The sequence below is a fragment of the Nonomuraea sp. NPDC048901 genome (assembly GCF_040649695.1).
Classification (GTDB): domain Bacteria; phylum Actinomycetota; class Actinomycetes; order Streptosporangiales; family Streptosporangiaceae; genus Nonomuraea.
In genome coordinates, this window is record NZ_JBEZFW010000029.1 from 57672 (window position 1) to 111396 (window position 53725).

Below are 53725 nucleotides of genomic sequence, written 5' to 3' on the forward strand. Positions count from 1 at the left end.
CCGGTCGCCGGGCTGAGCTACCCCCTGTGGGGCGTCATCACCTCGCGCATCCCCGGCAACGAAGAGCTGCCCCAGCTGCTCGGGTTCGAGCAGAACTACTGGGTCAACTCGGCCTTCTACGTCGTGCTCGGCCTGCTCGGCATGCTCATCCTGCCGTTCATGGTGCGCGCCGCCGCGTTGCTGCGCGCCGGGGTCGGCCGGGCGTTGCTGACCGGGGTCGCCGAGCTGCAGGAGCGCATCGACGACCTGGCCGAAGGCCGGGCCGCGGCCGTCTCCGCCGAGGCCAACGCGCTGCGCAAGCTGGAGCGCGACATCCACGACGGCCCGCAGCAGCGGCTGGTCTCGCTGGCCATGGAGCTGTCCAGGGCGCAGCGGCAGATGCAGCGGGACCCCGAGGCCGCGCAGGCCACGATCAGCTCGGCGATCACCGCCACCCGCGAGACGCTCGACGAGCTGCGCGCCCTGTCACGCGGCATCGCGCCGCCCATCCTGTCCGACCGCGGCCTCGCCCCGGCCCTGGCCGCCTTGGCCGGACGCTGCACCATCCCGGTCGATCTCGACGTGCAGACCGTCCGGCGCTACCAGGCCTCCGTCGAGAACGCCATCTACTACGTCGTCGCCGAGACGCTCACGAACGTCGCCAAGCACAGCCGCGCCACCGTCTGCACGATCCAGCTGGTCCACATCGGTGACATTCTCATGCTCACCATCGGGGATGATGGGGTCGGCGGCGCGCACGTCGCCAAGGGACATGGTCTCGCCGGTCTGGCCGACCGGCTCCGCGCGGTCGACGGGGAGCTGGCCGTGCAGTCGCCGGACGGCGGGCCGACGGTGATCGTGGCGGAGGTTCCGTGCGGGTAGTCGTGGCCGATGACGCGGTTCTGATCAGGGAGGGCCTGGTCAGGTTGTTGGAGGAGTTCGGCTGCGAGGTGGTCGCGACGGCGGGTGACGGCGACGGCCTCGTCAAGGCGGTGGCCGAGCACCGGCCGGACGTGTCCGTGGTCGACGTGCGGATGCCGCCGTCGTTCACCGACGAGGGGCTCAGGGCCGCCGTGGAGGCGCGCCGCCGGGTTCCGGGGGCGCCGGTGCTGATCCTCTCGCAGTACGTCGAGGTCTCCTACGCCGACGACCTGCTGGCCGATGCCCGAGGCGCGGTGGGCTACCTGCTGAAGGACCGGGTCGTGGACGTGGACGAGTTCATGGAGGGCCTGCGGCGGGTCGCCGCCGGCGGGACCGTGTTCGACCCTCAGGTGGTGTCCCAATTGATGGTGCGCAGGCGCAGGGACGACCCGTTGGCGCAGTTGACGCCGCGGGAGCGGGAAGTGCTCGGGCTGATGGCCGAGGGCAAGTCCAATCCGGCCATCGGCCGGCAGCTGGTCATCAGCGACGGGGCCGTTGAGAAGCACATCAGGAGCATCTTCAGCAAGCTCGGGCTTTACGCCGACGACAGCGATCAGCATCGGCGCGTGCTGGCCGTCCTCGCCTATCTGCGGTCCTGACCCACCCTGTACGCCCAAGCGGGTCCTGACACACACGCTGTACGTCCAAGCGGATCCTGACACACCCGGTACGTCCAGGGCGCCGGCCGGTCCGCGCGGCGTTCCGCGCGGACCTGGCCGCCCGGTGGTCAGCCGAGCGCGTCGACCAGCTTCTTGCGCTGCTGGGCGCCCAGGCCGCCGAGGCGGCGCTTCTCGTCGACGCCGGCCTCCTCCATGAGCGCGGTGGCCTTGGCCGGGCCGACGCCCTTGACGGCGCGCAGGGCCTGCGACACCTTGATCTTCTTGGCGATGTCGTCGTCGCGCTCCAGCAGCTGCGCGAAGGTCAGCTCACCGGCCTTGACCTTGCCCAGCAGGGCGGTGCGGGCCGCGCGTGCCTCCGCGGCCTTCTCCAGAGCCGCCTTGCGCTGCTCGGGGGTGAGAGTCGGAAGTGCCATCTCGGTTCTCCTAGGGGAGTTTGGGGTCGGGGATTCCTGTAACCCGTAGTGCAGTGGCTAATCATGGCGGATACCAGCGGTTCGTGTTGCGAAAAGCGCCCGCTCAGCGTGTGCGCCACGCCGAAACGGCCGTCTCGGCGCCCGCCACCTCCCGCGCGAGCGTGCCTCCGCTGACGCCCATGCCGCCGACCACGAGGTTCTCCTCACCGTAGCCCGCCCACCGGCCGACATCGCCTTCGCGGCCCGCGAAACGGTCTCTGACCAGGTCATAGAGCTCTCCGGCGGGATTCCGCCGGGTCGGCGGAGCCGCAGGTCGGCGTGCGGTGCCGTCCCTCTCGGGATGCCTGCTCGGCAAGATCACGACTCGTGTGGGTGGTTTCCGCCCTTGCGCGTGGTATCCGTCACATTCGGCGTTCGGGCGTGTCGCGAGGGCCTCGATCGACCCGGCAACGCTCCGGCGAAGCCGGGTTGTTGCAGGTCAGGGGGTATGCGCGCGTACCATGTCGGAATGGAGGTGCTCTTCGGGGGAAGGAGCAGGATGCGGGATCAAGGCTTCCCCGCGCTTCACGGGGCCGTGCTCTATTCGCCGAGGCTCGATCAGCCGGTCCCTATCACGTGCTGCCGCGCCAGGATTCGACGCCGGAGACGGTGAGGAACATGTCGAACACCGACTCCATGGCGCCGACCAGCGGACCCTGCCAGCCCAGGGCCGAGGGGGCGATCACGGGCGGCCGTTCGTGGCGGATCGTCATCAGGCCGCTGCCGAACGACTCCATGAGGGTGGGCAGGGCCCGGTCGTACAGGTCGACGCCCAGACCGGACAGGGTCACGACCGCCGGATCGTGCGCGTTCACCAGTGCCGCCAGTCCCCGGCCCAGCGCCTGCGCGTTCGTCCTGACCGCGCGCAATGCCGCCCCGCCGCCCGTGTGGTCGTGCGGGCTCGGAACCTGGCCGCCGCCCGTACCACCACTGGTGCCGCCGCCTCTGGTGCGGCCGCCCGCCGCGTCGTCCGTCCCGTCGCCCGTGCCGCTGCCTGCGTCGGCGGTGGCGAGGATGCGGCGGGCGTCGTCGCGGCCCTGGCCGCCGCCGTACGCCAGGCCCATGTGGCGCAGGAGCGCGTTCGCCCCCACCTCCAGCCCCCAGCAGCCGTGCGCGCCGCACATGCAGGGCGCGTCGCCGCCCGTGAGCGGCATGTGCCCGAACTCCGCGCCCATCCCGCCGGCCCCTTCCAGCGGGCGTCCGTCCACCACGAGCACGCCGCCGAGGTCGAAGTCCACGTGGACGTGCAGCCCCACCCCGATCCCGCGCAAACGTCCCCGCCGCGCCTCCGCCAAGGCCGCGAAGGCCGTGTCGTTGCCCACCCGCGGCCCGCCACCCGGCACCACGGCGCCCAGATCGAGCAGGGCGGGTACGTCCACCGAGCGCCAGCGCAGGTGGGCCACGTCCACCAGGCCGCCGTCGCGCACCGGCCCCGCCACCGCGACGCCCACCCCGACCACCCGGGACCCGAGGCGTCCGAGCTGCCCGCGCAGCACCTCACCGAGCGGTCCCAGGGCTCCTTCAGGCGTGCCGTCGTGGCGCCGTACGTCCAGGACGGAGACGCGTCCGCCCAGCTCGCAGGCGGCGACCTCCCACGAGTCCTCCCGGAGGTCCACGGCCAGCGCCAGCGGCCCCTCGGGATGCGGGCCGGGCACCTGCGTGGGGCGTCCTCTGCCGTGCGCCGCGGACGGCTCCTCGTGCAGCAGCCGGTCGTCGGCCAGGCCGCTGACCAGCACCGAGGCGGTGCCTCGGGCCAGCGCCAGGTCCTGGGTCAGACGGGAGCGCGTACGGGTCGCGCCGCAGTCGTGCACGGCCCGCAGCAGCCGCACCCGGTTGTACGCGCGCAGACCGGCACTCGTCGTTGCCCCATTCATCACCATTGTCGAAGCCTCATCCGGGTTATTATGCTCTAGCCGTGAACAAAAGTGACGCCAAGCGCGCCCGTATCGCAGTCTTCTCCTTCTTCTTTCTCAGCGGGTTCGTGATGGGCCTGTGGGCGGCGGGGTTGCCGTCGCTCAACGACCGCCTGGATCTCGGACCGGCCCGGCTCGGCAGCGTCCTGCTGCTGGTCTCGGGTGGCGCGCTGGTGTCGATGCTGGTGGCGGGGCCGCTGGTGGACAAGTGGTCGAGCAGGGTCGTCTGCTGGGTCGGCGGCCCGCTGTCGGCGGCCGTCCTGCTCGGTCCCGCCTTGGCCCCCTCCTACCCGGCGCTGGCCGTTCTCGCCGTGCTGCTCGGGATCGGCCTGGGGGTGGCCGAGGTGGCCATGAACTCCCACTCGGTCGAGGTCGAACGTGTCTACGGCCGGCCGATCATCTCGGCCTTCCACGGCACGTGGAGCCTGGGCGGCGCCGTCGGCGGCGCGCTGACCGCCGGGGCGCTGAAGGTCGGTGTGGACCCGCAGGCGCTGCTGGTCGGGGCGGCGATCGTGGTGCCGTTCCTGTACGTTCCGGCGGCGCGGATGCTGCTGCCGGACCCGCCCCAGCACGTCACCCGGGAGGAGAGCGCGACCGGGAGCAGCCCGCTGCGCTGGGGCCTGGTGGCCCTGCTGGGCCTGGCCGCGTTCGCCGGGCACCTGAGCGAGGGCGCCGCCATCGACTGGGCCGCCCTGCACGCCCGCTGGGTGCTGCACACCGACCCGGCCGCCGCGCCGATCGCCTACACGATCTTCGCGGTGGCCATGACGACGGTACGGCTGCTGGGCGACCCGATCCGGGCCCGTCTGGGCTCGGTGCGCACGATCCAGCTCGCCGGCGTGCTCGCCACCTGCGGCTACGTGCTCGTCCTCGTCGCTCCGCTCACCGCCGACGCGCTCCAGGTGGTGTGCGCGTGGTCCGGCTGGGCGCTCGTGGGCGTCGGGCTGGCCACCGTCGTACCGGTGATCTTCAGCGCGGTGGGTGCGGCGGGCAACCGGGTCGGCCGCGCGCTGGCGCTGGTGACGGCGTTCGGCTACAGCGGGCTGTTGGTGGGGCCCGCGCTGCTCGGATATCTCGCGGAGTCCTGGACGTTGCGGTTCGCGCTGATCGTCCCGGCCCTGCTGGCCGCTGCCGTCGCCCTCGCGGGCGCGCCGGCCATCCGCGCCCTGAGCCGCGTCCCCGTACCGGTCCCGGCCGACTCGCGCTGACCTGATCGGGTACGGGCTTCCGCGGCTGGAGTCCCCGCCTCCGTCCCGGCCTCACCTCGCTACGAGCGCCGCCTGGTTCCGCCCCGGAGCCAGGCGGCGCTCGTTGACCTCGCGTTATGTGATCGTGACTTGACCCCATGCGTAACGTGCATGTTTCATGTCCCACACGCCGTAAACGTTTACAGCGATTTTACGGATTCGTTCGACGCGCATGGAGGGACAGCCTTGGCCGACGGACCCACGATCACCACGATCGCCGAGCGCGCGGGCGTCTCCATCGCCTCGGTCTCGCGGGTGCTGAACGGCCTGCCGACCAGGCAGGAGACCGTGCGCAAGGTGATGGCCGCCGCCGACGAACTCGGCTACGTGCGCAACGCCGTGGCCAGGTCGCTCAAGTCGCGCCGCACGCACCAGGTCGCCTTCGCCATGGCCGACATCGGCAACCCGGCCTACCTGGCCATGCTGCGCGAGATCCAGCCCGTGCTCAAGGCGGCCGGCTACCGGCTGGTCCTGCACTCGACCGACGCCGTCGCCGCCGACGAGATCGACGTGCTGCACAGCCTCGGCGAGCGCTACGTCGACGGGCTGATCATGAGCCCGCTGCGCGTCACCGAGGCGCACCTGCGGATGCTCGCCACCGCCCGGGCGCCCGTCGTGATCATCGGCTCGGTGCCCGACGGGACGCCGGTCGACAACGTACGCGCGGACTCACGTACCGGCGTCAGGCTCGCCATCGACCACCTGCACATGCTCGGCCGCCGCCGGATCGGCATGGTCAACGGCCCGCTCGACACCGTGCCGGGTGCCGCCCGCGGCGCCGCGTACCGGGAGGCGCTGGCGGCGGTCGGCCTGCCGTACGAGGAGAAGCTGGTGGAGATCGGCGACTTCTACCGTGAGGAGGGCCGTCGCGCGGTGGCGACGCTGCTGCGGCGGGCGCCCGACATCGACGCGCTGATGTGCGCCAACGACCTGATCGCGCTGGGCGCGCTCGACGTGCTGCGGGCGGCGGGCAAGCGGGTGCCGCAGGACGTCGCGGTGGTCGGCATGGACGACACCGACCTGGCCGCCGCCTCCTGGCCGTCGCTCACCAGCGTCTCGCTGGGCTCCGCCGAACGCGGCAAGGCCGCCGCCGAGCTGCTGCTCGACCGGCTGCAGAACGGCGATCGCGAGCCCCGCCTGGTCACCGTCCTGCCCCGCCTGGCGGTCCGCGCGTCCACGGCGGGCGAGGCGTCCGAGGGAGGAAGGTCTTCATGACGGCGACCGCGACCAGGCCCCCGCAGACGCGGCGCAGGCGACCCAGCGGCGTCTCACGGCAGACCCGCGAGATGTGGGTGCTCATGCTGCCCGCGCTGGTGCCGGTCCTGCTGTTCAGCGTGGGCCCGCTGCTCTACGGCATCGGCCTGGCCTTCACCGACGCCGAGTCTGGCCGCAACCACGTCACCAGCTTCGTGGGCCTGGAGAACTTCGGCACGCTGCTGGCCGACGAGGACTTCTGGGCGTCGATCAGGATCGGCCTGATCTGGGCCGTGTCGGTGACCGTGCTGCAGTTCCTGGCCTCCCTGGGGCTGGCGCTGCTGCTCAACCAGAAGCTGTGGTTCAGAGGGCTGGCCCGGGTGCTGGCCGTGGTGCCGTGGGCGATGCCGCCCGTGGTCATCGGCCTGATGTGGCGGCTGGTCTACCACCCCGACGCCGGGATCGTGAACACCACGTTCGGCACCGACATCAACTGGCTCGCCGACTTCTCCTGGGCACTGCCCGCCATCATCGTCATGGGCGTCTGGAGCGGCATGCCGCAGACCACGGTCGTCCTCCTGGCCGGTCTGCAGGGCATCCCCAAAGAGCTCTACGAGGCCGGCGAGGTCGACGGGGCGGCCACCTGGCGCAAGTTCTGGAGCATCACGCTGCCGCAGCTGCGGCCCGTGATCGTCACCATCACCTCGCTCGACTTCGTGTGGAACGTCAACCAGTTCACCCTCGTCTACGTGCTGACGCAGGGCGGGCCTGGCGGGCGGACCAGGCTGCCGATGCTGTTCGCCTACGAGGAGGCGTTCCGCTACGGCTTCTTCGGCTACGCGGCGACCATGGGCGTCACCATCGTGATCGTCGTGCTGGCCCTGCTCGGCTTCTATCTCTGGCGGCAGATGCGGGAGACGTCATGAAGAAGATCCCGCAGTACGCGGCACTCCTGGCCTACATGGTCTTTCTGGCCTTCCCGCTGGTGTGGCTGCTGTCCACGGCGCTCAAGACGCCGCAGGAGATGGCCAACCTGCACCCGACGTGGATCCCGGACCGGCCGACGCTGGCCAACTTCAGCGACGCCTTCGGTGAGCAGGACCTGGTGGGAGCCGGGCTGCGCAGCCTGATCGTGGCCCTGTCCAGCTCCGTGCTGACGGTCGCCGTCTCGCTGCCCGCCTCCTACGCGCTGGCCCGCTACAAGGGCGTGCTCAAGCGGGTGGCGCTCGGGTGGGTGCTGGTCAGCCAGGTGTTCCCGTTCATCCTGATCATCATCCCGCTGTTCATGGTGCTCAAGCAGCTCGATCTGGTGAACACGCTGTTCGGCCTGGTGGTCGTGCACGTGACGTTCACGCTGCCGTTCGCGCTGTGGATGCTCCAGGGGTACGTGCGCTCCGTGCCGCGCGAGCTGGAGGAGGCCGCGGCCATGGACGGCGCGACCCGCCTGCGCTCGATCGTCAGCATCGTCGCGCCGCTGCTCGCGCCGGGCGTGGTGGCGACGCTGCTGTTCTCGTTCATCTCCTCGTGGAACGAGTTCCTGTTCGCGCTCGTGGTCCTCAAGGACCCCGATGTGATGACGCTGCCGCTGACGCTGGTGAGGTTCACCGGCCCTGAGGGAGTGTCGAGGCTCGGCCCGCTGGCCGCGGCGTCGCTCATGGCGACGATCCCGAGCCTGATCTTTTTCGCAATCATCCAGCGACGGCTGAGGTCCGGCCTGATGGCCGGCGCTGTGAAGGGCTAGGAGGCTCTTATGCGTATCAAATCCGCGTTGGCGGCGGCGGCGATCGTCGCGCTGGCCGCCGGGTGCGGTGGGGGCGGTGGCGACGCCGGCTCCGGCGAGTCCGCCAAGCCCGGGGAGCCGGTCAAGCTCAACTTCCTCAGCCTCGCCTGGCAGAAGGAGTCGGTCGCGGCCAACAAGCAGCTCGTCGACGAGTGGAACAAGGCCAACCCGACCATCCAGGTCACCTACGTCCAGGGCAGCTGGGACAACGTCAACGACCAGCTCGTCACCTCCTTCGAGGGCGGCGACCCGCCGGACGTCATCCACGACGACTCCCCGGCCCTGTCGGGCTTCGCCTCCAAGGGCTACCTGCTCGACATCAAGGACAAGGTGCCCGCCGACCTCAAGAGCGACATCCCGCAGCCCGCCTGGGACACCGTCACCTTCGACGACGGCAAGGGCAACCAGGGCGTGTACGGCGTGCCGTTCCTGCAGGAGTCGCAGGTCATCATCGCCAACAAGAAGCTGCTCGACGGCGCCGGCGTGCGCATCCCCACCTCCGACAACCCGTGGACGTGGGACGAGTTCGCCGAGGTCAGCAAGAAGCTCACCAAGGGCGGCTCCTTCGGCGTGGCCTGGCCCATGAAGTCGCCGGTCAACAAGACGCTGAACCTGGCGCTCAACTTCGGCGGCACCTTCTTCCAGACCACCGACGGCAAGACGACCGTCAAGGTGGGCCCGGAGGAGAAGCAGGTCCTCCAGCGCATCCACGACCAGCTCTACAAGGACAAGTCCGCCGACACCTCGGCGCTCGGCATGGGCACCGCCGACCCGCTGCCCGGCTTCTTCGCCGGCAAGTACGCGATGCTGCCGGTCGGCGTCTACCTGCGCCAGCAGGTCGTCGAGCAGGCCCCCAAGGGCTTCGACTGGGTCACCCTCCCGCCGCTGAAGGGCACCACCAGCGACCAGGGCGCGGTCTCGCAGACCCTGTCCGTCGCCGCCGACAGCAAGCACGCGGAGGAGTCGCTGAAGTTCATCTCCTTCTTCCTCAACGGCACCAACCAGGCCAAGCTCGCCAAGGGCGACTGGCTGCTGCCCACCTCCGCCAAGGCCGCCGCCGACCCGGCGATGACCACCAAGGAGAACGGCTGGGACGTGGCCACTGCCTCCGCCAAGAACCTCGTCGTCGCGCCGTTCCTCAAGGTCAACGGGTTCGACGAGTGGAAGAGCAAGGTCGCCACGCCGGTCCTGCAGCAGTACTTCGCCAACAAGATCTCGATCGACGACGCGGCGGCGAAGCTGGTGGCGGACGGCAACAAGGTGTTGGAGCGGTACCAGCGGTGACTTATCGGGACAGGGCCCGGGGGTGTCTGCTCGGCCTGGCGGCCGGCGACGCCCTCGGGGCGCCCGCGGAGAACCTCACGCCGGCGGAGATCCGCCGGCGGTGGGGCCGGCTCACCGAGATCGAGGGCGGGGGCACGGACGACACCGAGTACGCGATCTTCGCCTCCTCGCTGCTGGTACGGCACGGGCACGCGCTGACCTCGGGCGACGTGGCCCACGCATACCGTACGGAGATCATCCCCCGGGTGACCGGGCCGATGCGCGGGGCCGGGTTCTCCGAGCTCGGCACCGTCGAGGCGCTCAGGCGCGGGCTCGAACCGCCGCTGACCGGGCTCGTGCACCAGCATGGCTGGTCCGACGGGCTGGCCATGCGGGCGGCGCCGTACGGCGTGTTCTGCCCCGGCGATCCGGCGGAGGCCGCCCGGCTTGTCGAGGAGGACGGGCGGGTCAGTCAGTCGGGTGAGGGTGTGCTGGGCGGCCGGGCCGTCGCCGGGGCGGTGGCCGCCGCGATGACCGGGGCCGCGCCGCACGAGGTGGTGGCCGCCGCGCTGTCGGTGATCCCCGCGGACTCGTGGACGGCCCGCGACATCGTCCGGGCACGCGACGTGATCACTTCGGGCCAAGACGAGCCGCATATCGTCGAAGCGCTTCACCAAGCCGTGGTGGTCCAGCACTACCCCTGGACCGATGTGGCGCCCGAGGCCGTGGCGCTCGCCCTCGCCGCCTACCTGGCGGGCGGCGGCGACGTCGAGGCGACTATCACCTTCGGGGTGAGTCTCGGCCGCGACGCCGACACCATCGGCGCCATCGCCGGCGCCATCGCGGGTGCCGGGCAGGGGCGGGACGGCGTACCGGAACGCTGGGCGAGCAAGATTGGCCCCGTGACGGGCAAATGCCTGCCCGTCGTGGCCGGCAGGCACGTGCTGGACGTCGCCGACGAACTGGCGGAAGGACTGTAGGAACTCATGTCGGGGGACAGGATCGCGGGAGCCTTCGTCGGGCTCGCCGTGGGAGACGCCGTGGGCTGGCCCGCCACCAGGCACCGGTCGGCGCTGCACGCGCCATGGAGCAGGCGGCTGCTGCGCGAGCTCGACACGTTCGCGGAGGAGCACCGGGTGACCACGTTGCCGGTGCCGTTCGCGCTGAACCAGCCCGTGGCGCCGCTGGCCGTCGGCCCGTCCGACGATGCCGAGTGGCTGGCCTGGACGGTGCGTACCATCGACCGGCCGCGCGCCGAGGCGTTCGGCGAGCTGGTGGGCCGCGACGACATCCGGGCGCGCATCTCGGTGGCCACCGCGCTCGGCAATCTGGCCAAGGGCGTCGAGCCCCCGGCCAGCGGCCACGACAATCCACACCATTTCGACGACGCCGCTGCCGTCAGGGCCGTCGCCTTCGGCGCGCTCGGCCGTGACCCGGCCGAGGACGCCCAGGTGACCAACGCCGGTGACGGGCTGCTCGGGGCCCTGGCCATGGCGGCCGCGGTGGCCGAGGCGGTGGCGACGGGCTCCGCCACCGCGGCGGCCGAGGCGGCGCTGGCCGTACTGCCGCCTGACAGCGCTATCGGGCACAACGCCCGGCTGGCGCTGGATGTGGCGCGGAAGGCGGGCGACGCGTTCGCCGCCGTGCCCGCGCTCGACGCCGCGCTGCTCGACCACGTCTACAGCTACGGGGTGGGCGCCGCGCAGACGGTGCCCGTGGCGCTGGCGCTGGCCGAGGTGGCGGGCGGTGTCCTGAGCTCGGCCGTACCCGCCGCCGCGTGCCTGGCCACGCTGGCCGACTCGGCGCCCGCGCTCACCGGGGCGCTCACCGGAGCGTGCGGCGGGCTCGACGCGATCCCGGAGGGGTGGACCGCGTCGGCGCGCACACTGGCAGGCTGCTGTCTGCCGGAACTGGCAGGAAAAGATCTCATCGAACTCTTGGAGGAACTCGCATGACGCCGCTTGAGGACAGGGCGACCGGCTGCGTGGCGGGGGCGGCGGTCGGTGACGCGCTGGGCGGCGCCACCGAGGGCTGGACTCCCGAACAGATCACCACCAGGTACGGCGGGCACGTGGAGGGCATCGTGCCCCCGTACAACGAGGACTGGCGCAACGCCCGGCCCATCGCCCCCTACCACAAGGGCGACGGCCACATCACCGACGACACCCTCATGACGCACGCGCTCATCCGCGTCTACGAGAAGGTCGCGGGTCACCTTGGGGCGTACTCGATGGCCGAGCACTTCGTACCCGAGCTCATGGGTGAGCGCCGGTGGATCCCCGAGCTGGAGGCCGAGGCGCTGCCGCTCCAGCGGATCTTCCTGGCCGAGAAGTGGATCGTCGCCCGGCTGCACTACGGCCACGTGGACCCGCGCGAGGCCGGTGTCGGCAACATCGTCAACTGCGGCGCGGCCATGTACGTGGCGCCGGTCGGCATCGTCAACGCCGCCGACCCCGACGCCGCCTACGCCGAGGCCATCGACCTGACCGGCGCCCACCAGTCGAGCTACGGCCGGGAGGCGGCCGGCGTCATGGCGGCGGCCGTCGCCGAGGCCATGCGGCCCGGCGCGACCTTCGACTCCGTGGTGGCCACCTGCCTGCGGCTGGCCAAGGACGGCACCAGAGCCGCCATCGAGGCGGTCTGTGAGGCGGCCTCTGGGCTCGGCCACTGGGACGGGTCGTTTGAGACGCTGCGGGCGGCCATGCGGCCGTTCGACACGGTCGCCGACACCTACCGCGACCAGGGGCTCGGCGCGCGGCGGCCGAGCCGGGTGCACAGCATCGAGGAGCTGCCGCTGGCGCTGGGCTTCCTCGTGGTGGCCAAGGGCGACTACCGCGACACCGTGCTCGGCGGCGTCAACTACGGCCGCGACGCCGACTCGATCGCCTCCATGGGCGGCGCCATCGCCGGCGCCCTGGGCGGGCTCGGCTCGATCCCGGGCGAGTGGGTCTCACAGGTGGCCGAGGCGAGCCGTACCGACCTGGAGGCGCCCGGCCGGGTGATCGCCGAGGTCGCCCGCCGGGTGCACGCCGACGACGCGGCCCGCCGCCGCGCCGTCGAATCCGCCTTCGCCGCCCTCGACAGCCAATGATCCGCCTCAGCCGAGCGCGGTCGGAAGGGCCGGTGGGCCGATGATCCGCCTGACCTGGGTGCAGCCCGAGGACCTGGTGGGCCATGAGCTGCGCCAGGCCGCCGAGGACGGCAGGGACGTGCGTGACATCGCCGAGCGGTGGCACGCCGCGGGCGGCCACGACGCCCCGCCGCGCGCCGGAGCCTCCGAGCCCGGCGCGCTCAGGCTGCGGCCGCTCGCCGAGGACCTGCTGGACGAGCTGGCCGCCATCCCGTCACCACTCGACCTCGATGAGCCGTCCGACCTGCCCGCCATCATCGCCGCCTGCCCGAACTGGCCCGCGCCCGCCGTTCTCCGGGAGGTCGATCCGGGCCGCGTGCTGGGGGCCTGGCAGGGCAGGGCGGCCGGCTGCGTGCTCGGCAAGCCGGTCGAGAAGATCCCCCGCGCGGGCATCAGGGAGATCGCCGAGGCCACCGGCAACTGGCCTATCACCGGCTGGTTCACCGCCAAGGGCCTGCCCGCCGACATCGCCGAACGCTGGCCGTGGAACCGGCGCAGCGCCGTCAACTCGCTGGCCGAGAACATCGACGGCGTCCCCGAGGACGACGACCTGAACTACCCGCTGCTCGCCCTGTCCGTCCTGGAACGGCACGGCCGCGGCTTCACCACCGACGACGTGGCCAAGCTGTGGCTCGACGAGCTGCCCGCCGGCCGTACGTTCACGGCCGAACGGGTCGCCTACCGCAACCTGCTGGCCGGGGTGGAGGTGCCGGAGACGGCGACGTACCGCAACCCGTTCCGCGAGTGGATCGGCGCGCTGATCAGGACCGACGTGTACGGATGGGTCAATCCCGGCGATCCGGCCACCGCGGCCGAGTACGCCTGGCGCGACGCCCGCCTCACCCACACCGCGAACGGGATCTACGGCGCCATGTTCGCCGCCGCCATGTGCGCGAGCTCCCTGGTCGCCGCCTCCGCCGCCGAGGTGATCGAGGCCGGGCTGTCCGTCGTCCCGCCGCGATCACGGCTCCACCAGGCGGTACGGCAGGCGGCAGAGGACGCCTCGGCGGAGAGTGACTTCGAGCGGGTCGTCGACCGGCTGCACGAGCGGCACGGCGCCCTGCACTGGGTGCACACGATCAACAACGCCGCCCTGGTCGCCGCCACGCTGATCCACGGCCGGGGCGACTTCACCGCCACCATCGCCGGAGCGGTCGCCGGCGGCTGGGACACCGACTCGGCGGGCGCCACGGCCGGGTCCGTCGCGGGCGCGCTGAACGGCGGGGTTCCGGAGCGGTGGAGGATGCGCGACACCCTGGCCAGCAGCCTGACCGGCTTCGATGGGGTGGGGCTGGGCGATTTGGCGCGCCGTACACAGGAGATGATGAGGGCATGATCTCGGTCTTCGGCAGCGCGAACATGGATCTCGTCGCCTACGTGTCCCAGGCCCCTAAGCGGGGCGAGACGGTCACCGGGCGCGGATTCCGTACCATCCCCGGCGGCAAGGGCGCCAACCAGGCCATCGCGGCGGCCCGCGCGGGTGCCGTGGTGGCGTTCCTGGGGGCGGTGGGCGACGACGGCTTCGGCACCGAGATGCGCACCACCCTGGCCGCGGCCGGAGTGGAGGTCGCCCAGCTGCGGCAGGTGCCCGGTCCGAGCGGCATCGCGCACATCGTGGTCGACGACGAGGGCGGCAACTCGATCATCGTGGTGCCCGGCGCCAACGGTACCGTCACCGGGCCCACCGAGGACGACGTCGCGGTGATCGCCGGTTCACGGGCGCTGCTGCTCCAACTGGAGCTGCCCATGGACGCGGTGGTCGCCGCCGCGCAGGCCGGGCAGGTGTCGGACGTACCGGTGATCCTCACCCCCGCGCCCGCCCAGCCGCTGCCGGACGCGCTGCTCGACGCGGTCACGCTGATCGTCCCGAACGAGCACGAGGCCGCCGACATCACCGGGACCGACTCCGCCGAGGCGGCGTTGGAGGCGCTGCTCGCGCGGGTCCCTGAGGCCGTCATCACGCTGGGTTCCGAGGGGGCGCTGTACGGCTCACGGTCGGGCGAGCGGCTGCGCGTACCCGCCGTGAAGGTGAAGGCGGTGGACAGCACGGCGGCGGGCGACACCTTCGTCGGCGCGCTCGCGGTCGCCCGCGCCGAGGGCCTTCCCGCCGCCCCCGCCCTCCGCTTCGCCTCGGTGGCGGCGGCGCTGTCGGTGCAGCGCGAGGGCGCGAGCACGTCGATGCCCACCCGCGCGGAGATCGACGACTCGCTCGCCTGATGCTGGGCAGGTGGGGGTGATGAATGAAGACCTGCCTGATGCGGTGAACCGGGACGGCGGCGAGAGCGACGTGGTGGCGGAGCGGTCAGGGGCCGGCACCCCGAGGGCGCCTCGCCCCGTACCCGCCGATTGGCCCGACACCGACACGAACCCCGCGATCCCCACGCCCGAGATAACCGCCCCCGAGACTGAGGCCGAGGCCACAGTTGACGCCGAAAGGCGTGCCGAAACCGGCGAAGAGGCGGGCGACGGCGCCGAAAAGGAGGTGCGGCCCGAAGCGGGTCCCACCGGCTGACGGCAGCCCTTGCCGCACCCCCGCCGTCAAAGAGGCCAGATCCGACGGCGGGGATTAGCCGGGGATCAAAGCGGCGGCTTTTGCCGGTTTTCCCGAGGGGACGATATAGCGAATGTCCGGCATCACGCCGTGATCTTCTCCTATTCGCGCCACTTCAACGACATACGCCGCTGACCGGTCGGCGGCTATGCGGACCGTGGCGACCCGCCACCCTTGGGGAGCGAAGACCACGAGTTCCGGGGGATACCGATCCAGGCTGCTGAGCGCGTCGGCGGGAAAGGGCGCGGAGCGGAGCGTGAGCTTGAGCCACTCGACGACGTAGCTGTGTATCCCGCGCCTGGTCAGCAGTTCGCGCAGCTCGGCCAGGGCCTGGTCATGCTCGGCCGCGGCACTTTCGCTGATCGGCGAATGGCGTGGATGAGGTTCTGAGGGTTCGGTCGTTTTCCCCAGCGGTTCGCGAGTCATTCCCTGTCACCGTCCATGTTCTGTCCGGAATGCGGCGGGCTTATCCGGTTTATTAACCAGACAGGATGCAGCGGACATGTCCGGAGGGCCTGTCTGTGCTCCGAGAAACATCGCCAGAGTGCCGCTTCCCGGCTAGCTTTGTATTCGGCAAGCAACTGTTCGTATCCAGACAGTCGCGGTGCGTCTTTGTGTGTGCGATGTCGGGAAGAACGGTCCGGAGCATTTCGAGGAGCGTGGCATGTCCGTGGATGAACAGGCCCTATCCCCAGACGAGCAGAACTCCTACGGTGCGGTCCTCAAGGAAGCCCGAATGGCGGTCGGTCTCTCTCAGATGGCCATGGGGGCGCTGATCCCGTGCAGCGAGAGCTTGATCGGCCTGATCGAGCGCGGCAAGCGTAACCCGACCCGGCAATTCACCCTCGCGGCCGAGACGGCCCTGGACCTGAATGGGGAATTGCTTCGGCTGCTGCCCATCAGCAGGATGTCGGGGCCGAAGTGGTTCAGAGAGTGGCCAAAGGTAGAAGAAAACGCCCACACCATCCGAACCTGGCAGCCTCTTGTCGTTCCGGGCCTGCTGCAGACGGCCGCGTACGCGCGAGCGATCCTCTCCGCCGAGCCAGGAGTCACCCAGGACTGGATCGAGGAGGCCGTCGCGACCCGGCTTCAGCGTCAGGCGGTGTTCGACCGCGACAAGCCGCCGATGTACTGGGCGCTGCTCGACGAGTGCGCTCTGATCCGCCCCCTCGGGGGTGCCGAGGTGATGCGGGAACAACTCGAACACCTACTGAAGATGATGGCCACCCCCTTCATCTCAATCCAGATCGTCCCCCTCGGTGTGGGGGCGACGCCGGGTTTGCTTGGCGGCTTCGCCCTGGCTCAAGGCCAGGGCATGCCAGATCACATCTACCTCGACAGCGCTGAACAGGGCTCCGTATCCGATCGCGAGGAGATGGTCCGAAGGGTTAATGTCAGATACGACGCGATCCACAAATGGGCTCATCCCATACACGTGAGCGAGCGACTAGTACGTGAGGTGGCGGCAAAGTATGAAGATCAGTGACGAGCTGCGCGCCGAACTGGCGGCCGCTGAGTGGACGAAATCCACTCTCTCGGGTTCAAACGGCGGCGACTGCCTCTACGCGGCCAAACTGAGCGGCGACCGATACGCGATCAGAGACTCTGAGCAGCCCGACGTCGAGCCGCTGATCTTGCGAGGTGGCGTTTTCCGCGCCTTCGTGGGCGGTGCGAAACTGGGCGAGTTCGACATCTGACCTCCCAAGTGAAGGCCCCGGTAATCGCCGGGGCCCGCACATCCTTCAGCGCACCGGGCGAGGCAGGCGGATGGTGAGGATCCGGCTGGGAACGCCGCTGTCCACCAGCCGCCCGTCCGCTCCGAACTCGCCGAGCCCGAAGTCGTTGTCATTGGCGACCACGAGCGTCCGCGGGTCGAGCAGGGCGATGCCCTCGACCTTGCCAGGCAGAGTGGGGGCGACCTCGGACAGGTCGGCGACGAGCGACTTGGCCGCGACCTTGACATCCCCCAGGTCGGCCAGCGCCTCCAGCGACGGCGCGGTGGCCGGGTCGTCGTACCGCCCGCCCAGCAGGTTCGTGGCCTTGGCCAGGTCGATCTGGTAGATCCGGGCGACATTATCGGTCCGCTCGTCCACCAGCAGCCGGCGGCCGCCCACGTACGCCAGGCCGGAGACCTTCATCTCGCTCTGGTCGCCGTTCACCTTCGGGTCGAAGGTCGTGACGTCCTCGAAGCGGTAGGCGTACTCTCCGGTCACCCGCGCCGCGCGGATGCTGAAGGTGAGGATCCGGCCGACGCGGGAGGATTTGCCGGTCTTCTTGTCCGGATTGGCCAGCGGGCTCTGCACCGCGAGGTACAAGGTGTCGCCGTCGATCGCCAGCCCTTCGAACCCGCGGTTCTGCTGGCGGGAGGCGAGGATGGCCGGCAGCGTCTCCTTGACCGGGTAGTCGGCGCCGGTGAGGTTGAGCCCCTTGGGGACGTACCGGGCCAGCACCCGCCCCCGCTCGGAGACGTGCAGCAGCGACGGCCCGTACTCGTCGACCAGCCAGAAGTCGCCGCGCGGGGTCCGCACCAGGTCCTCGGTGTCCACCCCGCTCGGGTTGTACGGCAGCGCGGTCTGGCCGTCCCAGGTGTAGGGCACCTCGTCGTGGCCGGCCTGGTTGCTCAGTCCGGTGATCGGCTTGCCGGAGGTGCCGACCAGGGGGACGTACTTCTTGATCTCGACGCCGAACCGGGTGGCCACCTGCACGATCGCGGGGGCGAACTCCGGGATGGGGAACGTGCGCCGCTTGTCCGCGCCCACCTGCCCGTTGGGGCCGCGGTCGGTGACCATCCAGTAGTCCCCGCGCCGCCCGGCCGGGAACAGCCCGCTGCCGACCCCGCCCAGCTTGACCCCGCGATCGTCGGCGATGGACCGCTGCAGGTCCTTGAGGGGTACGGGCGGGATGCTCACGTCCTTGACCACCACGGGCCGCGGCGCGGCCTCGGCCAAGGAGGGGGCGGCGGTGACCGCCGGGCCCACGACGAGCGCCAGACCCACGAGTACGGGACGGAACATGGCACGGCCTTTCACACCGGCGAATACGAGCGTCCTGACCCTAATGACGTCAAACGTCCAATTGTTGAAGCGCCGATGAACAGACCTGCCCGAAGTCGCGACGGCCCGCCGCACAGCGGCAGCACCGTTTGTCCTGTTGGTTGACACTCCCGATGGACCGAGCCGATTGTCAGACGGCGTTGCGATGAAGCATGGCCAGCGTCTGTTCGAGCTCCGCCTGGAGGATGTCGCTCGCCGCCTGCCCGTCCCCCTCCCGGATGGCGGCCACCAGCGCGGCATGCGCGTCGTCGCCGGGATTGGGCTCGGTCTCCCGCAGGCCGAGCAGCTCCACCACGTCCACCAGCCGACCCCGCAGCGCCGGGGCGAACTCGGCGAACAGGTCGTCGAGCACCGGGTTGCGCGCCGCCGCCACGACCGCCGCGTGCAGCGCGATGTCCGCGTCCACGAACCCCGCGTCACCGCCCCCGGCCGCCGCCCGCCGTGCTTGCAGGGCCGCCTCCAGTGAGGCGAGGTCCTCGTCGGTACGGCGGGCCGCGGCCAGGCGGGCGGCCTGGGTCTCGACCATCATCCGCACCTCGTAGACGTCGGTGATCGCGGCCCGGCGCAGGCGGGTGGGCCAGTCGGCGGCCGGTTCGGTGGCGATGACGAACACGCCGCTGCCCTGGCGGGCCTGCACCAGCCCGGCGCCCGCCAGCGCGCGCAGCGCCTCGCGGACCGTGGAGCGGCCCACGCCGAGGGTCTTGGCCAGGGCGTTCTCGCCGGGGAGTCGGGTGCCGACCGGCCAGTGGCCGCCGGTGATCTGCTCGCGCAGGTGCTCGGTGGCCTGCTCGACCAGAGGGCTGGGACGAAGGGTGCCGAGCGGCATCGCGGATGAACCTCTCAGGTTGTCTGAGGACCTGTGTTGTGGTTAGTGTACCCGGCATGACGTCACGTGGTCTCCTTCTCGGCCGCCGCGGCGGGGCCTGAATCGACCGGCACCCCGCCGCGGTGGCTCCGCAGTGCCGGTCGAACCCCTGAGAACGACCGGAAGGAAACCCCGTGCACGACTGGAACCGGCAACGCCCCAGCGCCATGCCGTACCACCGCTACCAGCCCGCCCACCGCCGCGTCGAGGTGCCGCTGACCGAGCGCGGCTGGCCCGCGCGGCGCATCGAGCGGGCGCCGCTCTGGGTGCCCGTGGACCTGCGCGACGGCAACCAGGCGCTGGCCGAGCCGATGGACCCGGCGCGCAAGCGGCGGATGTTCGAGCTGCTGGTGGCCATGGGCTTCAAGGAGATCGAGGTCGGCTACCCGTCGGCCAGCCAGACGGACTTCGACTTCGTCCGCGACCTGGCCGTGCCGGGGGCGGTGCCGGAGGACGTGACGATCGTCGTGTTCACGGCCGCCCGGCGCGACCTGATCGAGCGGACCTTCGCCTCCGTCGAGGGACTGCCGCGCGTCGTCGTCCACCTCTACACGGCGACCGCTCCCGTCTGGCGTGACGTGGTGCTCGGCCACGACAGGCAGGCGTTGCGCGCCCTCATCAAGGACGCGGCCGCGCACGTGGCCCGCCTGGCCGACGCCCGTCCGGGGCCGCCGATCAGGTACGAGTTCTCGCCCGAGGTGTTCAACCTCACCGAGCCCGACTACGTGCTGGAGGTGTGCGACGACCTGACGGCCCTGTGGGAGGCGAGCCCGGACCGCCCGGTCATCCACAACCTGCCCGCCACGGTCGAGACCGCCACCCCGAACGTCTACGCCGACCAGATCGAGTACATGCACCGCCACCTGGCCCGCCGCGACTCGGTGATCCTCTCGGTGCACCCGCACAACGACCGCGGCACCGGCGTCGCCTGCGCGGAGCTGGCGCTGCTGGCCGGGGCGCAGCGGGTCGAAGGCTGCCTGTTCGGCAACGGCGAGCGCACCGGCAACGTCGACCTGGTCACGCTCGCGCTCAACCTGCACTCGCAGGGCGTGGACCCGATGCTGGACCTCTCCGACATCGACGCGATCCGCCGTACGGTCGAGCACTGCAACCGTCTGCCCGTCCCTGATCGCCACCCGTACGCCGGTGACCTGGTCTACACCGCCTTCTCCGGCACCCACCAGGACGCCATCGGCAAGGGCCTGGCCCACCACGCCAAGCGAGCCGCCGAGCTGGGCGTGCCCGTGGAGCAGGCGCCCTGGGAGGTGCCGTACCTGCCGATCGACCCCGCCGACGTGGGCCGCGACTACCAGGCCGTGATCCGCGTCAACAGCCAGTCGGGCAAGGGCGGCATCGCCTACCTGCTCAGCACCCATCAGGGGCTCGACCTGCCGCGACGGCTGCAGATCGACTTCTCGGCGGTCGTCCAGCGGGCCACGGACGGCAGCGGGGCGGAGGTGACGGCCGCGGAGCTGTGGCGGCTCTTCCAGGCCGCCTACCTGGAACCGGCGGACGACGGGCCGTACGCGCTCGCTGACTGGAGCACCGCGGAGACCGGGCCGGGGGTCCACGAGTTCGCCGGCACCCGGCGTGATGGCGGCGGCGAGCTGCGGGGGACCGGCAACGGCCCGCTGTCGGCGCTGGCCGGGGCGCTGGGCGGGGTCGACATCCTCCACTACGCGCAGCATGCCACCGGGCCGGGCCAGGACAGCCAGGCCGTCGCCTACGTGGAGGCGCGGGTGGGGGAGACGGTCCGGTGGGGAGCGGGCCGCGACACTTCGGTGCTGACCGCCTCCGTCCGCGCCCTGCTCGCCGCCGTCAACCGAGCCGCCGTCAACCGAGCGGCTTCAGTCGCTTAGGCCACGCGGCGCTGCTTGGGGACCAGATTCAGGGTCGGGGAGAACCGTCCGTCGCAGCCCGGCACCGCGGTCACGTGCGCGGAGACCTCCGTCTCGCTCTGGACCCTGATGCTCGCGATGTAGAACGGCGTGAGCAATGTCTGCGGCCGCCTGCGACCGAGACTCAGGTAGCCGAAACGGAACCACTGCGGCGTCAGCCGGGTGTCCTCCATACCGGCGAAGGACTCCGCCACCCGGGCGGCGACCTCCCGCGCCGCCTGGATCGGCGTCCGCACCCCGGGCTCCGCGACCGTCGCGCCGCCCCCGTCACCGGCGAAGCGGCGGGTCGACACGCTCAGCGACGTCACGCCGCCGCTCGCGCCCAGCTCCACGGTGGACGACGCCCTGCCGTACACCGGAAGATCACGTACGTAATGCCGGAACGAGCCGAGCGCCCGGCACAGGCTGGGCTCGGTCCAGCGCTCCCCGGCCGCCGCCTTGACCCGCCAGAGGCGCTCGAACGCCAACTCGTCCTCAGCCGGTACGAGGGACGGCAGCCCGATCCGATCCCCGGCGGCGCGCAGCATGCCGGTCAGCTCCGCGTCACCGGGGTCGTTCTCGAAGAGGTCCTCGGACGGCGGCAGGTCGAGATGCACGGTCATCGAGCCCGACGCGTGGAATCCCACGGCCCGCAACCGGCCCGGCAGCCACACCGTGGTCCGATCCTGGTGGGTCACCGTCTCGAAGGAGATGCCGTCGCGCGGACCGGCGACGGCCAGGACCAGCTCCTCCAGGCGGCGCTGGACCGCGCTCGGCTCGGGCACGGCGAGCCCCAGCACGCTCACCGTGGCGGGCACCTCCCCGGCCATCGAGGCCAGCTCTTCGGCGAGATCGTCGGCGTATGGGAAAGCGGACATGAAGGCTCCTCGGCTCCGGCCGTTCTGATCAGCCCAGGACCTGCGGGCTGAGGTCACCGCGTCAGAACCTCAATGATCAGTACGCCGGAGCACGAGCCGCGTCAGGACGGAACCTAGGGATGTCCCTAGTCCGGGAGCGAGCCCGTCAGGAGGACAGGTGGCGGGCGCAGTCGTCGCGGTAGCGCTGCACCAGCTCGCGGATCCGCTCCGGGTCGGCGAGCACGGCCCGTGACACCGACGGGACGACCGCCTGCCGTACCGGACCGAACAGCCGGGCCAGGTCGGCCGGAGCGGCGCCCTGCGCGCCCAGGCCCGGCGCCAGGATGGGGCCGTTGAGCTGCTCCAGCGGATGCTCCAGCGACGGCAGGGTGGCGCCGATCACGACGCCGACCGGACCCAGGGGGGCGCGGCCCGCGTTCGCCGCCGCGGCGCCCGCGAAGATCTCGCCCGCGACCGCCGTCTGCAGCGCCACGGCCTCCGGGTTGGAGGTGCGCGCCAGGACGAAGACGCCGGCGTCGTTGGCGATGGCCGACGTGATCGCGCCCGCCAGCGAACCGAACCCGAGGTAGGGGCTGAGCGTCACGGCGTCGACCGCGAGCGGGCTGCCCCGGTCGAGGTACGCCTCGGCGTAGGCGGCCATCGTGCTGCCGATGTCGCCCCGCTTGACGTCGAGGATCACCACCGTGCCCGCCTCACGCAGGTCGGCGATGACGCTCTCCAGCACGGCGATGCCCCGGCTGCCCCAGCGCTCGTAGAACGCGGACTGCGGCTTGACCACCGCCGCCACGTCGCCGATCGCGTCGACCACCGTATGGCTGAACCGCTCCAGCCCGGCCGGGGAGTCGTCGAGCCCCCACGCGTCGAGCAGCGCTGGGCTGGGGTCGATGCCTACGCAGAGTGGGCCGTACTTGTCGAGCCTGGACCGCAACCGTGTCCCGAACGACTCATTCACCACTGGACTCCCCTCGCGACGTACGCAGACTAACGGCGCCGCTCTGATGCGGGAAAGGCTTTCGACCATGGCGGTATGGGCTGCCTCTTCTCGCCTCCAGTCTTCCAGAGTTCGCCTCCGGGGTAGATCAGCTGACATGTACGAGATCGCCCACCGCACGCTGACGCTGCGCACCGAGCCGCTACGCGAGGTCGTCGTCACGATCGGGCTGCCGATCGAGGAGCCGACGGGGGAGTGGTCGTGCCCTTACCGGATCGACGGGCTCGCCGGGTGGGAGCACGATCGCAAGGTCACCGGCGTCGACTCGCTCCAGGCGCTCGAACTCGCCATGACCATGGTGCGGGCCGCGCTCGCCGGCTCGCACGAGGCCAAGGAAGGGTTGCTGAGCTGGGACGAGGAGCCCACCGACGGACGCGAGCACACGGTGTACGTCCGGTGGGAGAAGGAGCACGACGTCGCCTATATCGCGATGAAGCACGAAATAGTGCCAGGTGAGGCGGTACGGCAGACCCTGTCGGAGGATGTCGTGCTCGACTACGCGGAGTCGGGAGAACTGCTCGGCGTGGAACTCCTCAACGCGGCCACGACGATGCCGTCAGAGATGCGCCTCTGAGTGTTCTGAGTGATCAGGCGGCAAGGGTGGAGCCGCGTATGACGAGTTCGGTGGCGAGTTCGACGTGGCGGGAGTCGATTTTCTCGCCCGCGGCCAGACGCAGGGCGGTGCGCAGGGCGACGGCGCCCATCTCGCGCAGCGGCTGGCGTACGGTGGTCAGCTGCGGCGAGGTCATGGTGGCGATCTCGGTGTCGTCGAAGCCGACGACGCTGAGGTCTTCGGGGACACGCAGGCCACGCGCCCTGGCGGCCTGGATGGCGCCGAGGGCGCTCTCGTCGCCGGCGGCGAAGATGGCGGTCGGCGCGGGGCGCAGGTCGAGCACGGCGGCTCCTTCTTGCACCCCGTGGGGATAGCAGAAGCCCGCAGTACGGACATATTCCGGAGGTACGGGCACGCCCGCGGCTTCCATGGCGGCGCGGAAGCCATGCATGCGTGCCTGGTTGACGGCCGCGGTCGCGGGACCGCCGAGGTAGGCGATGCGGCGGTGGCCGAGGGCGAGCAGATGCTGGGTGGCGGACAGGCCGCCGGCGAAGTTGGTGCAGCCGACGCTGGTCACGGGGGCGTCCGGCAGGTTCAGGGGGTCGATGACGACCACGGGTAAACGTACTCGCGACAGCGCGGCCAGCTGGGCCTTGGTCGGCCCGTTGGTAAGAGTGATCATCGCCCGCCGCCCGGCGGCGACCAGGTCGCGAGCCCAGGAGGTGCCGCCGCCGGCCATGCCCTTCGTACCGCTGACGACGACCGCCACGCCCGACTCGGCGCCGGCGTCGATCGTGCCCTTGATGATCTCGGTGGAGTAGGCGCACATCTCGTCCACCCACATCTCGACCGTGGCCGACCCATCGGCCAGGTCCCGGGGTGACGAGCGCGGGACGTAGCCGTGTTCCAGCAGCAGGGACTGCACCAGTGTACGGGTGTCAGGCGCGACTTCGCGGCGGCCGTTGAGCACCTTGGACACGGTGGCCACGGACACGCCGGCCGAAGCGGCGACGGTGGCCAGCGTGGTACGCCTGGGGCTGCTCGGCATGAATTCCTCCCTAACGCCGACATATACCCCAAAGGGCCGCTCAGCCGCAGCGGATTTAATGGTGGGGTGATCGCACCCCGTATCGTGGCAACAGACCTTGACGGAACCCTCCTCGACTCCACCGGCTCAGTGTCCCCGCGCACCCGCCGCGCCCTGGGGCGCGCCCGCGACGCCGGCGCCGACATCGTGTTCGTCACCGCCCGGCCGCCACGCGGCGTGGACCCGATCGCCGCGATGGCGGACGTCACCGGCACCGCGGTCTGCAGCAACGGCGCCATCGTCTACGACCTGGACACCCGCGAGATCACCAGCACGTACGCGCTCGACCTGGCCGCCGCGAGGAAGCTGATGGAGACGCTCCGCGAGGCCCTGCCCGGTGTCGCCTTCGCGGTGGAGACGGGCCGGCACGTCCTGGTCGAGCCCGGCTACACCAGGCGCATCCTCCCGGACCTGCCCTTCACCCGCGAGGTCGTGGACGCCTGCGAGGAGGGTGAGCCGGTCGTCAAGCTGCTGGCCTGGTCGGCGACGCACGCGGTGGACGAGATGTTCACCGCCGCCGTCGCGGCCGTCGAGGGCCAGGCCGAGGTGACGCACTCGGGCGGCAGCGGGCTGCTGGAGATCAGCGCTCCCGGGGTGACGAAGGCCGGCACGCTGGCCCGGCTGTGCGAGGAGCGGGGGGTGGACGCGGCCGAGGTGGTGGCGTTCGGCGACATGCCCAACGACCTCGCGGTCCTCGCCTTCGCCGGGGCGGGGTACGCGATGGCGAACGCGCACCACATGGTGATGGCGGCCGTCGAGCGGCGCACCTTGTCCAACGACGATCACGGGGTGGCCGCGGTCCTGGAACGCCTGTACCGCTTGTGACCCCGTTGTCACTCCGCAGGTTGTATCACCGCGGCGAGAACGGTTTGCCGTGCATGTGGACGATGTCGGGCATGCGTCCGCCGGAAGGACGTTCACTTGCGGTAGACGACCTCCTTGTCGCCGGGAGCCGGGTACGCCATGATCAGCAGCCGCTGGCCGCCCTGATCTTCGCCCTTCCACGGGAACCAGGCGTAGTGCACACGGATCCGGTAGTGGCCCGCGCGGCCGTTGAGTGACAGGTCCGGCAGTTCGGTGCCGCTGACATTGTCCGAGAGCACGATCTCTCCCATGGGACTGCGGTAGCCGACCTCGACGACCGTGTCCCAGCCCTTGGTCTCCACGGGTGGGCGGCGCGGGTAGGTCTCGACGGTGACGCAGAGGTCGAAGTCGGGGTTCGTGATGACCGCCAGAGCGCCGGGTTCGGAGGAGACCAGCCCGTTGCCAGGGTCCAGGTTCGGGTCCCCGTCCTCGTTCTCGTACGTCTGCAGGACGCCGTAGTCGGTCATCTGGGGCTCTTTTATCCGGATCGCCGTGGCCGGCTTGATGCGCGGATGGTGGCGTGGCGTCGCGTCGCACATGCGTTGAGCCTCCGCCCGCATCTCCGCGATCTCCTGGTCCTGCTTGGCGCGTCCGGCCTTGACGATGGCGGCGGCGCTGGGGCAGATTTCGGCGATCATGTAAGTCAGGGTGTTGCGGTCGATCTTCCAGCGGGCCAGCTCGCGCGGGTCGTTACGCGTGTGGAGTTCGCACAGCCGGCGTCCGTAGGCGAGCACGGCCTGGTCGGGTGTGGTGGCGGTGAACCGCGCCAGGCCGGTGCCCTGACCGCGGAGGGCGCAGACGAACTGCTGCTCGGCGGTCAGCTCGGGGGGCGGCTCCGGTTGTTCCTGTTCCCAGTACGGGGGCGGATGGCATTCCTCGGCCGTGGTGGCGGGTCCGCGGGCCTGGTCCGCCGCGGGGAGAAGGCAGAGTGCCGCAGCTGAGGCGATGCCCGCCACGAGCACGTGGCGTCGGCCGCGGTGGGCGGGCGGGGCGGCGTACAGGAACGTCAGGATGAGGGCGGACGCGGTGAGCGCGAGGCCGTACCACAGCGGGGAGATGCCGGTGGAGACCAGCGCGCCGTCCTTGACGAACAGGCCGGCGGGGTAGAGCGGCAGCTCCCCGAAGAGGGGGCCGGAGGCCGTCTCAGTGAACGCGCTCACGGCGGCGACGGCGGCCAGGGAGAACAGCGACAACGTCGTGGCCCGCATGAGGCGCTGGGTGCGGTGCCGGACGGCGGCCAAGATGAGCAGTGACGGGAGGCCGACGCCTACGAGGAGGTCGAGTGCGTACCAGGTGATGAGGAGTTCGGAGCTGCCGTGCTCCTGCACGATGCTCCACAACGCGTTCGTCGGCCCGAGCCAGAACGGCATTCCGTGCGCGAGATTGACGGCCGCCGGGAGCAGCGGGAGCACGATCGCCACTACGGGGAGCGGCCATCGTCTGGCGGGCGCTCGCACGGACCGCGGCCGGGGCGCCGGGGGCATGAGGCTGCCCAGGTCGTGCGCGGATCGGGCCCACCAGACCAGCCCGAAGACGGACAGCGCGCCGAGGAGTACGTAGACCAGCTGGTCCCAGGGCACCTCGCTCGCGTAGCTGAACGTCAGCAGCGAGCTGGGCCGGAGGAGCGATATGACCAACGCGACCACGCCGATCCGCACGGTCGTCCGGCTCCAGCGCGGATCCCGCGCCTGCGCCACCAGCACCGATATCGCCCACGCCGGCCAGATGAGTTCCCCTACCCCGAACAGACCGGCCATCCAGGCGGGGGAGCCGGCGCCCAGGCTCCATGTGGCGGCGGTGGCCAGGCCGTTCACCGCGTGGAGCATCCCCGTCACGAGGACGATGCGCCGCAACCATCGAAGAGTGGTGCCGCGCAGCACACGGAAGAACAGCCAGGCCGTCAGCAGCTGGATCGCTCCGGGGATCAGCTCCATCCACCAGGTGTACGGGATGGGCAGCAGCAGGAGCAGGTCGTGTCCGACGCTGACATAGAGCGTGGCCCGGAGCAGGCGGACCTCCCTGCCGTGCCGCGCCGGCTGGCCGCGCTCAGGTCCTCGGAGCACCTGCCAGTACGCCCAGGCCTGCACCGCCGCGATCAGGACCAGCAGGACCACGAGCCACCACCACGGCCGGAGGTCGTCGGCCGCGAAGTCACTCCGGTCCGCGACGACCACCCAGAGGGGGGTGATGTCGCCGGTGACCTCGACGACGACGGCGAGGACGACCACGGCGGCCAGGTAAATCATGGCGAAGACGGCCGCGATCCGGCCGAAACGGTGGCGGCGCATGAGGCTACTCCTGGGGGGCGAAGGCGCCCAACCTTAACGAGCCGCCGCCAAGTTGATCAAGAATCGGTTGGGTAACGAGCCCTGGGGCGGCTGCTCTGCTCGCTGCCCCGTTCACGGCGGCGTCCGCATCGGCAGGGCCCGGACGTCAGCGAAGGGGCGGGCCTCGCCGTGTACGCCTTCTGGCGTACAGAGGATGACGACGGGCGTCGGATGCCGCGCTGACGTGACGGCAAGATCCTTGAGACCTCACGAGGTCAAAGGAGAAGCGAGTGGTAACTCAGGCCGCCAAGGGAAGCGGATATCTGACCACGTTCAAGATCATTGCCGCGCTGAACGCGCTGGCGGTGCTCTTCCAGGCCGTGACGGCCGGTCAGTTGCTCAGCGGGGCGTCGGCAGGGTCGCACGGTATGGGGGCCTTGGCCGTACACGTGCTGGGGCTGGTGCTGCTCGTCGCGGCCGTGCTGGTGTGGCGGCCGGGGCGTGGGGCGGGCTGGCCCGCGCTGGTCGGGCTGGCGATTCTGCTGCTCGGGTTCGTACAGTCGGCGGTGGGCGGGGCGGGTGTGCTGACCGTGCACGTGCCGCTCGGGATGGCGGTCTTCGGGCTGAGCGTGTGGCTGCTGGTCTGGGCTTGGCGCCGCTGAGCCGGTCACGGGTGATCGACGGTTACCGGTCGCCGTGTCTGGCCAGGTGGTCGGCCTTGCGGATGGGCTCCGGCAGGCGGTGGTACGGCGAGAGCCGCAGGACCTCGGCGCAGGCCGTGTCGAGGGTGATGCGGTGGCCCTGCGACACGTACACCGGCTTGACGTTCCGCTGCGTACGCAGGGCGCGGCCCACGGTCGAGCCGTCCAGCTCGATCGGCGTCCATGCGCCCCGAGCGGGGTCCGGGGCGTCGTGGGTGCCGACGAAGTGGGTCTTGCCCACGCCGATCGCGGGGAGTCCGGTGAGCACGCCCAGGTGGCAGGCAAGGCCGAACCCGCGTGGGTGCGCGAGGCCGTACCCGTCGCAGACGAGCAGGTCAGGGGTGACGGTGAGCCGTTCGAGCGCCTCCACCAGCGCGGGCAACTCGCGAAAGGCGAAGAGCCCCGGCACGTACGGAAACCGCGCCTTGCCACGAACCACCACTTGCTCGACCACCACGAGATCGCCCGCCATGCCCCGTGCGTGGTCGTCCGTGGCGGCGGTTGTGGAGAGCACCACCACGGCGGCGGCCACCTCGTCCTCGCCGTGGTAGTGCACGTCAAGTCCCGCCACCAACGTGAACGAGGTCGGGCCGGTCAGCTCGAGGTGAAGCCGGAGGCGCTCCTGGATCGCCTCCGCCTCCGCGGTACTCGTCGGCCAGGGGTGAAGCTGGTTTACCCGCACATGGTCAACCTATGCCCATCGGCTCCCGGGGCGTCACTGTCACCGCCGACCAAGCCGTCCTTCGGCGGGGACAGGACACCGCACGCACATCCGACCACAACGAGCACCGCGGCCACGACCATCAAGCTCTGCCCGTCTACCCGCACTCAGCTGTGCGGCGGGTGAGCACCAAGGGGGCGTCCTCGGTGATGGCTACCGTGTGCTCGGAGTGGGCCGTGCGCGAGCCGTCCGCCGACCGAATGGTCCAGCCGTCGGCGTCGTAGACGATCCGGTCGGTCGTGCGGGCGAACCAGGGTTCGAGCGCGAGGGTCAGGCCCGGCCGGAGCGTAAGGCCGCGCCCTGCCCGGCCCTTGTTCGAAACGTGGGGCCCCTCGTGCATGGTGCGGCCAATGCCGTGGCCACCGAACTCGGTGTTGACCGGGTAGCCGTAGTCGTGGGCTACCGCCCAGATGGCCGCCGAGATGTCACCCAGGCGATTGCCCGGACGCGCCACCTCGATCGCCGCCTCCAACGCTTCCTCGGTGGCGCGGATAATGCGCAGGTCCTCCTCGGCGGCGGTCCCGACGACGACCGTGCGCGCCGAGTCGGCCACCCAGCCGTCGACGCTGACCGCGAGGTCCGCGCTGAGTACGTCGCCGTCACGCAGCGTGTAGTCGTGGGGTATTCCGTGCAGGACGGCGTCGTTGACCGACAGGCAGATGACGTTGCGGAACGGGCCGCGTCCGAAGGACGGCGCGTAGTCCCAGTAGCACGACTCCGCCCCGGACCGTTTGATCATGCCGCGCACGTGGTGCTCCAGGTCCAGGAGGTTGACGCCCACGTCGGCGAGCCGGCCGACCTCGGAGAGCACCTCGGCGACGAAGCGCCCGGCCACGTGCATGCGTTGGATCTCCGCAGGCGTCTTCAGTTCGATCATGATTACCTCGCGTCACAGGATGCTGGTATTACTATACCGGCACCTTAACAGCTTGCCGGTATAGTAATACCAGCCCTATCTTGGGAGCATGGTCCGTCAACCGCTCACACCTGAGCAGATCGAAGCCGGCAGGCGTCTTGGCGCCCTGCTGCGTCACGCACGAGCCGGACGCGACCTGGCGGAAGTCGCGCACGCGGCCGGCATCTCGCCGGAGACCCTGCGCAAGATCGAGACCGGACGACTGCCCTCTCCCGGATTCGGCACGATCGTCTGCCTCGGCGAGGCACTCAACGTGCCGGTTCAGGCGTTGGCAGCTATCTGGCTCGGCAACGACCTACCGCTGGAAGCCGTCTCGTAGCCGCTGTCGCGCCGGCCCACGGAACACCGGCCGTTGGGTTACCGGCACCGAGGCTCCCGATGCTGGGTGCCGTTGTCGATGGCCTCCGCCTGGAATCGGGACGTATCGCCCTGCATCCTCATCCCGACGATGCGAGGTCGAAGAGCGGACCAGTGGCGGCAGGTTCTGTAGTGTCGGGAATCGTGAGGGATGTCCTGGTGGTCGTCGGCCCAGGGCTGGTCGCCGACGCCGCGTTGCTCAGCGAGATCGCCGAACGCGAGTTCGCCGCCCTCGGGGTCTCTGGCGCGCTCGCGCACGCTCGTGACGCGGCCGAAGTCATGGTGTGTATGGCGGGCGGCGACGGTGAGTTGCCCGCCGCGGCCGTCGTGGTGGTTCCGGGGCCGGTGGATGAGGTGCGACGGCTCATGGGGCAGTGCCTTGGGCCTCTGGTGTGGCTGGATCTCGCCCGGGTGGACGGGGCTGAAGTGGGGGAGGGGGCCACGCACGTTCACGGGCGTGGCGTCGAGGGGTTGATCTGGGCGATTCGGCATGCCGTACACCGTCTGCGGCATCCGCGGATGCGGATCGCGTACGGGGCGCATCGCGATCAGTGGGGTGAGCTGTACCTTCCCGAGGGGGCGGTGGACAGGCCGGCTGTCGTGGTGCTCGTTCATGGCGGGAACTGGCGGTCGAACTGGGCGGCCGATCTCATGGACGCGCTCTGCCTCGACCTCGTCGGCCGAGGGCTCGCCGTGTGGAACCTCGAATACCGGCGTCCCGACCTGTACGGGTGGCGGGCGACCACCGCGGATGCGGCCGCTGGGCTGGCCGCGTTGTCGACCGTGGACGCGCCGCTCGACCTCGGCCGGGTCGCCGTCGTCGGTCACTCCGCCGGGGCGCAGCTGGCCTTCCGCGCGGTGGCCGACGGGGCGCGGGTTTCGCTGGCCGTGTCGCTGGCGGGGATGCTCGACCTCGCCGAGGCCGACAGGCGCTGGCTCGGCTCCGGCGCGGTCGCCGCCGCCCTCGGCACAGCCTCCAGTACCGGCCTCGAGGTCGGTACGGCGAGTCCGCTGCTCAGGTTGCCGTTGCGGGTCCGCCAGCTGATCGTCCAAGGGTCCGGGGACGAGCTGGACCTGGTGGACTTCGCGCGCCGCTACGCCAGGGCCGCCCGGGAGGCCGGAGATGACGTGACGTATCTGGAAATGTCCGGCGACCACTTCGCGGTGATTGACCCGCATGCCCCGATCTGGCGCACCACCGCCCTCGCCATCACCGATGCCCTCCGATAACCCGAACTTCACTCGACTCGCCGATCCTCCTCGCGCGGTGGATAGGTGAATGTCTGGGTACCAGCCCAGCCCTCGGCGACAATGTGATAGCCGTGCGCGGCTTCACTGGCGGTGTGGTCAGGGCCGATGTCGACCGTGTCGGCAGTTGCCCAGGCCCCGTTGATCTTCTGCTCGATGACGTAGAGGAACTCGTTGTAGCCCAGGGATGAGGACACGAACGTGTTGACGATGGTGAGAGAGCGGCGACCCGCGGTCAGGGTTCGCGGGATTTCGACGATCTGCTCCCGCCATTTGTAGGTGCTGTCGCCGGGCAGCTGCCGCCACGACCCGGCCGGATTCCCGTTGACGGTGATGGTGGCGTACTGCCGGGCGACGCCCGCGTCCAGGCGGCGGATCAGCCGCACTCCGCTGTTGGCGGGATCGACGGTCGCGGTGAACCGGCTCGACCCGCCGGCGCTGAACGCACGGCCGTCATCGCTGACGATGCGGCCGGTAGCCACAGGGCCGCCGAAACCGTCGGACACGACGCTTTGTGACGCACCCCGCTGATCGAAGATGACGCTCAGGGCGCCTGCGGTCGCCAGCGCGGCCAACACGGCCGACACGGCGGCTTGGCGCCAGCTTCGGCGGGGGACAGGGGCCGGCCCTGCCTCGTCCGGCCCGGCGGGCAGCCGGGCGACTCGTACCCGCTCCCATGCCCTTTCCCACGCCGGGAGCTGCTGCTCGGGCACCCGGCACGCCCGCAGGAAGGCCACCATCAACGCCTTCTTGGGGAAGCGCCGGCCGGCCAGCATGTCCGCACATGTCGCCCGTGGCAGCCGGGTCCCACCCGCCTTGTCCGCCCGCAGCTGCAGCTCCCGCAGTGACGTATCGGCCCGCGCGAACTGCTCGGCCAGCAACCTCACCAGATCCTCGTGGCAGGTCACCGACTCCACCCCGGATCGGGACACCTGCCTGACGACCTGGGACTCCTCGCCACCCTCGCTCATCGCCTCGAACCCCCGCCCTCCCGGCCTTCGGCTCCTCCGTACCGCAAAGTGTACGAGCGCTTACTGAGTGTGTCCGAGGGATGGCGGCAGTGGCGACCTGCCGTCCGGGCCTGGCCATCGGATGGCCCGATTCCGTCCGAGTCCGTCCGAGCTCCTGTTGGACACCTGGGCTGGGCGGCTTCGCTGGCTCTCGACGCGGCGAACCCGCCGCACCTGACGGAGCAGAAAGGCAGACCACCACCATGATGATCCGCAATGTCACGGCCAACGCCCTCCTGACCGCGGCCCTGTTCGGTGCCCTCCCGGGGGGCGCCGCCATCCCGGCCCCGGCGGCGGCCGCGGCCGCGGAGTGCGGGGTCCGGAGCGACGGCAAGCTCTACTGCGGAAACACCCCGAACGTCACCCTGTCGTACGACGCCTCCTACCAGACCGCGGAGACCGGCGTACTGACGAGCAGTTTCAGCTGGTTCCAGTGCTGGGTCGAGGGCGGCCCGCATGCCGGCGGCAACAGCATCTGGTACCTCGCCGCGGGCGACAAGGCGGTGCCGCCCTACCGCGGCTGGGGCTTCCTGCCCGCCGTGCATGTGGCCACCGACCATGACCCCGCGCCGGGCCTGCGCGAGTGCACCTTGGCCGACTACGACCTCATCGGACCGTGACTCCGCCGAGGTCCGGACCCGCCAAGAGAACAACACCGAAGGAGACACAAAGATGAACAAGCGTCAGGTCATCGCCACGACCATCGCCACCACGGCATTCGCGCTGTTCGGGCTGGCCTCGCCCGCCGCCTCCGCCGAGGCCTGCGGGGTCGACCCGCACGACGGCAGGTTGCACTGCACCAACGACGAGGGCGGACTCCCCGTGTTCCACGAGCCCCGGCCCGTCGACGCCGTGGACTTCCTCGACACCACGCAGAGCTGGTTCACCTGCTGGACACAGGGAGAGCTCCATCCAGGGGGCAACACCACCTGGTACGGAACCGTCGGCGACAGGTTCGGCAACTTCGGGTACGTACCGGCCTCCGTGGTGCACACACCGAGCGCCTTCGACGCCGACCCCGGCAAGTACGGCCTGCGCAGGTGCTGAACCCGATCCACCTGAATCGGTAGACCCCGCACCACCACGGCGACGGCGACGTAACCGCCGCCGTGGTGGTGCGCGGGTGGGTCTGGTGCGTACGACGGGAGGAGACCGACACTGTGGACATGCAGTCGTACTCCAGCGCCACCGCGCCGACCCCCCTCCTGGGCGAGACGATCGGCGAGAACCTCGAACGGACCGTCGCGGCCTTCGGCGACCGAGAGGCCCTGGTCGATGTCCCCACCGGACGCCGATGGACCTACACCGAGCTCGACGCCGACGTGAACCGCCTCGCGCTCGCCCTGCTGGCCAAGGGCATCGCGAAGGGCGACCGGGTGGGCATCTGGGCGCCCAACCGCGCGGAGTGGGTGCTCGTGCAGTACGCCACGGCGAAGATCGGCGCGATCCTGGTCAACGTCAACCCGGCCTACCGGAGCCACGAGCTGGAGTACGTCGTCAAGCAGTCGGGCATGCGGCTGCTGATCAGCGCCCAGACGCACAAGACCAGCGACTATCGCGCGATGGTCGAGGAGATCGGCTTCGCGAACGCCATCTACCTGGACGATCCGGGCTGGGACGCGCTCCTGGCCGAGACCGTCGCGGAGGACCGGCTGCGGGCTCGCATGTCGGAGTTGTCGTGCGACGACCCGATCAACATCCAGTACACCTCCGGCACCACCGGCTTCCCCAAGGGCGCGACTCTGTCGCACCACAACATCCTCAACAACGGCTACTTCGTCGGTGAGCTGATCCACTACACCGAGGCCGACCGGGTCTGCCTGCCGGTGCCGTTCTACCACTGCTTCGGCATGGTCATGGGCAACCTCGGCGCCACCTCGCACGGGGCCTGCGTGGTGATCCCCGCGCCCAGCTTCGAGCCCGAGGCGACGCTGCGGGCCGTACAGGACGAGAGATGCACGTCGCTGTACGGCGTGCCGACCATGTTCATCGCCGAGCTGGGGGTGGCGAAGGGGTACGACCTGAGCACGCTCCGGACCGGCATCATGGCCGGGTCGCCCTGCCCGGTCGAGGTGATGAAGCGCGTCGTCAGCGAGATGAACATGCGCGAGGTCGCCATCTGCTACGGCATGACCGAGACGTCCCCGGTGTCCACGATGACCAGGTCCGACGACGACCTGGCCCGCAGGACCGAGACCGTCGGCCGGGTGCTGCCGCACGTCGAGGTGAAGATCGTGCACCCGGAGACCGGGCTGACCGTGGCGCGCGGCGAGCCGGGTGAGCTGTGTACGCGCGGGTATTCGGTCATGCTCGGATACTGGGACGAGCCGGACAAGACCGCCGAGGCTATCGACGCCGCCCGCTGGATGCACACCGGTGACCTGGCCACCATGGACGACGACGGCTACGTCAACGTGGTCGGGCGGATCAAGGACATGGTCATCCGCGGCGGGGAGAACGTCTACCCGCGAGAGGTCGAGGAGTTCCTGTACCGGCATCCGGACGTCGCGGACGTGCAGGTGATCGGGGTGCCCGACGAGAAGTACGGCGAGGAGCTGATGGCCTGGGTCATCATGCGGGAGGGCGCCGAGCCGCTGACGGCCGGGGCGGTCAGGGAGTTCTGCGCGGGGCGGCTGTCGCACTTCAAGATCCCGCGGTACGTCCACGTCGCGGACGCCTTCCCGATGACCGTCACCGGGAAGATCCGCAAGGTGGAGATGCGCAGGCGGTCGGTCGACCTGCTCGGGCTGGGCGACGGCGAAACGGTGCCCTGACCACAGATGCCCTGACTACAGGGGCGCGGCGCACGCCTGGCATCGGGCGGCGCATACCCGGCTTGTTTGGATAAAACGGGCACGGCCTAGCATGGTCGGGTGATCGTCGGTGATGTGCTCGGCCTGCTCGGGGTAGGTGTAGCCGCCGGCGTGGTCAGTACGGTGGTGAGCCTGGCGTCGATCGTCTCCTACCCGGCGCTGCTGGCGTTCGGCCTGCCACCGCTGACCGCGAACGTCACGAACACCGTCGCGCTGATGTTCACCAGTGTGGGCGCGGCGGTCGGGTCGCGGCCGGAGCTGGTGGGGCAGGGCGCCCGGGTGCTGCGGCTGGGCTGGGTGACCGCGCTCGGCGGGGCGACGGGCGCGTTGCTGCTGCTGGTGACCCCGGCGCGGGCGTTCGAGCTGATCGCTCCGTGGTTGATCGCGGGCGCCTCGTTGCTGCTGGTCCGGCGGCCGACCGTCAAGCCGGGCGGTGAGCACGGGGTGTTGCTGCGGGTGGCGCTGTTCGTCGTGTCGATCTACGTGGGGTACTTCGGGGCGGCGGGCGGGATCCTGATGTTCGCGGTGCTGGCGGGCTTTCTCGACCAGTCACCGGCCCGGCTGAACGCCGCGAAGAACATGCTGTCCGGGCTGGCGAACGCGGTGGCCGGGCTGGGGTTCGCGCTGTTCGGACCGGTGGACTGGGGGGCGGCGGTGCCGCTGGCGGCCGGGTTCCTGCTGGGCGGGTGGCTCGGACCGAAGATCGTCCGCCGGATGCCCGGCCAGAGCCTGCGGTATGTGGCCGCGGCGTGCGGGGTGGCGGTCGCGATCAAACTCGGCTACGACTCGTACGTGGGCTGACGATCGCGAGTACGCGGCATGCTGCCGGCCCAGCAGAAAGCAAGGCAGTGTTAGACACGCAGAAGGGTGACCTGGCGGCCGGACGGTGTGGTCGCCTGCTCGAATCCGCCTCGTTCTTTCCAGGGTGGGGCCTCGGGGCGCCGGTCGAAGATGACCAGGACGCCGGTGGTGAGGGTGAGTCGGTCGAGGTAGCGGTCGAGCTGGGCCAGACCCTCGGATTTGGGGTCGTCTGCGCCGGGTCGCCACACCTTCAGTTCCATGGCCTCGCGTTGCATCAGCCCTTCGCCGTCGGGGCCCCTGTACGGCCAGCGAACGAAGACGTCGAGCCGTTTGGTTCCGGCGGCGTATTCGCGGTCGAGGTAGCCGCCGTTAGGTCGAACCGGCCGTCGGGGAGCACGAAGCTGTGCGGGTCGGCGCGCACGTACTGTTCCGACACATCGCCGAGCACGCGCAGGATGACTTCCCGGTAGATCGGGTTGGCCACCTCCATCGGAGGCTTCTGCTTGATCAGGCCCAGATCGCGGACGTAGGACAGGTCGTCGGAGAAGGTGAGCTCGGCACGGGGGAAGTCTCCGCTCACGATCGGTTCCATCACCCGCTTGACCCGGGGCTCGTGCAGCCGGGCCGCCAGGGAGTCCAGGTGGGTGGCGCGGGCCCGGATCAGCCGCTCCTTGGCGTCCTCCACCTGCCCGTCACTGATTGTCCCGGTCACCCCCATCTTGAAGGTGATCTCGTGGGCGAGGGCGTTGACCAGCCAGGGTTGTCCCCGGGTGAGCTCGAAGACCCGGTCCACCGCGTCCTTGGTGAACCCCTGGCCACTCGCCTGCGTGTGCTGGTCGTAGAGTTCGGCGATCTGGTCGGCGGTGAAGTCGCCCAGGCGCAGCGAGTCGGCGATGATGTTGAACGGGCTGGCCGGGTTGGACCGGCCGGGTTCGCCGCCGGAGGCCACCTTGTAGTCACGCAGGTCGCGCAACCCGCACAGCACCACCGACGCGGGGAACGGATAGCCCTTCGATCGCTTGTTGTGCCCGTCGCGGAGCTGGCCGAGGACACTGACAAGGCTGTTGCCCTGCAGGGCATCGATCTCGTCGAGGAACAGCACCACCCGGCGCGGGCAGCGTCGGCACCACTCCCGCAGCGCCGCACCGAACCGGCTACCCGGCGTGACCTGCGGCCAGGAATCCGGCGGTAGCAGCTTCTTCGGCCAGCCCGACAGATCGGCGGCCTCGCGGAGGGAGTCCAGCAGAAGCGACTCCGCCCAGCCGACATCGTCGCCGGCCGACTTGGCGCGCTCGCAGGAGATCATCAGGGCGGCGGTGTCGCCCTCGGCGGTCAGGCCGGAGGCCAGAGCGTCCAGGACGGTGGTTTTCCCAGTCTGCCGGGGGGCGTGCAGGACGATGTAGCGGTCCATTTCGATGAGTGTCCGCGCTTCGGGAAGCCGTGGTGTGGGGGGCAGTATGTAGTGGAGCTGTGGATCGCAGGGGCCGGTGGTATTGAAATATCTTGCTCGGGGTGGTGGCATGGTCACATTCTGCCACCATCTCGAGCTGGGGACCCGAAGATCCTCAGGCAGGCTTCGGCCAGCTCCTCGTCGGTGAAAGGTCCATGCTGTTCCCGGTTCTGCAGGTCGGAGAACAGGAACCAGTGCCGCAGCAGGAACTCGCGGTAGATCGGGTTGGCGATCTCTGGCGCTCCGGTTTCCCGGATGAGACCCAGATTGCGAACGTAGGAGACGTCGTCGTCGGAGGAAGTGTCCGTGCCCGGCGGTGTTCCCTCCATGATCGACCGGATCACCCGTTCCACCCGGGGCTCGTAGAGTCGTGCCCGGAGGGCATCCAGGTGGACGGGGCGCTCCTGGATCAGCCGCTCCTTGGCCTCATCGACCTGTGCGGTGGTGATGGTGCCGCTCACCCCCATCTCGAAAGTGATCTCGTAAGCGAGGGCATTGACCAGCCAGGGTTGTCCCTGGGTCAGCTCGAAGACCCGGCCCACCGCCTCCTTTGTGAACTCCTGACCGGTTGCCTGAGTGTGCTGGTCGTACAGCTCAGCGATCTGGTCGTTGGTGAAGTCGCCCATACGCAGTGACTCGGTGATGATGGCGAACGGGCCGGCCGGATTCGACCAATCGCGGTTGCCTCCGGGGGTGACCTTGTAGTCGGGCACGTTGCGCAGCCCGCACAGCACCACAGACGAAGGGAAGGGACGGCCCTCATTCCAGGCGTGGTGGCCGTCGCGGAGCTGGCTGAGGATGCTGACCATGCTGGAGCCCTGGAGGGCATCGATCTCGTCGAGAATCAGGACCATGCGGCGCGGGCTGCGGCGGCACCATTCGCTCAGCGCCGCACTGAACCGACCGCCCGGCGCAACCTGAGGCCAGGGATCCAGCGGCAGCAGTTCCTTGGGCCATCCCGACAAGTCGGCGGCCCTGCGGAGCGAGTCCAGCAGAATCGTCTCCGTGGCGCCGATGTCGTCGCTGAAGATTTTGGCGCGCTCGCAGGAGAGCGACAGTGCGGCGATGTCGCCCTCGGCGGTCAGGTCGGAAGCCAAGGTGCGCAGCATGGTCGTCTTCCCGGTCTGCCGAGGCGCGTGCAGCACGAAGTAGCGGTCCATCTCGATGAGCGCCCGCGCTTCTGGGAGCCTCGGCACGGGGGCAGCATGTAGTGGCGTCGTGGATCGCACGGGCCGGTGGTGTTGAAGAATTTCGCTCGGGGTGGTCGCACGATCACAGTCTGCCATCGCCGTGGTTCGGGCGTCTGCGTGAAGGCCATCCCGGATCTCGTGTGGAAGCGGAGCGCGCGACACCTGCAACTGGGCCGCACCTCAGAGGAGTTCGCCGGCCCGGCGCAGACGGCGCTCACGCAGAGCCGGCGGCGGACACGTCCGTGGCGAATATCCAGACCATGCCCGCGATCCCCGCGACGTACGGAACCACGAACCATCGGGCGACCCGGCGATCACGCAGGCTCGTCTCCGACAGCTCGATCGTCTCGGCCTGGGTGAGCCGGAACAGTGTGGCCTTGGCGGTCAGCCAGGTCGTCCGGTAGAGGTTGTGGCACCGCAGCGCGTTCGCGAGCAGGGCGTACGAGTGGTCTTGACTTGTTCTCATCGATGGGTGCCGGCCATCGAACGCCACACTGGGCGGCTCTGACCCTGTCAGCAGTAGGCGACCGCCGGCCCGAGGAAGGAGTAGTTGTGGTAGGGGGTGTACTCCGAGCGCTGCCCGGGGTATACGCAGGGGCCGTACTCGGGCCAGGAGCCGGTCGGGGGGTTGATGACGTAGATGCTCACGCGGTATTGGCCGTACCCGCCGCTGCAGTAAACCCAGACGGTCTTGCCGTCCCGGCCGGTGGAGCAGTCGGTGGGCGCGGCGTGAGCGGGGGTGGCGATGCCGACGAAGGCGGCGGTGAGGAGGGCTGCGGCGGCCAGAGCCACAGGCTTTCTCGTGCGCATTCGCTGTCCTCCGCTACCATTCCAGTTTGCGTCGATTTCCGAGAAGGCGGAACAATGGCGTGACGGAGATTCCCTTCGTTCGTCCGGTCGGATATGCGGATATCCCAGCCTTCGATCGTCTGCTACAGACGCTTGCAACAGGCTGCTGACAGGGTGACGCTTCGGGTCGTCCGCGCCGGGTCGCCACACCTTCAGTTCCATCGCCTCGCGTTGCATCAGCCGCCCACTGTCGGGGCCGCTGTAGGGTCTGCTCGGTGCAGCGGTCGATCGAGATCAACGTGATCCCGGCCGAGCTTGGGGCTGTCGTGCTCGCCCCGGAACCAGCGCAGGATCAGCACCGCCTGCCAGAACGGGGTCAGCGCACGGCTGCCCTTGGGCGTGCCCACCCGTCGGCGTTCGTCTGTCTCCGGCCTTCGACGGCTTCTCCAGAAAGGCCCGAAACGCCACCACCGGTGCCCCGAATATCGTTCATCATCAGAATTATTTCCCTGAGATCACCTCAATGGGCCTGCAACGGCCGCGCGCCGCAGATCTGGCACGCCACCACCCCATGACACCGCGACCCTCCTACAAAAGGGTTCACAGTCAATGGCTCCGAGCCCTGCATTAGGGGGTGTTAAGGGTTGGCCGGGTTCGTGGTCATTTTTAGAGTCACGTTGCCTTGAAGGCGCGACCGAGGAGGATCATGAAGGAGGGCGTGGGTGGAGCGCTGGTCATCGCCATCGTGGGAGCAGGGCCAGCTGGGACGATCATGCTGGAGCGGCTGGTCGCCAACTGCGGGGTCCTCGGTCCACGACTGCTCGAAGTCCACCTGATAGACCCGCACCCGCCAGGCGGCGGACGGGTGTGGCGGCGGGATCAGCCCGAACTGCTGTGGATGAACTCGACGGCGGACGACGTGACCATGTTCACCGATGACAGCGTGCGGATGGCGGGACCCATCAGGCACGGGCCGTCGCTGCGGGAATGGTCATCCGAACTCCGGCCCGGGTCCTTCGCCACCCGAAGGCAGTTGAACGACTACCTGTCCTGGTGTTTCACGCACATCGTCGAGTCGGCTCCGCTCGGAGTGACCGTACGGGCGCACCGCGGCCAGGTCGTCGATCTCACCGAGCGGGCGGGCCGTCAGCACGTGTGGGTGGCAGGCCGCGCGGGGCCGATCGAGGCCGACGCCGTCGTGTTGACCCAGGGCCATCTGGACGCCGAATCCGGCCAAGAGCACCAGGAACTCGCCGCTTACGCCGCCACTCACGGCCTCACCTACCTGCCGCCGCACTACGCGGCCGACACCGATCTGAGCATTCTCGCCCCGGGCGAGCCGGTCGTCATGCGCGGCATGGGACTGGGTTTCATCGACGATATGGTGCTGCTGACGGAGGGGCGCGGGGGCCGATTCGGGCCGGGCTACGACTACCGGCCCACCGGTCACGAGCCGATCATGTACGTGACTTCGCGGCGCGGTGTGCCCAACCACTCCAAGATCACCGTCAAACTTCGGGGAGGACAGTCTGCCGGGGCGCGTTACCTCACGCCGGAAGCCCTGACCGCGCTGCACGATGAGCGCGGGCCGCTGTCCCTGCGGGACGACCTCGGTCCGCTGATCATCAAGGAGCTCGGCTGGCACTACTACCATGAGCTGTTCAACGGTCATCCCGACCGGGTGACCATGTCCTGGTCCGACTTTCAGCGCCACTACGACGCGGACGGCGCGGCCAGGCCACTGATCGAGGCCGCGGTGATCAAGCAGGAAGACCGGTTCGACCTGGACCGGATGCTCGACCCCCTGGCCGGGCGCTCCTTCGGCAGCCTGGATGAGCTCGGGGCGTGGACGCAGAGGTACATCATCGGCGACGTGCGCCGCCACGCCGATCCCGAGCATAGCGCCGACCTCGGCCTCTGCCACGGGATGCTGAGCGTTTTCGGCGCTCTCGGCTTCGCGCTGGCCACAGGCCGGCTCTCGGCCCGTGCCCGCGCGGTCGAACTGGGCGACTGGGCGCAGAGCGTTTTCAGCTTCTACGCCAGCGGGCCACCGCCTCGCCGTCTGCTCGAACTCGCCGGGCTGGCCCGGGCCGGGGTCATCCGTTTCCTGGGCGCGACGGGCACGGTCACCGCCGCCGACGGCGTCTTCCGTGCCACCAGCGCCAGCGTGCCCGGCGTGGTGATCGAGACACGGGCGCTGGTAGAGTCCCGGCTGCCAGAGACCTCTCTGCGCCGCACCCGCGATCCTCTCCTGCGCGCCCTGCACGCCCGCGGGGACGTGACCGAGGAGAGCCTGACCGCAGACGGGACGGTGTACCGCCTGGGCAGGGTGGCCGTGGACGCGCACCGGCTGGTTACCCGGGACGGCGTGCACTCTCGCCGGTTCGCGCTGGGACACGGAGTGGGCGGTGGTTTCACGCCGGTGGGGTTCACCCGGCCGCACGCCAACAGCATCGCCTTCAGGAACGCCGACGCCCTCGCCCGGAGGCTGCTTACCGAAATCGAGGCCGGCACCCCCTAATTCCGTCCCCGCGACCCTTATCGGAGCAGGACTTCTGGGGTCGCCACCATTTCCCTGGCAGGTCCAGAATATTCCGGAATCCCCTTCTCAGTGAGTCGCCGGAGCAATCATTCATGCGCTCTTCACGAAACGAAACGAGCCTTGGCATCGGACTTTCCGCCGCCTTGCTGTTGCTGGCCGCCTGCGGGTCCGGCGGCGGCTCCGCGGGTGGATCGAGCGTTCCGAAAAGCGGCGGAATGCTCACTTACGCCGTCGATTCAGCACCATTGTGCCTCGACCCGCACGTCAGCACCCAGGACCTGACCGCTGAAATCCAGCGCAACGTGCTGGACTCCCTGGTGGCGGAGGACGCCTCCGGCAGATTCCATCCCTGGCTGGCCACGTCCTGGAGCAGCGCGAAGGATCTGAAAAGTTACACGTTCCACCTGCGCGAGGACGTGACCTTCAGCGACGGCACCCCGTTCGACGCCGAAGCGGTGAAGGCCAACTTCGACCACATCACCGACAAAAACACCAAATCCCAGTACGCGGTGACCCTACTCGGCCCCTACCAGGGCACCGAGGTGCTCGGCCGGTACCAGGTGCGGGTCACCTTCACCCGGCCCTTCGTCCCCTTCCTGCAGGCGGCCAGCACCAGCTACCTGGGCATGTACTCCCCGGCGGCGCTCAAGGCCAACGCCGACAAGCTCTGCGGCGGCGGGGCCGTCACTGTCGGCTCGGGGCCGTTCATCGAGACCAACCATGTCAAGGGGCAGAGCATCGAATTCACCCGCAACCCCCGCTACCAGTGGCCGTCAGAACTGGCCAAGCACCGGGGGCCCGCCTATCTCGACCGCCTGGTCATCCGCATCCTGCGGGAGAACTCGACCCGCGTCGGCGCGCTGACCAGCCGCCAGGTCGACCTGGCTCGTGCGGTGCCGCCCGCTCGGGTCGGCACGATCGAGGCGGGAGGGGCGGTGAAGATCCTGCGGGGGGACTTCCCCGGCGGGGTCTACAGCCTCTACCTCAACACCACCAACGGCCCGCTGACCGATGAACGGGTCCGCGTCGCCGTTCAGCGCGGCATCAACATCGACCAGGCAGTCCGGACAGTCTATTTCGGCCAGTACAAGCGGGCATGGAGTCCGCTGTCGCCGAGCACCCCGGCCTATGCCGGCGACCTGACAGGAAGCTGGCCGTACGACCCGGCCAAGGCCGGCGCGCTCCTCGACCAGGCCGGTTGGACGGGACGGGACGCGGCCGGGTACCGCACCAAGGACGGCAGGCGGCTCACCCTGGAGTGGCCCGCGCTGCCCTCCGGCGACGCCAGGGAGAATCGCGAGGTACTGGCCCAGGCCATCCAGGCCGACCTGAAGAAGCTCGGCGTGGAGGTCGTTCGACCGAGCTACGACGTCGGCGCGTACAGCACCAAGGTCAACGCGGGGCAGTTCGGCATTCTCGACCTCAGCTGGGCGCGCTTCGAACCCGATCTGCTGCGCTCCTTCTTCAACAGCGCCAACGGCCCGCCCGCCGGGCAGAACGCCTCCTTCCTCAAGGACCCCGAGGTGGACAAGTGGACCGAGACCGCAGCCGCCACCAACGACACGGCCACCCGGACGGAGCTGTACGCCAGGACGCAGCATAAGGTGATCAAGGTCGGCGCGACCGTCCCTGTCTATGTGCCCACCGCGCTTACCGGGGTCGCGTCGAGCGTGCACGGGGTGAGCCTCGACCCGAACAACTGGCTGATGTTCTACGACGCCTGGCGGGACGGCGCATGAGCGTGCTGCGTGGTGTCGCCTGGCGCCTGCTGGGCGCAGTCACCGTGTTGCTGGGCGCCGCGACCCTGACGTTCGTGGCGCTCCAGCTCCTGCCAGGCGACCGCGTGTCCCGGCTGCTCGGCCCAATGACGTCGGCCTCGCCTGCCGTACGCGCTCAGATCAGCCGCGACTACGGCCTGGACCAGCCTGTGCTGGTGCAGTACACGCGTTACCTCGGCAACCTGGTGCACGGCGACCTGGGCGTCTCCTACCAGTTGCAGCAGCCGGTGATCACGCTGATCGCCCGGCAGCTCTGGCCGACCGTCCAGCTCGCCCTGGCGGCTCTGGCCCTGGCGCTGCTGATCGCGACGATCAGCGCCATCGCCACCGCGGGCCGGCGTCCCCGCCTGCGGGCCCTCGCCTCGGCCGCCGAGCTGGTGACGGTCTCGACGCCGTCGTTCTGGGTGGGCATTCTCCTGCTCACCTTCTTCTCCTTCCATCTGGGGCTGTTTCCGGTCGTCGGGTCGGACGGGCTCTCCTCGCTGGTGCTGCCCGCGCTCACGCTCGCCCTGTCACTGGCGGGCGTGCTGTCCCAGGTGCTGCGCGAAGGGCTGGAGACGGCGCTGGAGCAGCCGTTCGTGGTCACCGCCCGCGCGCGCGGGTTGAGCCAGACCGCGGTACGGCTGCGCCACGCCTTCCGGCACGCGGCGGTGCCGCTGGTGACCCTCACGGGCTGGCTGACGGGCACGCTGCTGGGTGGGGTGGTGCCGGCTGAGACGGTGTTCGGCAGGCCGGGACTGGGCACGCTCGTCCTGCAGGCGGTGACCAGTGGCGACATGCCGGTGGTGATGGCGGTCGTCCTGCTGTCCGCGCTGGTGTTCGTCGTGGTGTCCACGGTGGTGGACCTGCTTTATCTGGTGATCGACCCGCGGCTGCGCAGCGCGGAGGCCGCCGTATGACCCGGCCTTCGGTGATGGTGGCGAGCGTGGCACTCGTGCTGTTCACATTGGTGGCGTTCGCGCCGGGGCTGTTCGCGAGCGCATCGCCGATCGGCACGGATCTGGGGGCCGCGCTGCGCGGGCCGAGCGGCGCCCACTGGTTCGGGACCGACCAACTCGGCCGGGACGTCTTCGCGCGGGTGTTGTACGGCGCCCGGTCCGCGCTGCTGCTCGCCCTGGCCGCGACCACGCTCGCCGTGCTCGGCGGCACCGTGCTCGGCCTGCTCTCCGGGCTCGGCGGGCGGGCAGCCGACCAGGTGCTGATGCGCTTGGCCGACATCTTCCTGGCACTGCCGCCGTTGCTGCTCGCGCTGCTCGTGGTCGCCGTCATGGGCGCGGGAACGGGCACGGTGGCCCTCGCGGTCGCGGCCGCGCTCATTCCCGCGTACGGGCGAGTGGTGCGGGCGGAGGCGCTGGTCGTACGGCGGGCGGGCTATGTCGAGGCGGCGGTCGGCCTCGGGCTGCCGCGGCCCCTGCTCATCGTTCGGCACATCCTGCCGAACTCGGTCGGCGCGGTGCTGGCACTGGCCACCGTGGGTTTCGGCACGGCGCTGCTGTACGCCTCGGTACTGAGCTTCCTCGGGCTGGGCACCAAACCGCCCGATCCTGAATGGGGATCAATGCTCGCCGAGGGACGCGAGTTTCTCGGCATGGCCTGGTGGATCGCCGTCTTCCCCGGAGCGGCCCTCACCCTTGTCGTCATCGCGGTCAATGTCGTGGGCAGGTACGCCCGAATCCGCTTCGCAGGAAGGACCCCACTGTGACGGGATCGCCGCTGTTGACCGTGGACGGCCTGACCGTGTCCTTCCAGCATGGCAGGGAGCAGGTGACCGCGGTGCGGGAGGTGTCGTTCGAACTGGACCGGGGGGAGTGCCTGGCGATCGTCGGGGAGTCGGGGTCCGGCAAGAGTGTGACCGCGCGGACACTCATGGGGCTCACCGGCGGCCGGTCCACGATCCGCGCCCGCGAGATCTCCCTCGCCGGGACCGACCTGACCGCGTTGGACGAGTCCCGCTGGCGGGGGATGCGCGGCAGCCGGATCGCGATGGTCCACCAGGACGCGCTGGTGGCACTGGACCCGCTGCGCAGAGTCGGCGCGGAGATCGCCGAGCCGCTGCGACGGCATCGCGTGACCACATGGGCCGACACGCCCGCCAAGGTGCGCTCGCTGCTGGCCGAGGTGGGCGTGCCGGAACCGGCCGAACGCGCACGCCAATACCCGCACCAGCTGTCGGGCGGGCTGCGGCAGCGGGCGCTGATCGCCTCCGCGATCGCCGCCGGGCCTGAGCTGCTGCTCGCCGACGAGCCGACCACCGCGCTGGACGCGACCGTCCAAGCGCAGGTGCTGAGCCTGCTGCGGGAGCTGAAACGGGGCGGCACCGCGCTGTTGCTGATCAGCCACGACCTGGCCGTGGTCGCCGGGCTGGCCGACCGCATCGCGGTCATGCACGGCGGCAGGATCGTCGAGCACGGCCCGGCCGAGCAGATCACCGCGAAACCGCGGCATCCCTACACCCGCGCACTGCTGGCCGCCGTCCCTGCGCTGCACTCCAAGGGCGAACGGCTCAGTCGCACGCCGGCCCAGGGTCCCGCCCCGGAGCCGGACGGCTGCACCTACGTGGCGCGCTGCCCGTATGCCGACGAACGCTGCCGCGTGAGCCTCCCGCGGACGGCGGACGGCGGCGCGCTGTGCTGGTACCCCGAGATCGGCCCGGTCGAGCCGCCGGGACGCGCCGCGGCCGAAGGCTCCAAGCCAGGCGAGGTGCTGCTCGCGGTCGAGGGGATCTCCCGGCGGTTCCGATCGCCCGGTGGCGGGTGGCGGGACGCCGTGAGCGGGGTCTCCTTCGAGCTCAGGTCCGGGGAGGCGGTGGGCGTGGTCGGCGAGTCGGGCTCGGGCAAGACCAGTACGGCGCGCATCGTGCTTGGTCTGCTCGAACCCGACGCCGGCGAGGTGCGGCTGCGCGGTGAGCCGTGGAGCGGCGTCGGGGAACGCGCCCGGCGTCGGCGGCGAGGCCGCATCCAGGCGATCTACCAGGATCCGCTGGGCTCGTTCAATCCTCGGCACACGGTCGCGAAGATCCTGAGTGAGGCGGCCGGGGCGGCCGGAGCGCCCCGGGGCCGCGAGCGCGCCGTGCGGGCCGCCGAGTTGCTCGGCCAAGTCGGGCTCGCCGAATCGCTGCTCCGGCGACGGCCGCTGGAGCTGTCGGGCGGCGAGCGTCAGCGGGTGGCGATCGCCCGTGCCCTCGCGCCTGGACCAGACGTGCTGGTCTGCGACGAACCGGTGTCGGCGCTGGATGTGTCGGTGCAGGCGCAGATCCTTGACCTGCTCGCGGACCTGCGCCGCGATCTCGGGGTGGCGATGCTGTTCATCTCGCATGACCTCGGCGTGATCGGCCACGTCAGCGACCGGATCATCGTCATGAAGGACGGCCGCGTCGTGGAGGCCGGCGCGACCGGGGACATCTTCGCCGTACCCGCCCACCCCTACACGCGGGAACTGCTCGCGGCGGTCCCGCGCGCGGAGGGGTAGCCGGAGATTCAGCAGGGGATCAGCCGCACCGGCAGGTCGGTGATCCCGTTGAACTGGTAGGAGCGCAACCGCTGGATCGGGCCGCTGATCTCGAAGCGCGCCACGCGTTCGGCGAGCGTGCGGAACATCAGCTCGATCTCCAGCAGCGCCAGGTGGCGGCCCAGGCAGAAGTGCGGGCCGCCGCCGCCGAAGCCCAGGTGCGGGTTGGGGTCACGGCCGATGTCGAAGGTGAACGGGGCGTCGAAGACCGCCTCGTCCCGGTTGGCCGAGGTCAGGTGCATCACCATCTTCTCACCCACTCTGACGGTCCGCCCGCCCAGCTCGACGTCCGCCATAGCGGTACGGCGGAACACCTTGGTCGGGGTGACCCAGCGGACGATCTCCTCGGCGGCCGACCGCGCCAGCTCTGGGTCTGCCCGCAGCCGCTCCCACTGATCCGGATGCTCGGCGAAGGCCTCCACCCCGCCCGCGATGGCGTAGCGCGTGGTCTCGTTCCCCGCCACCGTGAGCAGCACGAAGAACGCCTGGAACTCGCCCTCGGTCAAGGCCGCGCCGCTGTCGTCGGAACTGACCAGCCGGGACACGGTGTCGTCGGCAGGACAGCCGCGCTTGGCCGCGCCGACCGCTCCGGCGTACGCCATCATGTCCACGGCGGCGGCGCGGGCGCCCTCGGCGCCGCCCGCGCCATGGTCGGATTCGCCCGCAATGCCCTTGGACCACTCGAAGATCCGGTGCCGGTCCTCCCGTGGAAGCCCCATCACCTCGGCGATCACCACGAGCGGGAGCTCGGCCGCGACCGGGCCGACGAACTCCTTCTCGCCCGAGTCCAGGAACGCCTCCACGATCCGCTCGCACTCCCGGGCGACGCCGTCACGCATGCGCCCGATCACTCGCGGAGTGAATCCACGGTTGACCAGGCTCCGGATCCGACTGTGCGCGGGCGGGTCCTGGTTGACCATCATCATCCGCTGCATGGTGATGGCGACCTCGTCGAACTCCAGCGGCTGCGAGCCCTTCTCATGGGAGGAGAACAGCTCGGGATGACGGGCGACATAGGAGATGTCGGCGTGCCGGGTGACAGCCCAGTGCCCCTCAGAAAGCTGCGGGTCAGAGTTGCGGTACACCGGTGCGTTCGCGCGCAGGAGCGCGAAGTCCTCATGGGGAACGGCGTCGAGGTAGCGATCCTGGTCGAATACATCGATGTCGCGATGGGTGGTCATTGCTGGAGAATCTCCGCGTCTGTCAGTTCTGCCGGGTCCGTAGCGGGTTCAGCCATTGCTCGCCGACTTCGGCCCGCAGCCGCGAGTCGGTGACGCCCAGGCCCTCGCCGGGCGCCGCGCAGAGCACACCGACCTTGCCGACGTGCTGATTGCGCTGCACCAGGCGGGCGGCCTCACCGGCCTCCGCGAGCGGATAGACGGCCGAGAGCACCGAGGAGAGCTTGCCGAGCTGGTACAGGCGCATCATCTGGGTCGCCTCGTGCAGGTTCATGCCGTGGCTGCCGATGATGCGCTTGAGGTTCATCCACAGATAGCGGTTGTCGAAGGTGTGCGCGTAGCCGGTGCTCGACCCGCAGGTCACGACCGTGCCGCCGCGGGCCGCCACGATGACCGACATGCCGAAAGTCGCCTGGCCGACGTAGTCGAACACCACGCTGGGGTCCTCGCCGGTCGTGGCGCGGATGGCACGTCCCAGGCGCTTGGCCCGCTTGTTGGTGTCCTCTGTGGCGTCGCCGAGGCCGATCTCCTCACGGTTGATGACGACGTCGCAGCCGAGTCGTCTGGCGAGTTCGCCCTTCTCCTCGGAGGAGACCACGCCGACGGCGATCCCGCCTCCGTTGCGCACGAGCTGAGCGGCGAACGAGCCGAGCCCGCCCGCGGCCCCCCAGATCAGCACGACGTCGCCCTGCTTGATGCGGGCGCCTCGCTCGCTCACCAGCATGCGGTACGAGGTGCCCCCGCACAGCGGGATGACGGCGGCCTCCTCCCAGGTGAGGTGCCCGGGTTTGGGGAGCAACTGGCTGGCCCGCGCCACCGCGTAGTGCGCCAGCCCACCGAAGTTGGTCTCGTAACCCCAGGCCTTCTGGTCGATGCCGAGCATGCCGTCGGCGTGCGTGACCGGGTCCTGATCGTCGACGTAGGTGGGGTTGACGCAGACGTGGTCGCCCACCTTCCAGTTGCGCACGCCCGGCCCGGTACGCACGATCACGCCGGCGGCGTCCGACCCCACGACCTGGTACGGCTGGTCGTGCCTGGCCTCCCAGCCGCCCGCCTTCGCCAGCCGTTTGAGCATGTCGAAGGTGGACACCGGCTCGAAGGTGGACTGCCAGACGGTGTTGTAGTTGATCGAGCTGGCCATCACCGCGATCAGCACCTCGTCTGGCGCCAGCTCGGGCATCGGCACCTGGCCGACGTGCAGGGTCCGGCGTACGTCCTTGTCCTTCTCGCCGGCCAGCAGGCCGACGTCCTCGTGGCGAAGGTGGGCGGCCAGGTAGCTCTCAGGAACCGGGGTGCGGAGGAGTTCCTCCGTTGTCGCACCGCGTACCGCGGCGTCGATGAGCGCGTCCATCATTATTCTCCTTGCCAAAAGTCCCTGAAAAAGGACGCTACGAGAAATGTTTTTCATCGCAACCCCTATTAGGCGTCAAACCGTTTAGGGGCACGCGGCGAAATGCAGGTCGGCAGGCTCCCCTACCAGCCGTCCTCGCCTAGGGGGCGATAAGGGTGTTGTGAATGTCGAACGAATAGCAAGACTCGATCCCGTCTGGAGCGCGTCCCGCTATGAGAGGAATTCAGCGCACGATGACTCGTGTTGATGTTCCGCCCATCGCCATTGTCGGGCTCGCCTGCCGGCTGCCCGGCGCGTCCGACCCGGAGGCGTTCTGGCGGCTGCTCGCCGAGGGCGGCGACGCTGTCACGCGGGCGCCAGAGGGCCGCAGCCCGGCTCGGGGCGGCTTCCTGGACGAGGTCGATCGTTTCGACGCGGCATTCTTCGGCATCTCGCCTCGGGAGGCCGCCGAGATGGACCCGCAGCAGCGGCTGCTGCTGGAGCTGAGCTGGGAGTCGCTGGAGGAGGCGGGCATCGTCCCTGCGACGCTGACAGGCCGGCGGGTGGGCGTGTTCATGGGGGCGATGGCCTACGACTATGCGGTGCTGAGGCATCGCGCGGGCCCCCTCACCCGGCACACCCTTACCGGACTCAACCGAGGGCTGCTGGCCAACCGGATCTCCTACGCGCTGGGCCTGCGGGGCCCCAGCCTCGCAGTGGACACGGCCCAGTCGTCCGGGCTGGTGTCGGTGCATCTGGCCTGCGAGAGCCTGCGCGCGGGCGACGCGGACCTGGCGCTCGCGGGCGGGGTGAACCTCAACCTCGCTGCGGACAGCACCGCGGCGGCCACCGAGTTCGGCGGGTTGTCGCCGGACGGGCGCAGCTACACCTTCGACGCACGCGCCAACGGATACGCCCGCGGCGAAGGCGGCGGCGTGGTCGTGTTGATGCCGCTGGCCGACGCGCTCGCCGCGGGGCGCACCGTGCACGGAGTGATTCTCGGCAGCGCGGTCAACAACGACGGCGCGACCGACGGGCTGACCGTGCCGAGCGCGGACGCCCAGCGTGAGGTGCTGACGCTCGCGACCGCACGGGCAGGCGTGGACCCGCGCGACATCCAGTACGTTGAGCTCCACGGCACGGGTACTCCGCTCGGCGATCCGATCGAGGCGCGGGCGCTGCACGCCGCGTACGGGGGGAATCGCGAGCGCCCGCTGGTGGTGGGGTCGGCCAAGACGAACGTCGGCCATCTGGAAGGCGCGGCGGGCATCGTGGGGCTGCTCAAGGCCGTCCTGAGCATTCAGCACCGGGTGATTCCGCCGAGCCTCAACTTTGAGACGCCCAACCCGCGGATCCCGCTCGACGAGCTGAACCTGAGCCTGCGGCGGGAGGCGGGGCCCTGGCCCGGCGCGCACCGGCCACTGGTGGCCGGGGTCAGCTCGTTCGGCATGGGCGGCACCAATTGCCACCTCATCGTTTCCGAAGGGCCTCCGGCGTCCGGCCCCGGCACACCGCTTGCCCCGAACGCGGCCGGGCTGATCCCATGGGCGCTGTCGGCCACCACCGATCAAGCTCTGCGCGCGCAGGCGAAACGGCTCGCGGCGCACGTGCGAAGGCATCCGGAACTGGACCCGGTCGACGTCGGGCACTCCTTGCTCACCACCCGGACCCGCTTCGAGCACGGTGCGGTGGTGCTCGGCCGCGAACGCGGCGAGTTGCTCGGCCGCCTGGACGCGCTGGCCGAGGCCGGGGGAGGGGCCGGTGCCGTCGCTGGGCGCAGGAACCCCGGGCCGACCGCGTTCCTGTTCCCCGGTCAGGGCAGCCAGCGGGCCGGCGCGGGCCAGGAGCTGTACGCGGCCGAACCGGTGTTCGCCGAGGCGCTGGACGAGGTGTGCGCCGAACTGGACCGCCACCTCGCCCGCCCGCTTCGCGACCTGCTGTTCGCGGCACCCGGCAGCGCGGAGTCGGCGTTGCTCGACCAGACCTGCCACACCCAGCCCGCGCTGTTCGCCATCGAGGTCGCGCTTTTCCGGCTGGCGGAACGGCGATACGGGCTGATCCCCCATTTTGTGGTGGGCCACTCGATCGGTGAGCTGGCGGCGGCGCATGTGGCGGGAGTGTTCTCGCTCGCCGACGCTGCTCTGCTGGTGGCAGCCAGAGGCCAGGTCATGCAGGAGGCGCCCGGGGGCGGCGCGATGGTGGCCGTGCGGGCCACCGAGGAGGAGGTCGTCCCGCTGCTGTCGGACCGGGTGTCCCTCGCGGCGGTGAACGGGCCGTCCTCGGTGGTGCTCTCGGGGGACGCCGAGGCGGTGGAGCGGGTCGCGGGCCGGCTGTCGGAGCTGGGCCGCAGGACGCGGCGGCTGCGTGTCAGCCACGCGTTCCACTCGCCGCACATGGACGCGGCTGTGGCGCGTTTCCGCGAGATCGCGGCCGGGATCGGATTCCGGCCGCCGCGCATCCCCGTGATCTCCAACGCGACCGGCGGGCCGGCGCGGGCCGAGACGCTGTGCTCAGCCGACTACTGGGCCCGGCATATCCGGGAAACGGTGCGTTTCGCCGAAGGGGTGCGGAACCTTGCGAGCGCGGGCGTGACAACATATCTGGAGCTCGGGCCGGGCGGGGCGCTCACCACGCTCATACGCGAGGGCATCGAGCCGGGCAGCGCCGTCGCCGTCCCGATCCTGCGCGCGGGCCGCCCCGAGGAGGAATCGGCGCGGGCCGCGATCGCCGCCGCCCACCTCAACGGCGCCGCCGTCACCTGGAACGTGCCTGGACGGCGGGTGCCGCTGCCGACCTACGCCTTCCAACGCAGACGGTTCTGGATCACGCCGGACCCAGCCCCCGCCGAGCCCGAAGCAACGCCTGCCCCGCGTTCGCCCGAGGAACTCCTCGATCTCGTACGGGAGAGCGCGGCGGCGGTGCTCGGGCATGACACCCCGGCCGAGATCGGCCAGAACCGAACGTTCAAGGAACTCGGCCTGGATTCTCAGGGCGCGATGGAGTTCGGCGAACGTCTCAGCACCGTACTCGGCCCGCCCCTGCCCGCCACGCTGACCTTCGATCACCCCACCCCCGAGGCCGTCGTCCGCTTCCTGACCTCGCCGGGCGACACCGCGGCGGAACCCGTCTCATCCCGCTCTGACGAACCGATTGCCATCGTGGCCATGGCCGGTCGCTGGCCCGGCGGCGCCGACACCCCTGAGGCACTCTTCGAACTGGCCCGTTCAGGTACGGACGCGATCACCGGGTTCCCCGCCGACCGCGGCTGGGACCTGGCCGCCCTGCACCACCCCGACCCCGAACACCCCGGGACGTCCTACACCAGGCACGGCGGCTTCCTGTCCGGCGCGGCCGAGTTCGACGCCGAGTTCTTCGGCATTGCCCCGCGCGAGGCCGAAGCGATGGATCCCCAGCAACGCCTGCTGCTGGAGGTGGCCTGGGAGACCTTCGAACGGGCCGGGATCGTGCCGTCGGAGTTGCGCGGCAGCCATACCGGTGTGTTCGTGGGCGCGACCGAGCAGGAGTACGGCCCGCGGCTGCACGAGGCAGGCAGCGGGCATGACGGCTATCTGCTGACCGGTGGCACCAACAGTGTCGCCTCGGGCCGGATCGCCTACACCTTCGGCCTGGAGGGCCCGGCGATCACGGTGGACACGGCGTGCTCGTCCTCGCTGGTGGCGTTGCATCTGGCGGCCCGTGCGCTGCGGGACGAAGAGTGCACGCTGGCGCTGGCGGGCGGGGTGGCGGTCCTGGCCACGCCGGGGATGTTCGTCGAGTTCAGCCGTCAGCGCGGGCTCGCCCCGGACGGGCGGTGCAAAGCCTTCGCGGCGGCGGCCGACGGGACCGCCTGGGCCGAGGGAGTGGGCTTCGTCTTGTTGGAGCGGTTGTCGGATGCGCGGCGGTTGGGTC

Annotated in this window: 52 protein-coding genes (1 of these 52 running past the window's edge); 31 read left to right on the forward strand and 21 right to left on the reverse strand. The window is 70.3% G+C overall.

Annotated elements, in window-relative coordinates:
• A protein-coding gene (locus AB0C30_RS53800) for a sensor domain-containing protein (protein ID WP_357959439.1) crosses the window boundary here: on the forward strand, positions 1-861 show its 3' portion. Its footprint begins 375 nt before the window's first position; only the last 861 of its 1236 coding nucleotides appear in the window; its start codon lies off the left edge, out of view; the stop codon is at positions 859-861.
• Complete coding sequence (locus AB0C30_RS53805; protein WP_357959441.1) at positions 852-1499, forward strand: response regulator transcription factor; 648 nt, start codon at positions 852-854, stop codon at positions 1497-1499. The genes AB0C30_RS53800 and AB0C30_RS53805 overlap by 10 nt, the downstream gene beginning before the upstream one ends.
• Positions 1500-1627: 128 nt before the next feature.
• On the opposite strand, the gene mihF is transcribed toward AB0C30_RS53805, so the two are convergent.
• The 3 genes from mihF to AB0C30_RS53820 all read right to left on the reverse strand — a co-directional run bounded on the left by mihF (position 1628) and on the right by AB0C30_RS53820 (position 3846).
• A complete protein-coding gene (gene mihF, locus AB0C30_RS53810) occupies positions 1628-1933 on the reverse strand; it encodes an integration host factor, actinobacterial type (protein ID WP_225301079.1) in 306 nt (101 codons plus the stop codon).
• Between the two features lie 103 nt (positions 1934-2036).
• A complete protein-coding gene (locus AB0C30_RS53815) occupies positions 2037-2294 on the reverse strand; it encodes a hypothetical protein (RefSeq protein ID WP_357959444.1) in 258 nt (85 codons plus the stop codon).
• Positions 2295-2544: 250 nt separating this feature from the next.
• Positions 2545-3846, reverse strand: a complete 1302-nt coding sequence (locus AB0C30_RS53820; RefSeq protein ID WP_357959447.1) for an ROK family protein — start codon at positions 3844-3846, stop codon at positions 2545-2547.
• 41 nt (positions 3847-3887) lie between these two features.
• On the opposite strand from AB0C30_RS53820, the gene AB0C30_RS53825 reads away from it, so the two are divergent.
• The 11 genes from AB0C30_RS53825 to AB0C30_RS53875 all read left to right on the forward strand — a co-directional run bounded on the left by AB0C30_RS53825 (position 3888) and on the right by AB0C30_RS53875 (position 15011).
• The gene (locus tag AB0C30_RS53825; protein ID WP_357959450.1) at positions 3888-5093 is read left to right on the forward strand and encodes an MFS transporter; all 1206 of its coding nucleotides are present in this window, start codon (positions 3888-3890) and stop codon (positions 5091-5093) included.
• Positions 5094-5318: 225 nt separating this feature from the next.
• The gene (locus tag AB0C30_RS53830) at positions 5319-6347 is read left to right on the forward strand and encodes a LacI family DNA-binding transcriptional regulator (protein ID WP_357959453.1); all 1029 of its coding nucleotides are present in this window, start codon (positions 5319-5321) and stop codon (positions 6345-6347) included.
• The gene (locus AB0C30_RS53835; protein WP_357959456.1) at positions 6344-7252 is read left to right on the forward strand and encodes a sugar ABC transporter permease; all 909 of its coding nucleotides are present in this window, start codon (positions 6344-6346) and stop codon (positions 7250-7252) included. The genes AB0C30_RS53830 and AB0C30_RS53835 overlap by 4 nt, the downstream gene beginning before the upstream one ends.
• Positions 7249-8067: a carbohydrate ABC transporter permease gene (locus AB0C30_RS53840; protein WP_357656572.1), complete on the forward strand. Its 819-nt coding sequence runs from the start codon at positions 7249-7251 to the stop codon at positions 8065-8067. Before AB0C30_RS53835 ends, AB0C30_RS53840 begins: the two co-directional genes overlap by 4 nt.
• Before the next feature lie 9 nt (positions 8068-8076).
• Positions 8077-9390: a sugar ABC transporter substrate-binding protein gene (locus tag AB0C30_RS53845; RefSeq protein ID WP_357959459.1), complete on the forward strand. Its 1314-nt coding sequence runs from the start codon at positions 8077-8079 to the stop codon at positions 9388-9390.
• Positions 9387-10349, forward strand: coding sequence for an ADP-ribosylglycohydrolase family protein (locus tag AB0C30_RS53850; protein WP_357959462.1), 963 nt, complete (start codon positions 9387-9389; stop codon positions 10347-10349). The genes AB0C30_RS53845 and AB0C30_RS53850 overlap by 4 nt, the downstream gene beginning before the upstream one ends.
• Positions 10350-10355: 6 nt before the next feature.
• Complete coding sequence (locus tag AB0C30_RS53855) at positions 10356-11324, forward strand: ADP-ribosylglycohydrolase family protein (RefSeq protein ID WP_357959465.1); 969 nt, start codon at positions 10356-10358, stop codon at positions 11322-11324.
• Positions 11321-12460, forward strand: a complete 1140-nt coding sequence (locus AB0C30_RS53860) for an ADP-ribosylglycohydrolase family protein (protein ID WP_357959468.1) — start codon at positions 11321-11323, stop codon at positions 12458-12460. Before AB0C30_RS53855 ends, AB0C30_RS53860 begins: the two co-directional genes overlap by 4 nt.
• Positions 12461-12500: 40 nt before the next feature.
• Positions 12501-13835, forward strand: a complete 1335-nt coding sequence (locus tag AB0C30_RS53865; protein ID WP_357959471.1) for an ADP-ribosylglycohydrolase family protein — start codon at positions 12501-12503, stop codon at positions 13833-13835.
• Entirely contained in the window at positions 13832-14716 is an 885-nt protein-coding gene (rbsK, locus tag AB0C30_RS53870) for a ribokinase (RefSeq protein ID WP_357959474.1), read from the forward strand. The genes AB0C30_RS53865 and rbsK overlap by 4 nt, the downstream gene beginning before the upstream one ends.
• Before the next feature lie 19 nt (positions 14717-14735).
• Positions 14736-15011, forward strand: coding sequence for a hypothetical protein (locus AB0C30_RS53875; RefSeq protein WP_357959476.1), 276 nt, complete (start codon positions 14736-14738; stop codon positions 15009-15011).
• Between the two features lie 54 nt (positions 15012-15065).
• Here the strand turns inward: AB0C30_RS53875 and AB0C30_RS53880 are convergent, their stop codons facing one another.
• Positions 15066-15476: a hypothetical protein gene (locus AB0C30_RS53880; RefSeq protein ID WP_357959479.1), complete on the reverse strand. Its 411-nt coding sequence runs from the start codon at positions 15474-15476 to the stop codon at positions 15066-15068.
• A gap of 238 nt (positions 15477-15714) precedes the next feature.
• Here AB0C30_RS53880 and AB0C30_RS53885 point away from each other — a divergent pair, with 238 nt between their 5' ends.
• Together AB0C30_RS53885 and AB0C30_RS53890 are read left to right on the forward strand one after the other, a co-directional pair.
• On the forward strand, positions 15715-16536 hold the full coding sequence (locus AB0C30_RS53885; RefSeq protein ID WP_357959482.1) for a helix-turn-helix transcriptional regulator: 822 nt from the start codon (positions 15715-15717) through the stop codon (positions 16534-16536).
• On the forward strand, positions 16523-16747 hold the full coding sequence (locus AB0C30_RS53890; protein ID WP_357959485.1) for a DUF397 domain-containing protein: 225 nt from the start codon (positions 16523-16525) through the stop codon (positions 16745-16747). The genes AB0C30_RS53885 and AB0C30_RS53890 overlap by 14 nt, the downstream gene beginning before the upstream one ends.
• A 45-nt stretch (positions 16748-16792) precedes the next feature.
• Here AB0C30_RS53890 and AB0C30_RS53895 read toward each other — a convergent pair whose 3' ends face one another.
• Positions 16793-18064 (reverse strand): esterase-like activity of phytase family protein, encoded by a 1272-nt coding sequence (locus AB0C30_RS53895; RefSeq protein ID WP_357959488.1) that lies wholly within the window; start codon positions 18062-18064, stop codon positions 16793-16795.
• A gap of 169 nt (positions 18065-18233) precedes the next feature.
• Complete coding sequence (locus tag AB0C30_RS53900; RefSeq protein WP_357959491.1) at positions 18234-18929, reverse strand: FCD domain-containing protein; 696 nt, start codon at positions 18927-18929, stop codon at positions 18234-18236.
• Between the two features lie 206 nt (positions 18930-19135).
• Here AB0C30_RS53900 and leuA point away from each other — a divergent pair, with 206 nt between their 5' ends.
• Positions 19136-20827 (forward strand): 2-isopropylmalate synthase, encoded by a 1692-nt coding sequence (gene leuA / locus AB0C30_RS53905; protein ID WP_357959585.1) that lies wholly within the window; start codon positions 19136-19138, stop codon positions 20825-20827.
• On the opposite strand, the gene AB0C30_RS53910 is transcribed toward leuA, so the two are convergent.
• Both AB0C30_RS53910 and pyrF read right to left on the reverse strand, forming a co-directional pair.
• Positions 20824-21723: a hypothetical protein gene (locus AB0C30_RS53910; protein WP_357959494.1), complete on the reverse strand. Its 900-nt coding sequence runs from the start codon at positions 21721-21723 to the stop codon at positions 20824-20826. The genes leuA and AB0C30_RS53910 overlap by 4 nt on opposite strands.
• A 145-nt stretch (positions 21724-21868) precedes the next feature.
• The gene (gene pyrF / locus AB0C30_RS53915; RefSeq protein ID WP_357959497.1) at positions 21869-22675 is read right to left on the reverse strand and encodes an orotidine-5'-phosphate decarboxylase; all 807 of its coding nucleotides are present in this window, start codon (positions 22673-22675) and stop codon (positions 21869-21871) included.
• Between the two features lie 136 nt (positions 22676-22811).
• Here pyrF and AB0C30_RS53920 point away from each other — a divergent pair, with 136 nt between their 5' ends.
• The gene (locus tag AB0C30_RS53920) at positions 22812-23288 is read left to right on the forward strand and encodes a DUF2283 domain-containing protein (protein ID WP_357959500.1); all 477 of its coding nucleotides are present in this window, start codon (positions 22812-22814) and stop codon (positions 23286-23288) included.
• A gap of 13 nt (positions 23289-23301) precedes the next feature.
• Here AB0C30_RS53920 and AB0C30_RS53925 read toward each other — a convergent pair whose 3' ends face one another.
• On the reverse strand, positions 23302-24315 hold the full coding sequence (locus AB0C30_RS53925; protein ID WP_357959503.1) for a substrate-binding domain-containing protein: 1014 nt from the start codon (positions 24313-24315) through the stop codon (positions 23302-23304).
• Positions 24316-24381: 66 nt separating this feature from the next.
• Here AB0C30_RS53925 and AB0C30_RS53930 point away from each other — a divergent pair, with 66 nt between their 5' ends.
• The gene (locus AB0C30_RS53930; RefSeq protein WP_357959506.1) at positions 24382-25179 is read left to right on the forward strand and encodes an HAD-IIB family hydrolase; all 798 of its coding nucleotides are present in this window, start codon (positions 24382-24384) and stop codon (positions 25177-25179) included.
• Between the two features lie 92 nt (positions 25180-25271).
• Here AB0C30_RS53930 and AB0C30_RS53935 read toward each other — a convergent pair whose 3' ends face one another.
• Positions 25272-27506: a hypothetical protein gene (locus AB0C30_RS53935; protein ID WP_357959509.1), complete on the reverse strand. Its 2235-nt coding sequence runs from the start codon at positions 27504-27506 to the stop codon at positions 25272-25274.
• A 269-nt stretch (positions 27507-27775) separates the two neighbouring features.
• Here AB0C30_RS53935 and AB0C30_RS53940 point away from each other — a divergent pair, with 269 nt between their 5' ends.
• On the forward strand, positions 27776-28147 hold the full coding sequence (locus tag AB0C30_RS53940) for a hypothetical protein (protein WP_357959512.1): 372 nt from the start codon (positions 27776-27778) through the stop codon (positions 28145-28147).
• A gap of 22 nt (positions 28148-28169) precedes the next feature.
• On the opposite strand, the gene AB0C30_RS53945 is transcribed toward AB0C30_RS53940, so the two are convergent.
• Complete coding sequence (locus AB0C30_RS53945; RefSeq protein WP_357959515.1) at positions 28170-28868, reverse strand: endonuclease V; 699 nt, start codon at positions 28866-28868, stop codon at positions 28170-28172.
• A 136-nt stretch (positions 28869-29004) separates the two neighbouring features.
• Entirely contained in the window at positions 29005-29784 is a 780-nt protein-coding gene (gene map, locus AB0C30_RS53950; RefSeq protein ID WP_357959518.1) for a type I methionyl aminopeptidase, read from the reverse strand.
• Between the two features lie 88 nt (positions 29785-29872).
• Here map and AB0C30_RS53955 point away from each other — a divergent pair, with 88 nt between their 5' ends.
• Both AB0C30_RS53955 and AB0C30_RS53960 read left to right on the forward strand, forming a co-directional pair.
• Positions 29873-30142: a helix-turn-helix transcriptional regulator gene (locus AB0C30_RS53955; protein ID WP_357959521.1), complete on the forward strand. Its 270-nt coding sequence runs from the start codon at positions 29873-29875 to the stop codon at positions 30140-30142.
• 182 nt (positions 30143-30324) lie between these two features.
• On the forward strand, positions 30325-31410 hold the full coding sequence (locus tag AB0C30_RS53960) for an alpha/beta hydrolase fold domain-containing protein (RefSeq protein WP_357959524.1): 1086 nt from the start codon (positions 30325-30327) through the stop codon (positions 31408-31410).
• Positions 31411-31418: 8 nt separating this feature from the next.
• Here the strand turns inward: AB0C30_RS53960 and AB0C30_RS53965 are convergent, their stop codons facing one another.
• Positions 31419-32399 carry a hypothetical protein gene (locus AB0C30_RS53965; RefSeq protein WP_357959525.1) on the reverse strand — a complete coding sequence of 327 codons (981 nt, stop codon included), beginning with the start codon at positions 32397-32399 and terminating at the stop codon, positions 31419-31421.
• A gap of 242 nt (positions 32400-32641) precedes the next feature.
• On the opposite strand from AB0C30_RS53965, the gene AB0C30_RS53970 reads away from it, so the two are divergent.
• The 4 genes from AB0C30_RS53970 to AB0C30_RS53985 all read left to right on the forward strand — a co-directional run bounded on the left by AB0C30_RS53970 (position 32642) and on the right by AB0C30_RS53985 (position 36052).
• Positions 32642-33058: a hypothetical protein gene (locus AB0C30_RS53970; RefSeq protein ID WP_357959528.1), complete on the forward strand. Its 417-nt coding sequence runs from the start codon at positions 32642-32644 to the stop codon at positions 33056-33058.
• Positions 33059-33110: 52 nt separating this feature from the next.
• The gene (locus tag AB0C30_RS53975) at positions 33111-33485 is read left to right on the forward strand and encodes a hypothetical protein (RefSeq protein ID WP_357959531.1); all 375 of its coding nucleotides are present in this window, start codon (positions 33111-33113) and stop codon (positions 33483-33485) included.
• A gap of 119 nt (positions 33486-33604) precedes the next feature.
• Positions 33605-35212 (forward strand): AMP-binding protein, encoded by a 1608-nt coding sequence (locus AB0C30_RS53980; RefSeq protein ID WP_357959588.1) that lies wholly within the window; start codon positions 33605-33607, stop codon positions 35210-35212.
• A 99-nt stretch (positions 35213-35311) separates the two neighbouring features.
• Positions 35312-36052, forward strand: a complete 741-nt coding sequence (locus AB0C30_RS53985; protein ID WP_357959534.1) for a sulfite exporter TauE/SafE family protein — start codon at positions 35312-35314, stop codon at positions 36050-36052.
• 50 nt (positions 36053-36102) lie between these two features.
• On the opposite strand, the gene AB0C30_RS53990 is transcribed toward AB0C30_RS53985, so the two are convergent.
• The 6 genes from AB0C30_RS53990 to AB0C30_RS54015 form a co-directional block, all read right to left on the reverse strand.
• A complete protein-coding gene (locus tag AB0C30_RS53990; protein ID WP_357959537.1) occupies positions 36103-36312 on the reverse strand; it encodes a hypothetical protein in 210 nt (69 codons plus the stop codon).
• A gap of 14 nt (positions 36313-36326) precedes the next feature.
• Positions 36327-37463 (reverse strand): ATP-binding protein, encoded by a 1137-nt coding sequence (locus AB0C30_RS53995; protein WP_357959540.1) that lies wholly within the window; start codon positions 37461-37463, stop codon positions 36327-36329.
• A gap of 113 nt (positions 37464-37576) precedes the next feature.
• On the reverse strand, positions 37577-38860 hold the full coding sequence (locus tag AB0C30_RS54000; RefSeq protein ID WP_357959543.1) for a hypothetical protein: 1284 nt from the start codon (positions 38858-38860) through the stop codon (positions 37577-37579).
• Positions 38861-38906: 46 nt separating this feature from the next.
• Positions 38907-39158: a hypothetical protein gene (locus AB0C30_RS54005; protein WP_357959546.1), complete on the reverse strand. Its 252-nt coding sequence runs from the start codon at positions 39156-39158 to the stop codon at positions 38907-38909.
• 47 nt (positions 39159-39205) lie between these two features.
• Positions 39206-39502: a hypothetical protein gene (locus AB0C30_RS54010; RefSeq protein ID WP_357959549.1), complete on the reverse strand. Its 297-nt coding sequence runs from the start codon at positions 39500-39502 to the stop codon at positions 39206-39208.
• Positions 39503-39717: 215 nt separating this feature from the next.
• Complete coding sequence (locus AB0C30_RS54015; RefSeq protein ID WP_357959552.1) at positions 39718-39888, reverse strand: hypothetical protein; 171 nt, start codon at positions 39886-39888, stop codon at positions 39718-39720.
• 299 nt (positions 39889-40187) lie between these two features.
• Between AB0C30_RS54015 and AB0C30_RS54020 the strand changes: the two genes are divergently transcribed.
• The 5 genes from AB0C30_RS54020 to AB0C30_RS54040 all read left to right on the forward strand — a co-directional run bounded on the left by AB0C30_RS54020 (position 40188) and on the right by AB0C30_RS54040 (position 47269).
• The gene (locus AB0C30_RS54020) at positions 40188-42002 is read left to right on the forward strand and encodes an FAD/NAD(P)-binding protein (protein WP_357959555.1); all 1815 of its coding nucleotides are present in this window, start codon (positions 40188-40190) and stop codon (positions 42000-42002) included.
• Positions 42003-42238: 236 nt separating this feature from the next.
• Positions 42239-43762, forward strand: coding sequence for an ABC transporter substrate-binding protein (locus tag AB0C30_RS54025; RefSeq protein WP_357959558.1), 1524 nt, complete (start codon positions 42239-42241; stop codon positions 43760-43762).
• On the forward strand, positions 43759-44700 hold the full coding sequence (locus AB0C30_RS54030; protein ID WP_357959561.1) for an ABC transporter permease: 942 nt from the start codon (positions 43759-43761) through the stop codon (positions 44698-44700). Before AB0C30_RS54025 ends, AB0C30_RS54030 begins: the two co-directional genes overlap by 4 nt.
• Entirely contained in the window at positions 44697-45503 is an 807-nt protein-coding gene (locus tag AB0C30_RS54035) for an ABC transporter permease (RefSeq protein WP_357959564.1), read from the forward strand. The genes AB0C30_RS54030 and AB0C30_RS54035 overlap by 4 nt, the downstream gene beginning before the upstream one ends.
• Positions 45500-47269, forward strand: a complete 1770-nt coding sequence (locus tag AB0C30_RS54040) for an ABC transporter ATP-binding protein (protein WP_357959567.1) — start codon at positions 45500-45502, stop codon at positions 47267-47269. Before AB0C30_RS54035 ends, AB0C30_RS54040 begins: the two co-directional genes overlap by 4 nt.
• Before the next feature lie 8 nt (positions 47270-47277).
• On the opposite strand, the gene AB0C30_RS54045 is transcribed toward AB0C30_RS54040, so the two are convergent.
• Together AB0C30_RS54045 and ccrA are read right to left on the reverse strand one after the other, a co-directional pair.
• Complete coding sequence (locus AB0C30_RS54045; RefSeq protein WP_357959570.1) at positions 47278-48489, reverse strand: cytochrome P450; 1212 nt, start codon at positions 48487-48489, stop codon at positions 47278-47280.
• A gap of 22 nt (positions 48490-48511) precedes the next feature.
• Positions 48512-49840: a crotonyl-CoA carboxylase/reductase gene (ccrA, locus tag AB0C30_RS54050; protein WP_357959573.1), complete on the reverse strand. Its 1329-nt coding sequence runs from the start codon at positions 49838-49840 to the stop codon at positions 48512-48514.
• A 230-nt stretch (positions 49841-50070) separates the two neighbouring features.
• Here ccrA and AB0C30_RS54055 point away from each other — a divergent pair.
• Positions 50071-53725 (forward strand): beta-ketoacyl synthase N-terminal-like domain-containing protein (locus AB0C30_RS54055; RefSeq protein ID WP_357959575.1); only part of this gene is annotated, 3655 nt, incomplete at its 3' end.

Coding starts and splice junctions, on each gene's coding strand:
- AB0C30_RS53840 (WP_357656572.1), top strand. CDS start 7,249: ATGAAGAAGATCCCGCAGTACGCGGCACTCCTGGCCTACATGGTCTTT.
- AB0C30_RS53835 (WP_357959456.1), top strand. CDS start 6,344: ATGACGGCGACCGCGACCAGGCCCCCGCAGACGCGGCGCAGGCGACCC.
- AB0C30_RS53900 (WP_357959491.1), bottom strand. CDS start 18,929: ATGCCGCTCGGCACCCTTCGTCCCAGCCCTCTGGTCGAGCAGGCCACC.
- AB0C30_RS54035 (WP_357959564.1), top strand. CDS start 44,697: ATGACCCGGCCTTCGGTGATGGTGGCGAGCGTGGCACTCGTGCTGTTC.
- AB0C30_RS53885 (WP_357959482.1), top strand. CDS start 15,715: ATGTCCGTGGATGAACAGGCCCTATCCCCAGACGAGCAGAACTCCTAC.
- ccrA (WP_357959573.1), bottom strand. CDS start 49,840: ATGATGGACGCGCTCATCGACGCCGCGGTACGCGGTGCGACAACGGAG.
- AB0C30_RS53980 (WP_357959588.1), top strand. CDS start 33,605: ATGCAGTCGTACTCCAGCGCCACCGCGCCGACCCCCCTCCTGGGCGAG.
- AB0C30_RS54025 (WP_357959558.1), top strand. CDS start 42,239: ATGCTCACTTACGCCGTCGATTCAGCACCATTGTGCCTCGACCCGCAC.
- AB0C30_RS53820 (WP_357959447.1), bottom strand. CDS start 3,846: ATGAATGGGGCAACGACGAGTGCCGGTCTGCGCGCGTACAACCGGGTG.
- AB0C30_RS53865 (WP_357959471.1), top strand. CDS start 12,501: ATGATCCGCCTGACCTGGGTGCAGCCCGAGGACCTGGTGGGCCATGAG.
- rbsK (WP_357959474.1), top strand. CDS start 13,832: ATGATCTCGGTCTTCGGCAGCGCGAACATGGATCTCGTCGCCTACGTG.
- AB0C30_RS53990 (WP_357959537.1), bottom strand. CDS start 36,312: ATGGAACTGAAGGTGTGGCGACCCGGCGCAGACGACCCCAAATCCGAG.
- AB0C30_RS54005 (WP_357959546.1), bottom strand. CDS start 39,158: ATGAGAACAAGTCAAGACCACTCGTACGCCCTGCTCGCGAACGCGCTG.
- AB0C30_RS53880 (WP_357959479.1), bottom strand. CDS start 15,476: ATGACTCGCGAACCGCTGGGGAAAACGACCGAACCCTCAGAACCTCAT.
- AB0C30_RS54010 (WP_357959549.1), bottom strand. CDS start 39,502: ATGCGCACGAGAAAGCCTGTGGCTCTGGCCGCCGCAGCCCTCCTCACC.
- mihF (WP_225301079.1), bottom strand. CDS start 1,933: ATGGCACTTCCGACTCTCACCCCCGAGCAGCGCAAGGCGGCTCTGGAG.
- AB0C30_RS53935 (WP_357959509.1), bottom strand. CDS start 27,506: ATGCGCCGCCACCGTTTCGGCCGGATCGCGGCCGTCTTCGCCATGATT.
- AB0C30_RS53910 (WP_357959494.1), bottom strand. CDS start 21,723: ATGTCCGCTTTCCCATACGCCGACGATCTCGCCGAAGAGCTGGCCTCG.
- AB0C30_RS53955 (WP_357959521.1), top strand. CDS start 29,873: ATGGTCCGTCAACCGCTCACACCTGAGCAGATCGAAGCCGGCAGGCGT.
- map (WP_357959518.1), bottom strand. CDS start 29,784: ATGATCGAACTGAAGACGCCTGCGGAGATCCAACGCATGCACGTGGCC.
- AB0C30_RS53890 (WP_357959485.1), top strand. CDS start 16,523: ATGAAGATCAGTGACGAGCTGCGCGCCGAACTGGCGGCCGCTGAGTGG.
- AB0C30_RS53855 (WP_357959465.1), top strand. CDS start 10,356: ATGTCGGGGGACAGGATCGCGGGAGCCTTCGTCGGGCTCGCCGTGGGA.
- AB0C30_RS53995 (WP_357959540.1), bottom strand. CDS start 37,463: ATGGACCGCTACATCGTCCTGCACGCCCCCCGGCAGACTGGGAAAACC.
- AB0C30_RS53920 (WP_357959500.1), top strand. CDS start 22,812: ATGTACGAGATCGCCCACCGCACGCTGACGCTGCGCACCGAGCCGCTA.
- AB0C30_RS53845 (WP_357959459.1), top strand. CDS start 8,077: ATGCGTATCAAATCCGCGTTGGCGGCGGCGGCGATCGTCGCGCTGGCC.
- AB0C30_RS53925 (WP_357959503.1), bottom strand. CDS start 24,315: ATGCCGAGCAGCCCCAGGCGTACCACGCTGGCCACCGTCGCCGCTTCG.
- AB0C30_RS53895 (WP_357959488.1), bottom strand. CDS start 18,064: ATGTTCCGTCCCGTACTCGTGGGTCTGGCGCTCGTCGTGGGCCCGGCG.
- leuA (WP_357959585.1), top strand. CDS start 19,136: ATGCCGTACCACCGCTACCAGCCCGCCCACCGCCGCGTCGAGGTGCCG.
- AB0C30_RS53965 (WP_357959525.1), bottom strand. CDS start 32,399: ATGAGCGAGGGTGGCGAGGAGTCCCAGGTCGTCAGGCAGGTGTCCCGA.
- AB0C30_RS53875 (WP_357959476.1), top strand. CDS start 14,736: ATGAATGAAGACCTGCCTGATGCGGTGAACCGGGACGGCGGCGAGAGC.
- AB0C30_RS53970 (WP_357959528.1), top strand. CDS start 32,642: ATGATGATCCGCAATGTCACGGCCAACGCCCTCCTGACCGCGGCCCTG.
- AB0C30_RS53975 (WP_357959531.1), top strand. CDS start 33,111: ATGAACAAGCGTCAGGTCATCGCCACGACCATCGCCACCACGGCATTC.
- AB0C30_RS54030 (WP_357959561.1), top strand. CDS start 43,759: ATGAGCGTGCTGCGTGGTGTCGCCTGGCGCCTGCTGGGCGCAGTCACC.
- AB0C30_RS54045 (WP_357959570.1), bottom strand. CDS start 48,489: ATGACCACCCATCGCGACATCGATGTATTCGACCAGGATCGCTACCTC.
- AB0C30_RS54020 (WP_357959555.1), top strand. CDS start 40,188: ATGAAGGAGGGCGTGGGTGGAGCGCTGGTCATCGCCATCGTGGGAGCA.
- AB0C30_RS53860 (WP_357959468.1), top strand. CDS start 11,321: ATGACGCCGCTTGAGGACAGGGCGACCGGCTGCGTGGCGGGGGCGGCG.